General features: G+C 44.0%; 70 protein-coding genes. 11 read left to right on the top strand and 59 right to left on the bottom strand.

The window, feature by feature from the left end; genetic code table 11:
* From FWF39_RS04450 to FWF39_RS04360, 19 genes are all read right to left on the bottom strand, one after another.
* Window positions 1-642, bottom strand: a 642-nt coding sequence (locus FWF39_RS04450; RefSeq protein WP_343382238.1) for a hypothetical protein, incomplete at its 3' end; no start/stop codon positions are given.
* A 230-nt stretch (window positions 643-872) separates the two neighbouring features.
* Window positions 873-2,768 carry a hypothetical protein gene (locus tag FWF39_RS04445; protein WP_343382237.1) on the bottom strand — a complete coding sequence of 632 codons (1,896 nt, stop codon included), beginning with the start codon at window positions 2,766-2,768 and terminating at the stop codon, window positions 873-875.
* 108 nt (window positions 2,769-2,876) lie between these two features.
* Window positions 2,877-3,329, bottom strand: a complete 453-nt coding sequence (locus tag FWF39_RS04440; protein ID WP_343382236.1) for a hypothetical protein — start codon at window positions 3,327-3,329, stop codon at window positions 2,877-2,879.
* A 10-nt stretch (window positions 3,330-3,339) separates the two neighbouring features.
* On the bottom strand, window positions 3,340-3,669 hold the full coding sequence (locus FWF39_RS04435) for a hypothetical protein (protein ID WP_343382235.1): 330 nt from the start codon (window positions 3,667-3,669) through the stop codon (window positions 3,340-3,342).
* Window positions 3,669-4,004, bottom strand: coding sequence for a hypothetical protein (locus FWF39_RS04430; protein WP_343382234.1), 336 nt, complete (start codon window positions 4,002-4,004; stop codon window positions 3,669-3,671). Before FWF39_RS04430 ends, FWF39_RS04435 begins: the two co-directional genes overlap by 1 nt.
* A gap of 328 nt (window positions 4,005-4,332) precedes the next feature.
* Window positions 4,333-5,133, bottom strand: coding sequence for a hypothetical protein (locus FWF39_RS04425; RefSeq protein ID WP_343382233.1), 801 nt, complete (start codon window positions 5,131-5,133; stop codon window positions 4,333-4,335).
* Window positions 5,130-5,639, bottom strand: coding sequence for a hypothetical protein (locus FWF39_RS04420; protein WP_343382232.1), 510 nt, complete (start codon window positions 5,637-5,639; stop codon window positions 5,130-5,132). The genes FWF39_RS04425 and FWF39_RS04420 overlap by 4 nt, the downstream gene beginning before the upstream one ends.
* 138 nt (window positions 5,640-5,777) lie before the next feature.
* Window positions 5,778-6,029 carry a hypothetical protein gene (locus tag FWF39_RS04415; protein WP_343382231.1) on the bottom strand — a complete coding sequence of 84 codons (252 nt, stop codon included), beginning with the start codon at window positions 6,027-6,029 and terminating at the stop codon, window positions 5,778-5,780.
* Between the two features lie 128 nt (window positions 6,030-6,157).
* Window positions 6,158-8,305 (bottom strand): hypothetical protein, encoded by a 2,148-nt coding sequence (locus FWF39_RS04410; protein ID WP_343382230.1) that lies wholly within the window; start codon window positions 8,303-8,305, stop codon window positions 6,158-6,160.
* Window positions 8,295-8,732 (bottom strand): hypothetical protein, encoded by a 438-nt coding sequence (locus FWF39_RS04405; RefSeq protein ID WP_343382229.1) that lies wholly within the window; start codon window positions 8,730-8,732, stop codon window positions 8,295-8,297. The genes FWF39_RS04410 and FWF39_RS04405 overlap by 11 nt, the downstream gene beginning before the upstream one ends.
* 2 nt (window positions 8,733-8,734) lie before the next feature.
* Entirely contained in the window at window positions 8,735-9,931 is a 1,197-nt protein-coding gene (locus FWF39_RS04400) for a hypothetical protein (protein WP_343382228.1), read from the bottom strand.
* Window positions 9,915-10,157 carry a hypothetical protein gene (locus FWF39_RS04395; RefSeq protein WP_343382227.1) on the bottom strand — a complete coding sequence of 81 codons (243 nt, stop codon included), beginning with the start codon at window positions 10,155-10,157 and terminating at the stop codon, window positions 9,915-9,917. Before FWF39_RS04395 ends, FWF39_RS04400 begins: the two co-directional genes overlap by 17 nt.
* Entirely contained in the window at window positions 10,150-10,350 is a 201-nt protein-coding gene (locus FWF39_RS04390; protein WP_343382226.1) for a hypothetical protein, read from the bottom strand. Before FWF39_RS04390 ends, FWF39_RS04395 begins: the two co-directional genes overlap by 8 nt.
* A gap of 62 nt (window positions 10,351-10,412) precedes the next feature.
* The gene (locus FWF39_RS04385) at window positions 10,413-10,652 is read right to left on the bottom strand and encodes a hypothetical protein (protein ID WP_343382225.1); all 240 of its coding nucleotides are present in this window, start codon (window positions 10,650-10,652) and stop codon (window positions 10,413-10,415) included.
* The gene (locus tag FWF39_RS04380) at window positions 10,639-10,818 is read right to left on the bottom strand and encodes a hypothetical protein (protein WP_343382224.1); all 180 of its coding nucleotides are present in this window, start codon (window positions 10,816-10,818) and stop codon (window positions 10,639-10,641) included. Before FWF39_RS04380 ends, FWF39_RS04385 begins: the two co-directional genes overlap by 14 nt.
* A 110-nt stretch (window positions 10,819-10,928) precedes the next feature.
* Window positions 10,929-11,456, bottom strand: coding sequence for a hypothetical protein (locus FWF39_RS04375; RefSeq protein WP_343382223.1), 528 nt, complete (start codon window positions 11,454-11,456; stop codon window positions 10,929-10,931).
* Window positions 11,456-11,617, bottom strand: coding sequence for a hypothetical protein (locus FWF39_RS04370; protein ID WP_343382222.1), 162 nt, complete (start codon window positions 11,615-11,617; stop codon window positions 11,456-11,458). The genes FWF39_RS04375 and FWF39_RS04370 overlap by 1 nt, the downstream gene beginning before the upstream one ends.
* A complete protein-coding gene (locus tag FWF39_RS04365; protein ID WP_343382221.1) occupies window positions 11,617-15,378 on the bottom strand; it encodes a hypothetical protein in 3,762 nt (1,253 codons plus the stop codon). The genes FWF39_RS04370 and FWF39_RS04365 overlap by 1 nt, the downstream gene beginning before the upstream one ends.
* Entirely contained in the window at window positions 15,379-15,534 is a 156-nt protein-coding gene (locus tag FWF39_RS04360) for a hypothetical protein (RefSeq protein ID WP_343382220.1), read from the bottom strand.
* A gap of 563 nt (window positions 15,535-16,097) precedes the next feature.
* Between FWF39_RS04360 and FWF39_RS04355 the strand changes: the two genes are divergently transcribed.
* Window positions 16,098-16,361, top strand: a complete 264-nt coding sequence (locus tag FWF39_RS04355) for a hypothetical protein (RefSeq protein WP_343382219.1) — start codon at window positions 16,098-16,100, stop codon at window positions 16,359-16,361.
* 128 nt (window positions 16,362-16,489) lie between these two features.
* Here the strand turns inward: FWF39_RS04355 and FWF39_RS04350 are convergent, their stop codons facing one another.
* Together FWF39_RS04350 and FWF39_RS04345 are read right to left on the bottom strand one after the other, a co-directional pair.
* Window positions 16,490-17,230 carry a hypothetical protein gene (locus FWF39_RS04350; protein ID WP_343382218.1) on the bottom strand — a complete coding sequence of 247 codons (741 nt, stop codon included), beginning with the start codon at window positions 17,228-17,230 and terminating at the stop codon, window positions 16,490-16,492.
* 181 nt (window positions 17,231-17,411) lie between these two features.
* Window positions 17,412-18,137, bottom strand: coding sequence for a hypothetical protein (locus FWF39_RS04345; RefSeq protein WP_343382217.1), 726 nt, complete (start codon window positions 18,135-18,137; stop codon window positions 17,412-17,414).
* Window positions 18,138-18,330: 193 nt separating this feature from the next.
* On the opposite strand from FWF39_RS04345, the gene FWF39_RS04340 reads away from it, so the two are divergent.
* Window positions 18,331-19,737 carry a hypothetical protein gene (locus FWF39_RS04340; protein ID WP_343382216.1) on the top strand — a complete coding sequence of 469 codons (1,407 nt, stop codon included), beginning with the start codon at window positions 18,331-18,333 and terminating at the stop codon, window positions 19,735-19,737.
* 49 nt (window positions 19,738-19,786) lie between these two features.
* Here FWF39_RS04340 and FWF39_RS04335 read toward each other — a convergent pair whose 3' ends face one another.
* Window positions 19,787-20,014: a hypothetical protein gene (locus FWF39_RS04335; protein ID WP_343382215.1), complete on the bottom strand. Its 228-nt coding sequence runs from the start codon at window positions 20,012-20,014 to the stop codon at window positions 19,787-19,789.
* Between the two features lie 223 nt (window positions 20,015-20,237).
* Here FWF39_RS04335 and FWF39_RS04330 point away from each other — a divergent pair, with 223 nt between their 5' ends.
* Complete coding sequence (locus tag FWF39_RS04330; protein WP_343382214.1) at window positions 20,238-20,417, top strand: hypothetical protein; 180 nt, start codon at window positions 20,238-20,240, stop codon at window positions 20,415-20,417.
* Window positions 20,418-20,429: 12 nt separating this feature from the next.
* Here FWF39_RS04330 and FWF39_RS04325 read toward each other — a convergent pair whose 3' ends face one another.
* The 6 genes from FWF39_RS04325 to FWF39_RS04300 are packed head-to-tail and all read right to left on the bottom strand — an operon-like array spanning window position 20,430 to window position 22,593.
* On the bottom strand, window positions 20,430-20,657 hold the full coding sequence (locus FWF39_RS04325; RefSeq protein ID WP_343382213.1) for a hypothetical protein: 228 nt from the start codon (window positions 20,655-20,657) through the stop codon (window positions 20,430-20,432).
* Window positions 20,654-21,034, bottom strand: a complete 381-nt coding sequence (locus FWF39_RS04320) for a hypothetical protein (protein WP_343382212.1) — start codon at window positions 21,032-21,034, stop codon at window positions 20,654-20,656. Before FWF39_RS04320 ends, FWF39_RS04325 begins: the two co-directional genes overlap by 4 nt.
* A 1-nt stretch (window position 21,035) precedes the next feature.
* Complete coding sequence (locus FWF39_RS04315; protein ID WP_343382211.1) at window positions 21,036-21,515, bottom strand: hypothetical protein; 480 nt, start codon at window positions 21,513-21,515, stop codon at window positions 21,036-21,038.
* Window positions 21,515-21,835 (bottom strand): hypothetical protein, encoded by a 321-nt coding sequence (locus tag FWF39_RS04310; RefSeq protein ID WP_343382210.1) that lies wholly within the window; start codon window positions 21,833-21,835, stop codon window positions 21,515-21,517. Before FWF39_RS04310 ends, FWF39_RS04315 begins: the two co-directional genes overlap by 1 nt.
* A gap of 5 nt (window positions 21,836-21,840) precedes the next feature.
* Window positions 21,841-22,266 (bottom strand): hypothetical protein, encoded by a 426-nt coding sequence (locus FWF39_RS04305; protein WP_343382209.1) that lies wholly within the window; start codon window positions 22,264-22,266, stop codon window positions 21,841-21,843.
* 3 nt (window positions 22,267-22,269) lie between these two features.
* Complete coding sequence (locus FWF39_RS04300; RefSeq protein WP_343382208.1) at window positions 22,270-22,593, bottom strand: hypothetical protein; 324 nt, start codon at window positions 22,591-22,593, stop codon at window positions 22,270-22,272.
* A gap of 248 nt (window positions 22,594-22,841) precedes the next feature.
* Here FWF39_RS04300 and FWF39_RS04295 point away from each other — a divergent pair, with 248 nt between their 5' ends.
* The 3 genes from FWF39_RS04295 to FWF39_RS04285 all read left to right on the top strand — a co-directional run bounded on the left by FWF39_RS04295 (window position 22,842) and on the right by FWF39_RS04285 (window position 25,188).
* Window positions 22,842-23,243 (top strand): hypothetical protein, encoded by a 402-nt coding sequence (locus FWF39_RS04295; protein ID WP_343382207.1) that lies wholly within the window; start codon window positions 22,842-22,844, stop codon window positions 23,241-23,243.
* A 1-nt stretch (window position 23,244) separates the two neighbouring features.
* Entirely contained in the window at window positions 23,245-24,240 is a 996-nt protein-coding gene (locus FWF39_RS04290; protein ID WP_343382206.1) for a hypothetical protein, read from the top strand.
* Window positions 24,241-24,381: 141 nt separating this feature from the next.
* On the top strand, window positions 24,382-25,188 hold the full coding sequence (locus tag FWF39_RS04285) for a hypothetical protein (RefSeq protein WP_343382205.1): 807 nt from the start codon (window positions 24,382-24,384) through the stop codon (window positions 25,186-25,188).
* A 6-nt stretch (window positions 25,189-25,194) separates the two neighbouring features.
* Here the strand turns inward: FWF39_RS04285 and FWF39_RS04280 are convergent, their stop codons facing one another.
* The 6 genes from FWF39_RS04280 to FWF39_RS04255 form a co-directional block, all read right to left on the bottom strand.
* The gene (locus FWF39_RS04280; RefSeq protein ID WP_343382204.1) at window positions 25,195-25,458 is read right to left on the bottom strand and encodes a hypothetical protein; all 264 of its coding nucleotides are present in this window, start codon (window positions 25,456-25,458) and stop codon (window positions 25,195-25,197) included.
* Window positions 25,458-25,970 (bottom strand): SAM-dependent methyltransferase, encoded by a 513-nt coding sequence (locus tag FWF39_RS04275; RefSeq protein WP_343382203.1) that lies wholly within the window; start codon window positions 25,968-25,970, stop codon window positions 25,458-25,460. Before FWF39_RS04275 ends, FWF39_RS04280 begins: the two co-directional genes overlap by 1 nt.
* Window positions 25,971-26,076: 106 nt before the next feature.
* Entirely contained in the window at window positions 26,077-26,988 is a 912-nt protein-coding gene (locus tag FWF39_RS04270) for a hypothetical protein (protein ID WP_343382202.1), read from the bottom strand.
* A complete protein-coding gene (locus tag FWF39_RS04265) occupies window positions 26,985-27,542 on the bottom strand; it encodes an HNH endonuclease signature motif containing protein (RefSeq protein ID WP_343382201.1) in 558 nt (185 codons plus the stop codon). The genes FWF39_RS04270 and FWF39_RS04265 overlap by 4 nt, the downstream gene beginning before the upstream one ends.
* Window positions 27,539-28,276 carry a phage Gp37/Gp68 family protein gene (locus tag FWF39_RS04260; RefSeq protein WP_343382200.1) on the bottom strand — a complete coding sequence of 246 codons (738 nt, stop codon included), beginning with the start codon at window positions 28,274-28,276 and terminating at the stop codon, window positions 27,539-27,541. The genes FWF39_RS04265 and FWF39_RS04260 overlap by 4 nt, the downstream gene beginning before the upstream one ends.
* Window positions 28,273-28,464 carry a hypothetical protein gene (locus tag FWF39_RS04255; protein ID WP_343382199.1) on the bottom strand — a complete coding sequence of 64 codons (192 nt, stop codon included), beginning with the start codon at window positions 28,462-28,464 and terminating at the stop codon, window positions 28,273-28,275. The genes FWF39_RS04260 and FWF39_RS04255 overlap by 4 nt, the downstream gene beginning before the upstream one ends.
* Before the next feature lie 40 nt (window positions 28,465-28,504).
* On the opposite strand from FWF39_RS04255, the gene FWF39_RS04250 reads away from it, so the two are divergent.
* The gene (locus FWF39_RS04250; RefSeq protein WP_343382198.1) at window positions 28,505-28,720 is read left to right on the top strand and encodes a hypothetical protein; all 216 of its coding nucleotides are present in this window, start codon (window positions 28,505-28,507) and stop codon (window positions 28,718-28,720) included.
* A 117-nt stretch (window positions 28,721-28,837) separates the two neighbouring features.
* On the opposite strand, the gene FWF39_RS04245 is transcribed toward FWF39_RS04250, so the two are convergent.
* The 19 genes from FWF39_RS04245 to FWF39_RS04155 form a co-directional block, all read right to left on the bottom strand.
* Complete coding sequence (locus FWF39_RS04245) at window positions 28,838-29,023, bottom strand: hypothetical protein (protein ID WP_343382197.1); 186 nt, start codon at window positions 29,021-29,023, stop codon at window positions 28,838-28,840.
* Window positions 29,023-29,544: a hypothetical protein gene (locus tag FWF39_RS04240; protein ID WP_343382196.1), complete on the bottom strand. Its 522-nt coding sequence runs from the start codon at window positions 29,542-29,544 to the stop codon at window positions 29,023-29,025. Before FWF39_RS04240 ends, FWF39_RS04245 begins: the two co-directional genes overlap by 1 nt.
* Window positions 29,534-30,775 carry an MT-A70 family methyltransferase gene (locus tag FWF39_RS04235; RefSeq protein WP_343382195.1) on the bottom strand — a complete coding sequence of 414 codons (1,242 nt, stop codon included), beginning with the start codon at window positions 30,773-30,775 and terminating at the stop codon, window positions 29,534-29,536. Before FWF39_RS04235 ends, FWF39_RS04240 begins: the two co-directional genes overlap by 11 nt.
* Complete coding sequence (locus FWF39_RS04230; protein ID WP_343382194.1) at window positions 30,772-31,230, bottom strand: hypothetical protein; 459 nt, start codon at window positions 31,228-31,230, stop codon at window positions 30,772-30,774. Before FWF39_RS04230 ends, FWF39_RS04235 begins: the two co-directional genes overlap by 4 nt.
* A gap of 136 nt (window positions 31,231-31,366) precedes the next feature.
* Window positions 31,367-31,669: a hypothetical protein gene (locus FWF39_RS04225; protein ID WP_343382193.1), complete on the bottom strand. Its 303-nt coding sequence runs from the start codon at window positions 31,667-31,669 to the stop codon at window positions 31,367-31,369.
* A 1-nt stretch (window position 31,670) separates the two neighbouring features.
* On the bottom strand, window positions 31,671-31,874 hold the full coding sequence (locus FWF39_RS04220) for a hypothetical protein (RefSeq protein WP_343382192.1): 204 nt from the start codon (window positions 31,872-31,874) through the stop codon (window positions 31,671-31,673).
* Entirely contained in the window at window positions 31,874-32,953 is a 1,080-nt protein-coding gene (locus tag FWF39_RS04215; protein ID WP_343382191.1) for a hypothetical protein, read from the bottom strand. Before FWF39_RS04215 ends, FWF39_RS04220 begins: the two co-directional genes overlap by 1 nt.
* The gene (locus FWF39_RS04210; RefSeq protein WP_343382190.1) at window positions 32,950-33,309 is read right to left on the bottom strand and encodes a hypothetical protein; all 360 of its coding nucleotides are present in this window, start codon (window positions 33,307-33,309) and stop codon (window positions 32,950-32,952) included. Before FWF39_RS04210 ends, FWF39_RS04215 begins: the two co-directional genes overlap by 4 nt.
* Window positions 33,309-33,527 carry a hypothetical protein gene (locus FWF39_RS04205; protein WP_343382189.1) on the bottom strand — a complete coding sequence of 73 codons (219 nt, stop codon included), beginning with the start codon at window positions 33,525-33,527 and terminating at the stop codon, window positions 33,309-33,311. Before FWF39_RS04205 ends, FWF39_RS04210 begins: the two co-directional genes overlap by 1 nt.
* 153 nt (window positions 33,528-33,680) lie before the next feature.
* On the bottom strand, window positions 33,681-33,827 hold the full coding sequence (locus tag FWF39_RS04200; protein WP_343382188.1) for a hypothetical protein: 147 nt from the start codon (window positions 33,825-33,827) through the stop codon (window positions 33,681-33,683).
* Window positions 33,824-34,045 carry a hypothetical protein gene (locus tag FWF39_RS04195; RefSeq protein WP_343382187.1) on the bottom strand — a complete coding sequence of 74 codons (222 nt, stop codon included), beginning with the start codon at window positions 34,043-34,045 and terminating at the stop codon, window positions 33,824-33,826. Before FWF39_RS04195 ends, FWF39_RS04200 begins: the two co-directional genes overlap by 4 nt.
* The gene (locus tag FWF39_RS04190; protein ID WP_343382186.1) at window positions 34,042-34,350 is read right to left on the bottom strand and encodes a hypothetical protein; all 309 of its coding nucleotides are present in this window, start codon (window positions 34,348-34,350) and stop codon (window positions 34,042-34,044) included. Before FWF39_RS04190 ends, FWF39_RS04195 begins: the two co-directional genes overlap by 4 nt.
* 8 nt (window positions 34,351-34,358) lie before the next feature.
* Entirely contained in the window at window positions 34,359-34,724 is a 366-nt protein-coding gene (locus FWF39_RS04185) for a hypothetical protein (protein WP_343382185.1), read from the bottom strand.
* Window positions 34,721-34,924, bottom strand: a complete 204-nt coding sequence (locus FWF39_RS04180; RefSeq protein WP_343382184.1) for a hypothetical protein — start codon at window positions 34,922-34,924, stop codon at window positions 34,721-34,723. Before FWF39_RS04180 ends, FWF39_RS04185 begins: the two co-directional genes overlap by 4 nt.
* Entirely contained in the window at window positions 34,917-35,120 is a 204-nt protein-coding gene (locus FWF39_RS04175) for a hypothetical protein (protein WP_343382183.1), read from the bottom strand. Before FWF39_RS04175 ends, FWF39_RS04180 begins: the two co-directional genes overlap by 8 nt.
* Window positions 35,117-35,287 carry a hypothetical protein gene (locus FWF39_RS04170; RefSeq protein WP_343382182.1) on the bottom strand — a complete coding sequence of 57 codons (171 nt, stop codon included), beginning with the start codon at window positions 35,285-35,287 and terminating at the stop codon, window positions 35,117-35,119. The genes FWF39_RS04175 and FWF39_RS04170 overlap by 4 nt, the downstream gene beginning before the upstream one ends.
* Window positions 35,284-35,487 (bottom strand): hypothetical protein, encoded by a 204-nt coding sequence (locus FWF39_RS04165; RefSeq protein ID WP_343382181.1) that lies wholly within the window; start codon window positions 35,485-35,487, stop codon window positions 35,284-35,286. The genes FWF39_RS04170 and FWF39_RS04165 overlap by 4 nt, the downstream gene beginning before the upstream one ends.
* A 203-nt stretch (window positions 35,488-35,690) precedes the next feature.
* On the bottom strand, window positions 35,691-35,837 hold the full coding sequence (locus FWF39_RS04160; RefSeq protein WP_343382180.1) for a hypothetical protein: 147 nt from the start codon (window positions 35,835-35,837) through the stop codon (window positions 35,691-35,693).
* Window positions 35,838-35,839: 2 nt separating this feature from the next.
* Entirely contained in the window at window positions 35,840-35,998 is a 159-nt protein-coding gene (locus FWF39_RS04155; protein ID WP_343382179.1) for a ribbon-helix-helix domain-containing protein, read from the bottom strand.
* Window positions 35,999-36,104: 106 nt separating this feature from the next.
* On the opposite strand from FWF39_RS04155, the gene FWF39_RS04150 reads away from it, so the two are divergent.
* Window positions 36,105-36,272: a ribbon-helix-helix domain-containing protein gene (locus FWF39_RS04150; protein ID WP_343382178.1), complete on the top strand. Its 168-nt coding sequence runs from the start codon at window positions 36,105-36,107 to the stop codon at window positions 36,270-36,272.
* Here FWF39_RS04150 and FWF39_RS04145 read toward each other — a convergent pair.
* Window positions 36,264-36,443 (bottom strand): hypothetical protein, encoded by a 180-nt coding sequence (locus FWF39_RS04145; RefSeq protein WP_343382177.1) that lies wholly within the window; start codon window positions 36,441-36,443, stop codon window positions 36,264-36,266. The two genes, FWF39_RS04150 and FWF39_RS04145, sit on opposite strands and share 9 nt — an antisense overlap.
* Window positions 36,444-36,846: 403 nt before the next feature.
* On the opposite strand from FWF39_RS04145, the gene FWF39_RS04140 reads away from it, so the two are divergent.
* Together FWF39_RS04140 and FWF39_RS04135 are read left to right on the top strand one after the other, a co-directional pair.
* The gene (locus FWF39_RS04140) at window positions 36,847-37,122 is read left to right on the top strand and encodes a 60S ribosomal protein L22 (protein ID WP_343382176.1); all 276 of its coding nucleotides are present in this window, start codon (window positions 36,847-36,849) and stop codon (window positions 37,120-37,122) included.
* A 364-nt stretch (window positions 37,123-37,486) separates the two neighbouring features.
* Complete coding sequence (locus tag FWF39_RS04135; RefSeq protein WP_343382175.1) at window positions 37,487-37,735, top strand: hypothetical protein; 249 nt, start codon at window positions 37,487-37,489, stop codon at window positions 37,733-37,735.
* 35 nt (window positions 37,736-37,770) lie between these two features.
* Here the strand turns inward: FWF39_RS04135 and ccmA are convergent, their stop codons facing one another.
* From ccmA to FWF39_RS04110, 5 genes are all read right to left on the bottom strand, one after another.
* Complete coding sequence (gene ccmA, locus FWF39_RS04130) at window positions 37,771-38,649, bottom strand: heme ABC exporter ATP-binding protein CcmA (protein WP_343382174.1); 879 nt, start codon at window positions 38,647-38,649, stop codon at window positions 37,771-37,773.
* Between the two features lie 25 nt (window positions 38,650-38,674).
* Window positions 38,675-39,376, bottom strand: a complete 702-nt coding sequence (locus FWF39_RS04125; RefSeq protein ID WP_343382173.1) for a hypothetical protein — start codon at window positions 39,374-39,376, stop codon at window positions 38,675-38,677.
* A gap of 74 nt (window positions 39,377-39,450) precedes the next feature.
* Window positions 39,451-40,554 carry a CAP domain-containing protein gene (locus FWF39_RS04120; protein WP_343382172.1) on the bottom strand — a complete coding sequence of 368 codons (1,104 nt, stop codon included), beginning with the start codon at window positions 40,552-40,554 and terminating at the stop codon, window positions 39,451-39,453.
* A gap of 129 nt (window positions 40,555-40,683) precedes the next feature.
* Complete coding sequence (locus FWF39_RS04115) at window positions 40,684-41,904, bottom strand: fasciclin domain-containing protein (RefSeq protein ID WP_343382171.1); 1,221 nt, start codon at window positions 41,902-41,904, stop codon at window positions 40,684-40,686.
* 89 nt (window positions 41,905-41,993) lie between these two features.
* The gene (locus tag FWF39_RS04110; RefSeq protein ID WP_343382170.1) at window positions 41,994-42,128 is read right to left on the bottom strand and encodes a hypothetical protein; all 135 of its coding nucleotides are present in this window, start codon (window positions 42,126-42,128) and stop codon (window positions 41,994-41,996) included.
* Between the two features lie 186 nt (window positions 42,129-42,314).
* On the opposite strand from FWF39_RS04110, the gene FWF39_RS04105 reads away from it, so the two are divergent.
* Entirely contained in the window at window positions 42,315-43,442 is a 1,128-nt protein-coding gene (locus FWF39_RS04105; RefSeq protein WP_343382169.1) for a DUF763 domain-containing protein, read from the top strand.
* The last annotated feature ends 129 nt before the right edge of the window (window positions 43,443-43,571 follow it).

Genomic DNA, 43,571 nt, shown 5'->3' with positions numbered 1-43,571 from the left:
GAAACTGGTTTGGTTGTATGAACCTGTTTGTCCAAAGGTGATGCCGCTCAAACCTAGCCAAGGTCCGGCGATCTTGTACCATTCTTCTACGTTTTGAGCTGATATGGGGGTTTCCCACCAGTTTATTGGCAGAGCAGTGGTGGAATATGGACTCTTGGAGACTTGTTCTTCTTGGACGATTAATGTTACAGGTGCGCTCATGCTTGGTTCCATGATTAGTCCGCCCCATCCGGGTCGGGGGGTGGCGTTTGCATCGTTTCCTGTTAGGGTTTGTCCGGCATAGAATAATTGGAAGGTCCAGTTACCTACGCGATCAGGGACAAATGTTGTGTATGAGCCGCCTGTTGAGTCGCCGTTGAAGGGACCTAGGGTTGTGTTTGTGCCGTCAGGATTCATTTGGATAACGGTCATGCCCGTTGGGCCTTCGCCTGTTGCCAGAGGGGTTGCTAATAAAAAGTTGATTGTAACGGTTTGGCCTACTCCAATGGGGTTGGGAGCAACATTAAGATAAGCATATGTTGGGATGCTTGTGCCGGGTGGAGGATAGATTTGTCCTGTGTTTGGTGCAATGAATATTGATGACGCTATAGCAAGTATCAGTATTGTTGAAAATAAAATTGCTATGTTCCTATTTTTCTGCATTTTGTTTTTCTTCCTTTGTGTTGAACGATACGAGAATAACTCGCTCGTTTTCCAAAAAGTTGTCATTGCAACTACTATTTATAATATTCCAATAGCCACCCTAAGATACGCTTAAATTTATGGGCGAAAGTGTTCCATTTTATAGAATTAACGTTTTTTGGTACAGGCTTAATTACCATGGAGGTATCAGGGGGTTGTTCCACTTTTGATTTCTCAGTAAAAATGGAACACTATTCCTCGTTGTAGTTTTGTTGTCGACCACGCACCCACAAAATCGCAAACAACACAAACGCAATCAAAATGGCGCATAATGCTATGGCCAGCACCGCCATCAAATCAAGATCTTCCAAAGACCCCTTGCTGAGCGGATCATAAAAGATTGCTGTAACCATATACGTATCCTCAGAGGCTATGTAGAAATTGTAGCTTTGTGCTTCAGATATCATTGTGCCGTTTTGGAGCCAGCCCATAAACTTGTAATTCACAGCTGGAGCTCCCGTTAAAAATTCAAAAGACCCCGCCTCAAACAAATAAGGCGTGTCTAGGTCATGGTTGATGGTGCCGCCTTGGAGTTCATATTGCCGAAAGATTACGGTGGCGAAATTTTGCTCAACAAAAGACCACACACCATACAACACTATGTTGTTAGTTCCTGCTATGATACTGTCAGGCACCACAGCACTTAGATCAGAGACCACAAAATCAGGATCCACCGCATTATAGGCATAAGCCCAGCCCATAAAATAATAATTATCTGCAGTAAGATTGAAAGGATTAGCAGCAACACTAACCATATCCCCAACATTGTAGAAGAAATGATCATTAGGAGCTGAGCCTGCTGCATTTATGGCTGTACTTGGAAAATTGGCATTATAACTCAGAGTAATCAAACTTCGCGTACCATACACAGTGAAAGGTATTATATATGCAGGCGTAGCCGTCCATGTACCTGCAGTACCAGCCGCACTATTTGAAAAAACATTACTATAACCCATATTGCCTTGCACAAGTAAATAGGCATCCATATTGGAGTTATACACACTTGTGGCTAGGTGCACTATCACTAAACAATATTTTGTATTGTTAATAGTCTGATAATTGCCGTCAAAAGTGAAAACTAAATCCGCCCAGCTTCCAGCATAATAATCCACTGCGTATAGTTGATCTGACTGAGCCAATACCGAACCAACAGGAGTTAATGCTGTGGCATCTGCTGAAAATATCAAACACTGAAAATATTGATCATCCGCGGGCACATAAGGCATGCCTAAAGTTAGTTCTACTTGGGTGATGTAATCGCCGCTACCCGTAAATGAAATTGACTGATAACTATTAGCACCGGATCCAGTATAGACTGAGGGGTGAAACACATTTTGGTAAATCATATCGGGTGTTTCTTGAATTTGGTCTATTATATCGGGCTGTGTTATGATGCCGTAGGCTGTGAAGCATATGCCTTGGTTGGGTGACATGGTGTTCCAGGTGGCTGAACCGCCTTGAGTCATAACTATCCCGCCATTAACAGGGGGTGATGTGCTTGGCGCATATACTGTCACATACATGTCAGTGTGCCAGACAGCATTCCCGCCTGTGTTGAATATCATCCAGTAGGTTTCATTTTCTATTAGTCTTGGCAGGTCTGAGAAGGTAAAGTTCATTTCGCCTATTCTTGGGGTGAATTGTATGTTTGTCCAGCTCAGCTGGTCGCTGTCACTTATCCATTGATCAGGCGCGCCGTTATTGTCGGTGTAAATTGAGATGTATAGGTAGGGGTGATTTAGGATGTTCCATACTACTCCGGTGCCGCCTACTTTCTGAAGCACTAAGCCAATGTATGCAAGATATTCGCCGTCGGCATTGAAGCTAAACGCTATGCTGGTGGCGTTGTGGCCGTTGTTTGCACCTGTCATGAAGGGTGAGAGGTAGTAGGGTGTGCCTGCGGTGTCGGTTTTGCTGGTTTGATCGATGATGTGGTCGGCAACGGTTGAGCCGCCGCCGATTACAATTTGGCCATCTGCGGGAGTAGTGTATGTTAGGCCTGCAAATATGGCGCAGAATATAATCAGAATTAAGGCAGTGGTGATAATGTGGTTTTGGGTTTTTAGGTTAATTTTAGATGTATACATTTTTGGGCAAATACCCCTACCTTTTTGGTGTAAACTTTGCATGTGTTGATTTCCCTAAAAATGGGGGGTGGATTGAGCCTTTTTCGTGGGGTCACGAAAATGGTCAGGTTATGCTTTTGGGGCGACTATGTTGCATGTGGCGTAGTAGGTGTAGGTGCCGGCAGCTGAGGGGGTTATAGAGATGCAGGCTCTGCCGTCGATGTTGGTGGTGGTTTGGCCGACTTTGTTATCATTTTGGTCATAGAATACGACGGTGTGTCCTTCTTTGGTGGTTAGATGCAGGCCATCAGATAGGGTGGTGGTTAATGTTACGCTGTCGCCCTCAGTTATGGTGTTGACGCCCAGTTTGACTTTGCTCAATGTGGCTTGGTCGGGGTCGGGGTCGGGGTCGGGGTCGGGATCGGGGTCGGGATCGGTGGGTTTGGGATTGACGGTCAGTGTGTCAGAGGCGGGGGATACTATGAGGTATCCTGCGGCTAAGACGGTGCTCATGGTTGCGATTAGGGCGATTAGGCAGAGGGCTAGGATAGTTTTTTTGGGTACGGTTTTGGGTAGATTCATCTTATTTTGTTCACCTCACAAACGAGAGTATGATTATTGCAATTGAGAGGCCGATCATTACCGAGGTAAAGACGGCGCCAATTACTTTGCTAAGCGGCCAAGCATCTGCGGGTAGGGGTTGGTTATTGGCATCTAACTTGGCTGCTGGGATGGGTTTGGTTTTTGGTTTCTGTGGTGGTTTTTCTTTGGTTTTCTTTTTTTCTGGCGGGGTTTCTGGGGGTGTTAGGTGGGGGTGGGCACGGTAGTAGGCCGCTATAACTTCCTCCTCTGTCATTCTGATTGGTTCGGGTTTCTTTGTTGTCCTTGCGCGTACTTTTCGGACAGGTTTCTTTTGGGGCATTATTCGCCATACCTCCGCATCCTAGGATTACGACGAGACGACTTGAATGCTAAGAACCAGGCCAACCCATTGAGTATGATTAGTACGAAGTCCATGAGAGCCATGAAGTAGAAGCCCCATTGAAACGCGATGCTCCAGGGCGATCCATCGTAGCTAAGCACCATAGCAATGGTAAGTATGCAAAACGGCAGGCTGATGATGTTGCACATAATTGCCCGGGCAATGTTGGGCTCATTCGGATTAAATATACCCTCATATAGGCTGATGAAGAAGAAGAGAAAGCTAAACAGCACCGAGACTAACAGCTGAATTAAAAAGACTGCATCAACAGCCACTCACAGCAACCTCCTTAGCTGTTTTTAGCCGATACCATTTCTGTGCACTAACCAACTCAACATATGTGCAAACAAATAGTACGACGGAACATATCGCCAAACTAACTACTTGAAATATAGAGAGAGGAGCAATAGACATAACGACTAGTAATAGTGCAGCACATATTGTCACGATTACACTGAGTATGCATAAAATTGCATATGTCATAGTGTAAAGTATTTTCTTTATGTCCGTGCCCTCCGCTTATACCACATGACCAAAGTCACAGCAAACAAAGATACCGCGGCGACCGTGCAAACCAAAAGGACCACATCACCCAGCAACAACCTATAGACCTCCTGAGAGGACCCAGACAGCAATGAGAGCCACTGCCGCAAGTCCAATTATACCCAAGACTATCCACAGCAGTTTGTTGCTTCCTTTGGCTTTGCCTCCTAAATCACTTCTTAATTGCGCGCCCTTTGTGATGCCTGCCTGCTCAGCCTGATCCAGCATTATATTCACTTCGTCTTGGCTGTCCCAGGATTCAAAGTATGTTTTGAGCATCGTAGTATCCATATTAAACAGGGTATAGGTAGTTTGCTTTTTCACAGTCTGCTCAGCAGTTGTATTGCCTTGCGAGAGATCTGAGGGATCAACTGGTGCAGTGGTGGAGACTTTAGTCTTTTCTTCAATGCTTATGCGGACAGTTTCAGCCCACTCCCGTATCTCCGGGGGTAGAATCTCTTTATCTTCAACCGTCTGTATAGCCAGCTGAGTGGTGGCCGGAACCATAATGGTGTGGCCCTCAAAGGCGAAAAATACTGGTTTGCGAATACCTTTCCAGGTAAACTTTTTGCTCAAAGCCTTGTTGGTAGTGTAGGGGATGACATAGATTTCACTATCCAACCCCTTACTGCCAACTTCGATGTATTGACCCTCTTTACCACAGGGTTTCACACGAATAACACTGATGTTACCGGCCAAATCCATCTTGATAACCGTTAAGCATTTGCTGAATTTAGCCAAAAGAAACGTCATAGCCTCAGGCGTAAATAATAAGGGACCACCCAAGATGAGCATACCACCCACAACACAACAGATAATGGTGATTATCATACCAATAGGATCAACTGCGGCGACGCTCATCCGAAAAGTGACCCCCAGAAACCTTTCTTACGCTTATTTTGCGCGCCTTCAACTTCAGCGATGTTTATGTTACGCGTCTTGGCGCTTATCTGCATCAACAAAAACCCATTAACCGGACTGTTGGAACGCATACCAATAGCCGCAACCACATTATCAATCAGCTCTTTTTTCCTTGGGTCTTTGGTACGCTTCTTCATACGCCGTGCAGTACGGGTTGCCTTCATCACAAAGTATTGTGCGTCTAACCCCGTGCAGTTAGTGAGGTAACTAGTACGCATTGTGTAGGGATAGAGGGGTGCTAAGAGCGGCTCATAGGTAGGGCTCTCAGGATCAAAGAGTGCAATCCACTTATCATCATCAGTCACCATCTCAATATAGCTCACATCATTAGCCGACTGAATCTCACTATTGACGCCCAATTCGTCACGTAAGATGTCGCGGCGGCTCTGCTCACGCAAATACTCAGATGCCGAGGGTTCATCGGGTTCAGTTCTACGCCCAACCATTGTTATTTTTCCTTCTTTTGTTTTCAACCATAACTTCGTGTGTCAACCATGGCTGCCCAGGCATATGACGGCAGAGAACCGAAATAGGAAGGGAACAGTTCTCTGCCGCCTGTATGTCAGGTGACATTATACCGATCCTTAGCGGAAGAGCATAATGGCAGCAAGAACCGCGGCACCAATCAGAGCCAGCACAACTAGACCCAAAAGCGGCCATGAAGAGTAGATGATGTTGGTTGTGTTACCAAACGCATCTACGGCTTCGGGTGCAGCGTTTAGGCCGGTGAAGACATTTGCGGTCTGAGAAACCATCGCTAAGCCGACTGCGGAGCCTACCGCTACGGTTATGATTGCAATGATAATCATCAAGATTCCAAATCCTTGTTCTGCCATGTTAACATCACGCTCCCCGCCATGGTTAGGCGAATGAAGGCTAACACCACGTTAGCATTGACAACTGTCTAATTATTTGAATGTATATAAGAAATATGTCAGAAATTCTGACACAAACTAAACAAATGTCAAGTCTTCGGCTCTGCCAAAGCTTTGTAGAGCAGACCGGCAAAACCAAAGATAATAAAGCTAATTCCCACAGGACCCGCCAAGGGAATCAGTGCCGCATACAGTGACCCCACAATAAACCACAGCACAATAAGCACCGTTAGGTTTTGGTAGCGTATATAGAGTGCAATACTTATGATCAGGACCAGTATGTAGAAGAATGATCCGCCTAAACTGTAGGTCCAGCAGCCCAAAATGAAACCTGCAAAATCCCAAGCCAGCAAAGGCTGCCAAAGCGGCGACGTATCAATACTCCAAGTCCACACCGGATTAGGTACGGGATCCTGAGGATTAGAAGAAGGAGAAATAGGCGGAATAGGCGAGGGCGTAGGCTGTGCCGTATCAGTACCCCGGATTATATACCACATCTTAAGCGCCGGATCAGTCGCATTAACCTGACCACCCCTAAACCGATACATAACCGCCGCTGTATCCGAACTATTCTGCACAACTACCTGCAAACAAGGCGGCACATCATCAAAATTACTCAAAAAATTATTATTAGCCGCAATAACAAGCAAATAATCACCATTCAACTGCAAGGTACCATCAAAATAAAAGGTCAACTCATTAACATTAGTCGAAATAGTATTAAACAACACAGGCAGACTGAGAGCTATTAAATTAAACCCCGATGAATCATAAGACGTAGCTATACCCGCAACCATCTCCCCATTAGTTGGAATAGAACCCAACCGATTAACCTTAACAGTAACACTGGTTAAAAATTTTCCCGAGGCAGTAGAAAAACTTTGCAGCAAAGCAGAGTTAGCCGTAGTCACATCTGAACGTCCAGTAGCAATAGAAATTTTCTGAGAGGTGTCATTAAATACATTTTGATCCACTACGCCATCTGGCGGCGGCGGGGTTGGCGGGGGTGGAGTTGGGGTTGGTGGATTTTCAGGAGTAGCAAACAAAGCAAAGGTCATGTTTCTAGTTGATATTATTTGCCAGCCAGTAGAAACTAAACCATACGTTACCCCCGAACTGCGTAAAGTATTGGCTGGAGCTTGAGAAAAATAATTATGCTGCACATAACCTAAACTACCCGCTGCAGCAGTAACAAATTCTACTGCAACAAAGTATTGTTGATTAGCGGGTAATCTTACATTATTAAAATTAAATGTAGTAGTGTAAGTAGTAGTAGTAGATGATAAAATAGTATTAAGGTTAACACTACTGGATTCTGCTATAAGCGAACCAATAGTAGTGCCATCAAAATTATAAATTTTAGCAACTGCTGTTCCTGCAGTAGCTGTGCTATAGCGAGCTAAATTAAAAGTAACTCTATCTATAAATACATAATCCTCAGTATAAAAAACGTTACCAATAGATTTTTGATTAGAAGTAATCATTGACCCCACTTCATTGGAAGCGATGTTAACGGGATTACAGTAAGCGTAAGCTTCTGTTGGCGGCGGGGGTGGAGTTGGGGTTGGTGTGGGGGGTCTGGGCGTTGGAGTTATTGTAGGTGTAGCAGTGGGAGTTGGGGTTGGTGTGGGTGCTGTTCCGCGGGTACCCATAAGAACAAAGGGTATATTGGTGCTCTGCAATATCCACGATCCGCTGCCTAATCGATATAGGGTTATTACACGTCCCAAGTCACCGCTAAAAGATGTGGAAGAATAACTCAAAATATTAACCCCATCATCTACTGAGGAGGTTCCCGTAAGCGTAAAAACAAGGTAGTATGCATTGGCAGGTAAAATTTGACTATTAATATTTAATACTACACTATTTAGTGTTCTTGGTAAATCGGCATAGTTATATAGAAAACTTTGCAGCTCAGTGTCGGGCCGGTCATAGTTGGGATCTTGGCTATATATTGAAAGTTTCAATTGCCCCGCGGTATTGTCACTGATACGCTGCAAGGTGACTTGTATACTGTCATATGAGCGGTCATAGATAGTGCGTGTATAAATTGCTAACCCCGACAGCCCATATGCACCGCTTATACGTACTGTGTTACCGGTAACTTGTCCTGTTCCCATAACAGTATTGAAGACTAAACTTTGCGCTGCTATAGGTTCAGCAGAAAACAAACTCAAACCAACAAAAGACAAAATGACAAGAACAGCAATTATCTGATTAAACATTTTAGTATTCATTTAGGGGTCTCCCGCTGATTAATTCAATTACAAATGATACCATAAGAAAGCCCCAAATTGCTACCAAGGCCATATCAAATGCTAACACCACATTGGATGCTAACGGATCAAGGGGAAAGGCACTGCTTAATTGCAATACAAGCATAGGAAAGCCCGCTACCAAGGAGAGCATCATGCTAAAGTACCACGGAATAGAACCCATAATGTCACCTATGACTCCCAGAAGAGTGGGCGGATCACGGGTACTCCAAGCTGTAGCAATTTCTCCAGGATCACCATATTGGACTGCTGCAGAATCCAACGTCTGCTCAGGAGTGGAAATGGCGCTAAATAAGTCAATGACACCTAAACCCTGCAGAGCAGTAACCAATCCCATGGCGGCATTGATGCAGACAAAGATAAGCAATAGTTGGGCTTGAATTCTCATGTTTAGCCGCCCCTCCGCTTCCAATACGTGATAGCTAACAAAATCATCAGACAAAAGGCCGCAACAAAGACACCTGAATTAAGGGTCAGCCAGCCAATCCACCACAACATAATCGATACGACAATGCCTGCAAAGGTACCCAGATAAGAGTTTATGGCGCTAAACACGCCAAAGACTACCAGTATGATTATGGCCGCTACGATCTGCTCTGATGGTATGCCCATAAAGTTACCAAACACTGCTAAGTCAATGCGCGGGGAATTCGCGGATGCGTCCCCGCCAATAGTCTGCTTAAAGGTGAGCTGGCCAAAAACTGTATGGTTAACTTGCGCAGTTAGAAAATATACTGCAGAGGGTGAAACGTCAATCCATAGGTCACTAAAACTGGTGGTGTCTTCATGTAGTATGGTGAAGACTATGTTGTCTTGTTGGTCAGTAATGTCGTATGTTACGCTTATGGTTCCGCCTAAGAGGTCTTCGTAGTTTACGCGGATGGTGTCGGGGGTGGGTTTGCTGGCGGTTAGGTGTACGTATTGGTATTGCCAGATGGTTTCTTGGGGGAAACTCATGGGGCTGATGGTTAGGGTGATGACGCTTGAGGTTATGGCTACGTTGCCAAAGGTGAAGGTGGTTCCGTCTTGGAAGATAAGGGTTATGCGATAGATGCTCTCGGGTCGCAGTGTGAGTTGTGCGGTGTTGGTGGCGTCTATGGGGCTTTTGGCTGCAATTGCTGGGGTTCCCTGGACGCTTAATAGTTCGGCTTGGACAAATATTCCGGGGTTGACGCCGCCTAAGGTGCGCATTACAAAGGATATGGGCTGCAGGTTGGGCAGTGAGGAGTATATGGTGTAGTTGCCGCTGTATTCGTTTTGGTCTAGCCAGTATTGGCGTGTGATGTTGTAGCCATAGTAGTTGCTGAGGTCGTATTGGAAGTAGAGTGGTTGGCTGGTTGTTGTGTAGGTGTAGGGGCTGCCATTAGCGGGGGTGATGAAGTTGTCGGGGGCGTGGTTGGCTGTGGGTGGGTAGATGACTGTTACGTTGGCGCCTGTGTTGACGGGGGTTAATCTTGTTTCGTCGATGAGGCCATTAAATGTGTAGGTGTAGGTGGTTTGTGCCTCAGCGGGTACCAGTGATAACGCTGGAAGTATACATGCCAAGAGCAGTATTGCAGCTATGAGCAGGTTACTTTTTTTGTACAAGTACAAACCATCCCTTTATTTTCTCTGTAAACACGGGTTGAACAATTAACACTTCAAGCTGTGCTTTGGGTCCCATGCCGAGTTTTTGCTCCGCTTGGATCTTTGCGATTTCGCATGCAGCGTCGCTGGATAATTCTGCATCATGCACCCATAGAGCCTTCATCATCTTTTCTTTACGTAAAGATATGTCTGGCAGGGTATGACGGAAAGCGTAATCGTTAGCCACTGTACCAGCTCTCCGTGTCGTTGCGTGTGCCAAATATGAGGAACCAGAGGACGTAGAAGGCTATGAGGACCGGTCCCCAGAGTGCGCTTAAGAATTTAGTCATTGAGAGGGCGGTGTCTGCCTGCAGCAGACCCATACCGTGTAAGAAGTTGGTGGCTATGGCTATTATGCTGTAGGCTAAGGGCTGTGTCACATACCAAGCGATCGCCGTGATAGTGCATAATGCCAGGCAGACTAAGGCGGCAAAAACAGGATTCAACGCTTAGCCTCCTTTTTTACTGCGTCGACATTAATCTTATCCTCACATAACCTGTATAGATTCAAAATACCTAAACAGCTCATTATTGGCGAAGCAACTATCAGAAAATACTCGGTCTCTACTAGACCGGCAACAAACCCAGCTCCACCCATTACAGATAGAAATATAGCTATCAGGAAAACTCCGAGGTTTATTTTGGCGGCCTTTACTTTGTCGGTCAGTTTAGGCCCCTCCAAAGTAGACTTGTCTTTGTGTGTATTGCCATACCCAGATGGCAAGTGCGAATATGCCGATGACTAAAAAGCCCATAAAAACTACTGTGATAAATTGGTCAGCGGTGATGATGGCATTATCCACCAGACCCATCTGAGTCATTATAGTCCGTGACACAGCCTGTGTCACACCAACTACCTGGGTGACAGTAAACCAGGCAACCGCAACCACCACTAAGTACACTATGATAGTTGCGAGCTGGTACGCGAAATTTCCCAGTTTGAAATACGGATTGTAAACTAACGGCGTCTGCGCCGTCTACGATTACCTCCACGCTTTTGGTTTCCTTGACTGGGACCTGCAAAACTGATGTGGCTGCCTCGGCTCTGGCCGCCGCCAAAACTTATGCTTTCTCGGCGCTGATGATTACCCGCAAAAGAAACATGCTCGCGTCTGCTGTTAGTGCCATAGCTGATGTATTCCCCACCACGCCGGTCATAACTAATATGTTCCCCACGCGAACGGTCTCCATTGTTTTGGGGACGATTGCCGCTATTTTGCGAACGATTAGAGCGATTCCGAGTACGCTGTATTGGCTCGCGTCGATTATCTACGGTCCAGTTGCCGGTGCTGGTATGTATAGTCCGTCCGCTAATCAGCGGGCTGGTCGCAGTGTTTCTCTGGACCCGGGCACCATATCGCATACCTGCATCTGCGGCTTGACCGGCAGCTCGTTTAGCACCCTGATAAACTTTCCCCGCATTCTCCCTTGTGACCACTCTTTTGGCTTCATCTTTAATTTTACGTGCGGCCTCTTTGATCACCATCAGCGGCGCCTCCTGTGACCACGATCCGGCGTACCCGGTTGATTGTAGTGGACTAAGCGTTTGATGCCGCCGCCTTGGCGATCATCCGCATCATTATCCCCATCAGTATTATACACACCGTGGAGGACGCGTTTAACAACTGGATTCTTTTTATTGCCCATTATTGTTTGCTCCTTTTGCGTCGCCCGCTTTTCTTAGAAGAGGATTTACGTTTACGAGTGACTGGCTTGGTTTGTTTAGAAGTAAGGGGACCGAACAAACTCACACGCTTAGTTTTACCGCCAAATTGATTCAGCAAATCCTTGGGCAATGGAATAGCGTGTGTCTTTTTAGTTACATGACCGCTTCTGAAATTGAATGGTTTCTGGCTTGATCCACCTGGAATACCTGGCAACCAAGGTACTGGAAAAGGTAGACGCGACTGCGGATTAGATTGCGGAGAAGAACCACTGCCGCCAGTTGTGGTCTCGCTCCAAGGATCCTGCCGTTGCGGCGTAGGAATATAGAGCGCTGGTTGCTGTATCTGAGGCACATCAAATTTTGGCGACTGCTCTTGAATCTGAGGTACGTCAAATACTGGAACTGACCCGCGCTCTTGTGTCTCAGCAGGTATAAAACTAGGCACTGATGACTTTTTCTCTTGGGGCATTTGTTGCTCAATAGACGCTGTTTCAGGTCTTTGTGAAGATGTCTCTATGGGCTGATCATATACGCCCGTGGGAAGATATTGACTTCCAAGTAATTCACGATGTCTGCTGCGAGGAGTAACACGAGCAGTCACATCCACATTTGATCGCATATTAATCACACTGGCGGTACGTTCTTCGGGACGTGCACCAAGTACCCGTCGACGCCATGCCTCGGATGCATATAATCGGGTAATCTCAGCTGTAGTCATACCACGCAACATAAGGGTACGGTTTATGCCGCTTTCTCCACGTGCGCGTTCTGCATCTAAGGGATTAGGTCTCATGTTCACGCGGCCCATAACGCTGGTTGTAGTTCGACCATAAATTGCATTAAACAGAGGGTTGTTGCGTTGGTATAGGAAGGGGTTGCCTGTTTGGTCTAGTTCCCATGGACTGCGAACTTGTTCTTGGGTTTGTTGCGGCTGGGCTTCGGTAGTTGTGGGTGATTGTCTGCGTCGTGATTGCGCGGTCCATCGGCTACGTGGAATGTTTACTGGTGGTTTATACTCTACAGCTGTGGCGTCGGTTATGGTTTCAGTTACGATTGGTTTTGGTAGGGATTCAGTTGTTTGAACTGTTCCGCCTGAGCCGTTGATTACCCCGTCTGCGACGTTGTCGGGTGAGATGGTTTGTCTGCCTTTTGGTGTAGTGGTGGGTTGTTTTCTGTAGAAGTCGTTGAGGTTTGTGCGGGGTCGAGATGGTGCGGGTTTGACTATGCTGTCTGAGAGATCCTTTAAGGTGGATTCGCTTTCGCGTAGATGAGATGGTTTTTTGTTGTCACCTCCGCCTTGCATGTCAAAAGGTTTGCCGGGGGATTCGCTGCCGTAGGTTGTGCCGCCCATGGCGCCCAGCAGTTCACCGACATTCACCCTGCCTGAGCCTACTCGTCTGACGCGGGATCGGGTGGTGGGGGTTCGGCGGGCTTCGGGTCTGCTTAGGCCGTAGTCTTTGGGCATTACTGTGAAACGTTTGCGGCTACTGCCATATATGCGGCGTTCGCCTGGTTTGCCTAAGTATTCGGGGTAATGATAGTTGGCTCTGCCTGGCGAGGGCGCTTCGACTAGGTTGATTTTGCGGGCGCCGTATGATCTGCTGTCAGGAGATATGGGGCTATGCGGCAGGTTGATGTCCAGCGGTGTAGATGGACCCGGTACAAGCGGGTTAGATTTGGGTGATGTAGTTGGTGGTGGCGGAGTGATTACTGTTATGGGAAAGTCTGGGCCCGTGACGGGTACATCTATTGTTGTGGGTGGACCTGTCTCATGCGGTCCTGCATCGGGAAGATCTATCAGGGGCTTTGTTTTGCCTGATCCAGAGGCAGGTGTATCTATAATTGGATTAACTGAAGATTCTGAGCGAGGAGATACGCCTAAAATGTTGTTAGGTGTTCCAGCATCTAACGGTGACAAACTTACTGCTAATGAATCTACAATATCCAAGTTTAATCCTGGTGATTTTGTTATAGACCCAGCTGCTACGGGAGCTATACCTACAGGTCCCACAATACTTGAAGATAGATCACTTGTTAAGAGATTGTTTATATCGCCATTGTATGCGGCAAGTCTGCCTGATCCAGAGAGAACTACATCACCGCCAGTCTGACCTTTACCGCCTGCACTTCCAGGCAACAGCCATTCACCCTCACCCGATCCGCCGCGGCCTCCACCACCAGAGCCGGCACCACCACCGCCCCTATTAGCAACATAACGGCCATACAAACCCAGTGCACCTTCAAAGGCTAAACTGCCGCCAAACGCAGTCAACACACTAAAACCAGTCTTCTGCAGGTTTCCGCCGCTGGCAACATAACCCACACCACCAGCCAAACCAGACCAAGCAGAAGCACGAACCAAACCACCACCAATAGCACCTTTAAGACCTGGAAATCCAGATGCAGCTAAAGTTTCTGCTCCAAATACATTGCCTAAACCTAAACCACTTATATCTTTGAGTACCTCAGAATTTAGTATACTACCTATTTTGCCAACAGTGCCAAAACCGGCTTTTATTACTGGTCCTCCAACTGTTGCAAATAGTGCGCTACCTGCGCCAGCCACAACAGTATCCCGTACACTTAGAAATTCGCCATGTTCAAAGTAATTAAAAACATTTGATACACCTGCACCTACACCAAAAGCTATTCCATAATTAGTTGCTATAGAGGTTAAAGATGCACCTGCCGCTAATGATGCTCCACCAGTAACTGTTGCGGCTATAACAGACGCACCGACAATACCCGTATCGATCCAAGTTTTAACCATCTCACCATGTTTAGTTGTAAAATAATTGTCAATCACCCAGGCATTGTATAGGTCCTTATTGTACTTCGAAGTATTGATCAGATAGGTGGTTATGTCTGCGTGTTGTTCGGCTGAGATATTTCCCTGTTTTAACATGCGGTCAGCTTTAGCTTGCTCTAACCATATCATGGCTTCAGCATTGAGATAATCTGCGTTGGGCGGCGCATCAGATACTATCTTTATACGTTCAGCTGGAAGCAATGTCTGGGGCAGCAGATTAACAGGTCCAACTTGAGGATTCTGCATAGGTCCCACAAACAAATCAGGCGAATTCTTAGCAACATATTCATCCGTAAACTCAGGAGGCTTAAACGCAGTCCCAGAACTAGAAGCTTTACCGGGAATAATGGGCGGATTATACTTGTAGTCGGTGGGCGGCTTATACATATCACCCGCTATATCTTTAATGATCTCACCTTGCTTGCCTATTGCTGTGGCGTGTTCTTCGGGTGTAATTACATTGTCTTTTAGGGCTTGGTCAAAATTTTTCTGCTGATCCAAAGCCTCTGCCAAAGGATTAGATGCGGGTGCACTGTAGCCTAGTTGTTCCATGTAGCCTGTGTATTCATCGTAGCGCTGATCGTATTCTTCTCGGGAGATCTGGCCATGCTGCAGCTGATAGGATAGATTGTCACGTTCATTCTGCCAATAATCAACCGTATAACCCCCGCCGCCTGGTACCTTAACGTAATTTCCTGTAGACTGACCACCGGTTGATGTACCAATACCAGGCGTTACACCTGTACGTGCGCCGCCAGTAGTGGGGTCATAGGGCAGAGGTGAAACTGCGCTGCCTTCTGTTGCTTTAGCCTGCGCAATCAACACCGTTTGCGTTCTATAAAATTCGTTATACTGTGTTTGGTTTATGGTTCCTGCTTTGAGAGCATTTTGCGCATTTGCTAATTCAGCTTGCAACTGAGCAACACTGGCCATTTAGGGTTTTCTCCTTTGGGTTTTGAGTGCCTTTTCATTTGCGCGCAGCATGCGCCGGTAGAGTTTGTTATGTTCGCGTTTACCTTCTGCTGTGGTGGTTCGCAAGAATGGGAATAGGCTGGCGCTTCTTTTTCTATACGTACGACGCTCAGACAATTGTCCAGCACACATACACACACTTAAACAAATGTCCAATTTAAACCTTTAACTATACTAACACACGTGTTTAACACAACATAAAAATAACAAATGTACAACAATACAAAAATAAACTAAGTATCGGACTACGCAATATAACTTTAAATACAAACAACCGCTAAAATTAACCAGAGGGGAAACACATACCAAGCATATGGAACGACATACCTTGGGAAGAAAAAACAATCAAACAAGCAACCCAAGATGACGAAACAGAAGCCACCTTAATTTTTAAACGTATAATAAAATTCAAATGGGGAGACAATGAAGTTGAATGTCTTAATGGCAGATTTGACATAGACCTAACTGATCCAGACGTAAAAACAATACTAGACTGTGATGATGAGACACTTGTTGCAGAAGCCTGTCAAGCAGCACTAGACTACATACCACAACACATGTTAAATATAGACACACCAACTTTCGATAAAATATTTTCTAACTTTTCACTTAAAGACCTTATGACACTTAATGGCCCACCGACTTTTGAACGGAAGAAAAAGTAAGATCTGGGATAAGTTATGGTAAATTTGCATAAACGTAAAAATCGAATAATCATCTATCTGCTCTGTGGATCCTTAACTGGATTTCTTATCGCTTTGATGGTGTGGAATTGGGCAATATTTTCTCAGTTCTCAGGGGAAGTTGCAGTTATGCATACAATGATTGCTGGTGTATTTGGTACTGTGGTTGCGGCTGTGCCTTATGCTATTTTGGGTGAGTTTGGTTATTGGTTGTATATGCGAAGAAGACCGCGACGAATAGTAAGAGAATATTATTACTAAGCAGAGGTCAAACGTACCATGGGAAGGTTAGCTGCAGGATTTCCAGCCACATTTGTCTTACAGTGGACCTGCAAAAAGGGTCAATATGTTTTTTAAAGAGTAAAAAATGGGGAAACAAAAAACAAAAATCAGACAATTGTGACGCTAAAACAATAAACGACCGGCAAACACCCAGGTCCACAACTGCAAAACGAAATATCTGGTGAATAGTCAAGCTTATCAATCCTTGACAGCCCATGTGTCTTCAAAGTATCCACAAACTCCTCTGCACTCACACAATGTACAACACCTCCATTTAGCACGTATGAATATTTAGATGCAGGGGATCCAACTGTTAACCCCTGGGACTCAAAGTAGCTAATAGTTGTTTGGAGTTCTTGATGAGTTAGATATCCTTTGGGGATTTCAGCAGAAATAGTAAAGATGATGCTTTGGCAATCCACAACGTTATCATTAACATCAAAAGCGTAAACATACAAAACATGAGCGCCGTTATATAAGCGGAAAAATTCAGTGGGTTCGGTGTAAGTAATATTTGAATCCCCACTTAGAGTGCTGATCTCGTACAAAGTCATCTTTGGAACCTCTAAAGAGTTATCGACCTTGTACGTATATTCACCATCTAATTCTAGAAAATAGGTGACTCTTGCTACTGCATCACTTGCTGTAATATTGAGCATAACCTTGTTTATTTGGTATGTGGTATCGTTTTGGGGTGAGAGAATTTGAACCTGAGGGCCCGCAGAGGTTTGCTCTATCGGGACATCTCCGATATTGAGACTGGTAACGGCACTGTAAGTTCCAGCCAAAATCAGACAGACTATCACACCAGCTACAATCAACACAATTAAGCTCTTTAAATATTTCATTCTATCACACCAACCATGTTGATATTTCCAATTTATCCTTTAAAACCGCACCATATGAAGTTTACTCAATTAAACATAAACCACAAGATGGATCACAGTATCTCCAGTCACATAATCATAACAATGAACCTTCACAAAAAAACTAACCAGTTTTTAAAAGAATAAGAATAGAGAATAAAAATTAGCTAATTATGACCTTAAGATAAAAAATTGTTGGTAAACACCCTTCATATACAAAACCCTGAAATGTGATCTCTGGGGAATTGTCCCATTTACTAATTGTGCTGATGTTCTTTGCCTTCACAGCAGATGCAAACTCTTCTGCACTCTGAAAATAGAAAAGATCACCAAACAAAAAAATCTTATCTTTAGGTCCAGGCGGCATAATTGTCAACCCCTCAGACTCAAAATAACAAAGGATTTCCTGATATTCTTGGTAAGTCAAATGGCCCTTTGGGATTTCAGTAGAAATAGTAAAGGTGATGCTTTGGTAATCCACAACGTTCCCGTTAGCATCAAAAGCATAAACATACAAAACATGAACGCCGCTATATAAGCGGAAAAATTTAGTAGGTTCGGTGTAAGTAATATTTGAATCCCCACTTAGAGTGCTGATCTCGTACAAAGTCATCTTTGGACCACCCTGTACATAAGTCTCGAACTTGTACGTGTATTCACCATCTAATTCTAGAAAGTAGGTGATTTTTGCTACTGCATCACTTGCAGTAATATTGAGCACAATATCATCGTTTACTAGGTATGTGGTGTCATTTTGGGGTGAGAGAATTTGAACTTGCGGCCCATCAGGTGTCTGCTCCATTGCGGTATCTTGGATACTGAGGCTGGTAACAGCACTGTAAGTTCCAGCCAAAATCAGACAGACTATCACACCAGCTACAATCAACACAATTATGCTCTTTAAATATTTTATTTCATCACACCAACCATGCTGAAGTTATTTACTTTATAATTTACGTCCGCGTTATATGAAGTTTACGCATAATCATCCAATCTAATATTGGAAGAATTAATATACTAGAACAGCCGAAAGAAACTAACGCTCAAAAGACAAAAAACTAAATGAAAACAGAGGTAAAAAAATGAAAAAACAAACCATATTTGCTCTATTTATTATAACCATACTCACATTTACTTCAATTGTGGGAATTACCCAAGCAGATCCCACTAACACAGAACATGAAAATCCCCAAATATCCCCCAACCAAAACGATAGTTCAAGTAACGATGCAGTATTTTCCGATGATGCTGAATTGGGAAGACAATTACAAGAGTTAATAAATTCGGACAAATTTAAGCAACTCACAGCCCAGTGGCGCGCAGAAGAAGACACCAAAGACCCCGGAGACAAATTAGAAGACCTAGAAAACACAAGAGGCACAATAACTATCTACCCATACCAGTTAACAACCTCTTCAGATGGACCCAACCCGCCTGGAACAGGCCATATTACCCTCCCCTCCAACATCCTAAATTCACCTGATTCACAATACACACGCTTCCAAACCCAAACCTATAGAAATGATCCGAATGATCCGAGTGTACATACTGATGAGGCTATTTGCGTTGTTAAAGTGGATGCACCTGCATCTGGAAAGATATACCTCAGAGGACATCATAATGGGGGCTCAGGAACTTCGTATGTATATGTTTTCGGTGCCAACAGCCCTAACACACCCATGTGGGATTGGATGGGTATTGGGTATGCCCACTTCACTAGTAGCTCAGACCAAGATGCCTACGTTGCCACCCTCACAACCGCATATAAGTACCTATCAATATTTGCTTGTTCAGAATCATCTCATGCAGTAAATGATGCCTATGTAGACTGTGTCTCAATTACATATAACACACCTACTCCCCCAGGCGGCGACGATCCCGGAGGCGGTGGTGATCCAGGCGGAGGAGGTAATCCTGGTACACCCCCGCTTACTTCATCTGGCGATGTCTTAGTCACATCCAGCCTCGCACCTAATGGAGACACAGTAATATCTTGGGTTTGCGGAGACGACAACGGCACAAACTACTGCTACCTAACTAACATATACATCGATAACGTCCAGCATGACCCAACTGATTACGGGACCATCTATGCAGGCTCCATAAGCTTCCCCGACTCCAACCACACAGTCATCGCACAATCAAAGCCCTATCTCTATGAAGTGACGTTCAATACATATGTCGACTTTTATTACGGTGCCGGTCCTGAGTTAGTTGATACCTGTTCGGCTTATATGGTTGCTTGGATGGAGCGTGATGGGCCGGTGTATTGTACAGGCACAAATCTGTTTGGCGGCGGCCCAGAACACTACGGGATCGTGACCCTGATTGATCTTAACCGGTACTTTATCTGTACAAGTATGGTATCTTACAAGTGGGATGGCACCAACCAAACTGAACACATACACAGCCTAGTTAGCTATCTGGATGTAGACATATACACGTATGTGGGCGGCACTACAGTCGATATCTACTTTGAACCCTTGTGATAACATCCAACCCCTTCCCTTTTTCTATAAAAATAGAGTATTTTAAAAATTACACATAAAACGGAAAGGTCCATCGCAATATTTCTAACCACAATATCATAACTAATACGCCGGTTGCTCCCAGAGCCGCATAGGCCCACTGCTTCTCTATATGTCTGGGTGCTGTGAGAAACAACACGAACCCAGCAAACCCTACCCAATACAACGAACCCACAAGGACCGCAAAGAAGGGATTCTGCCACACACCCCCGCAGAGCACACAAATAGGGTAGGCCAATAACACTTTACGCCAGATTGATAACGCTAATATTTTTGTGTGTAACGTTTTTGGCGCCAGCGATAACACCGAGAGCCTTCTAAACACCGAAGCAAAAAAACATGAGAGCTTATTGGACATCATTGGACACCCACAGATAACCAAGGACATTTCCCAATAATTTCTATAATTTTATTGGCCACTCTTGGACACCTTCAACAGTTTATGCAACTTCAAGGCGATCTTGACAAAGTATGCCAGCATCAACCCAGCCACAACAATAGCACCCGCACAACACGCCACACCTAACCAGGCATTTCCAAGCACCTGCAAATTCACCAAATTAATTATCCCCCAGTTTAACGCAAACATAGCAGGCACAACCAACAACAACAAAGCTAAGAAGAAGTACAAACGGATCTGATTCTTAGTATATTTACTCAACCTTTTCACCCCGCTCCTGATTCTTTAGACGTATGTACTTACGCCAGCTCGCTATCGCCCGTCCCAATGTTATCAGCTGAATAGGCAAAAAAAGCAGCAACACCAACCCAGCCTGCGGTACTCCCAGCAGCATAAACGCCACAGGCAACCCAGCATAAACTAACACCATAAACACCACTGTCATAACTAAGGTACAAGTAGTAGCGTCATCCAGCTTCATGCCGCCGCCTCCGCTGTCTTTCGTTTTTTCAATTCATGCTTAGGAGTTTCAACTAACTTGACATCAACTACCCAATGATATAGCGCAGGACCACCTACAAACAAAATCACCCCAAGAGAGGCAATAGTCATGCCACCCACTATCGCCCAAATTGCATCCACAAAATGATAATGTGCATTCAATACACACAAACACACCACCAAAACAGGCGATAACACCAACAACAATCGACCATTATGAACAACGGTTTGTTCTTTGAGTTCGCCCCGCTCTAATCTGCAATCATCACAATTACAGGGATCCGAGTTTATGCCTCGCTTGTGTGCATCATCCATGAGCTGATCAAGAGATCGATCAGACGGATCCATAGCTGACATTTTATACCGCTCCCCCTGCGATTATCAGATATTCCACAAATGCCGATATCACCAGGATCAGTGTAGACCAGCAGACTCCCCGTTTAAACTCAGCCCTCATACACGTCCAATCCTTCTTACAGATTGATAGCAGCGCGAAATAGGCGCATGTGCAGGCAAACGCATACACCGCCACCTCTATCCAGGCAAACGGATTCCCCACTATGTTTAATACTCCCAAGGGATAGCTGGCCGCGATCACGCCTGTGTTGAACAGCGCAAAACTCATGAACCCCACCCCAGCCAACGGGATCAATGCCAGCAAAGCAATGTACAGGTTATTCCCAAAAATTGATGTAAAGGTAGCCTGGGCGGCGCGGTCCGAATTAACCTCCACATTATCCGCCTTCTGTTCATCCGATAATGGTACAATAAAGGCTGGCAGACAAAGACACACCATAAACATTGCAAAGAAGATTCCAAATACAAACTTACGCTTCATTAGGTACACTCCTGTCTTAACCGGTCCTCAATAATCTTAGCAAGCTTTCTCATATCGCGGGTCTTCCACAACATATGCCGCTCACACTCCTCCCACACAATCCGCTCCGCCAACAGTTTACCCGCAGGAGACAACGCCAGATACCGCTTATTCTTAAGTAAACCGTCATTTAGCGGCGGTACACCATTCAAAATCTTATTCCCAAGATCCAAACAAGACGTCTCATACTTCATCACCAGCTTAAACGATTCAGCCTTAACCTTAGCCTTCTGCTTTGTTATCTTAAGTTTAGTTTTAACACGACCACGCATACTACCCATAATAATCACCTAAAAGCAAACACTGACATCAATATCGAAGCGGCCAAGAATCCTAAGACAACCACACCTATGACAGGCCAAGCTGCATAGATGTTGTTTACAGTTTGGTTAAGAGCCGCTTCTTGAGTTGAATTACCCGAAACACCAAACACTTTAGAAGTTGTACTGATCACCATCAGACCAATAACAGAAACAAGCGCAATCATTATAATCGCTACAATTACGCCAAAAACGCCAAAGCTCGAACTACTGCCTGAAACCTCAACCTCACCAGACGAAACAACGCCCAGGTCAGGTAATGAAGGCGGTTCTATACTTGATTGGATTTTGCTGTTAATGTGGCCGCAATAGGTACAACGTATAATCAACACATTGGACTCAAAGGTTAAGGGCGCTTTGCAGTGAGCACAATAATGAGCCTCAACCGCCAACAATCAGGAACTCCTAAATGAATACATCACCCAGACAAGCCCGCAAACAACTACAATACACCCAACAATGAGAATCACTGCCATGGGCATAAACCTGTTTTCGGCGCATACATCACAATAAGAATTCCTCTCAGGATGATTAAGCGGCAACGGTTCACCACAATCCGCACAAAACCGCTGAATCACCACAACATCATACCCCTCCTCAGTCTTAGACCCATTATAAGACACATAATGGCCCTTCGGATGAGCTAACACAGGTAACACACAAGCGGCGACACAACACACCAACAAAGCAACCAAAAATACAGCCATTAGTTTTTTCAAGTTTAACCGCCCTTTCTTTTTCCAAACGCAATCTCCAGAGCCCCCAAGATTAACTCACGACGCCCCATATTCTTCCGGTAACACAGGGTACGGATCCACTCATAATCCTCAGGTTCCACCTCAATGATAATCTTTTTTATTGCAACAGCCATTCTCTAGATCTCGCCAATAAATCTAAACAAACCACACCATATATAAATATATATTGTTTATTATAACATGTATAAACAAACAGGAAAAATCTAAACATGTCAACTACACCTGAGAACAAAATCGTCACCGTCACCTACCAATCCATCATACTCACCCAACTCAAAATGCTCATGGCCGCCCACTCATATAACGACGTAGAAACCACCTGGCAAGTAGCAAAAGCAACCTACCCCGCCCTACCCCCCGAAGTAAAAACAGACCCAGAAGTAAAACAACAATACCAAAACATCATAAACGGACTCTACAACCTCAAACAAAACTGCAAAACCATAGACAAAAACCTAACCCGACGCATACTCATCAGAAAACGCAGAGAATTCCTCCTAAACAACCTCGACATCTTCATAGACAAAATACATGACAGCATGGCCGAAAACAACTGGTACGTCCAAGACCACACCATCAAAGCCAAAAACGAAGGCATAAAGGAATTCTAAAATGCCCCAACCCAACCCCCCACCCAGCTTAAAGGCAACCTACGATCAAAAACCCCAAGTCATCAAAGACATCCACTACGCCATAGAAGAAGACGAATGGGTGTTTGGCGTCATTTGGGGCAAACCCCGCACAGGAAAATCCAATCTCAGCCTAAAATTCGGATACGAAGTATACCAAGACTGGGACAAAGTCCTAGGTTGCGTGGTATTCAACCTCGCGGGATTACTGCACAACATGCACGAGGGACTGCCGCAAAGAATACTAACAAAAAATGGCAAACACGACCGAGTCCCCTACATTATAGGGGATGACTGGGGAGCGAATTTTAACAAAGCCCGCACCCAGCATGAGCAGGCCTATGATCTGCTCAAAGGCGCATGGGACACCTACGGCACCAAACTAGCGGTGATAATGGTTAACATGAATCGCCCCGATGAATTAACACGCCAACTCACAGAAAAATACACACATGAGATCTATGTACCTATTCGTGGAGTTGCTAAATACGATCAAATCCATTGGCAACCCAACTATTACGGCTGGGACACCCGGCAATCAAAAACTTGGATTGAAGAATTCAAATTTGGCAAAGTCCCCGAAGATGTCTATAAAGAATATGATGAGTCACGCATGGCACTATGCGATGAGACCTATCAACTTATCCAAGATGCCATAGCAAACACAGAAACAGAGAAGGTCATCAGGCGTTCAGATGAGTCAGATATTGAGCTGTTAGAGACTATAAGTCTTAAGGGGGCTGTGCCAAGGGGCTGGTTTTTGTTAGCAGAGAACCAGCGTCTGCATGAGCGGATTAATCGCAACAAGGCACGGGGGTTAATTGTGACAGTTCGTAAAACAGGCAAAACCAGCTATTACTATGAGTTAACTGAGCTAGGGCAAACGGTGCTTGATACGATTAACATGGCGAGCACTTCAACGCGCGATTTAAAGCAACAGTTGCGGGGAGCTAAGCATCGTGTTGATGATGAAAGCTAAAATTTCCATTTTTTTGCTTTTTGTGCATATATATTTATTAATTATAGTGAAAAGAAGCCAGAATCACGCCGCTTTCACTCAAAATACCCCCTTATTTAACTGTAAATTAAGGTATAGTTAAACAAGAAGAAAGTGTAGACAATGAAGCCAAATCCCCAACAAACCAAACAATTGAGTCGGCGAACCGTCAAAACCGTAGCGGAAACTTTGAAACCCAACGAAATCTTTGAACTAATCCACCAAAAAGAGGGGGACTATACGCTTGAAAACAGGCGAGCCAATACTGTTCGGGATCGGGCCTTAATGGCTCTATGCTTTCTAACCGGTGGACGCATAACTGAGATTGTTGGAGGTAAACAATACCACCGCTTTCATCAAGACGGCAAAGTCGAAACCAAACCCATAGGCCGCCACCCTGGCTTAACCATAGCAAACTTGGAAATAAGCGAGGACTTCCTAACCATCAACAGCATGGCCATCGTTAAACGAAGTCCACAAATAATCCAGCGCTACGGGGCACATATAGCACAGCGAAGTCAACTAAGATTTCCCCTAAAACGTAAACTCTACAAAAACAAATTCCGCGATCAGCTTGTGCCCTTTAGCTGGTTAGTAATGGAATACTTGTACCAGCTTGAGGACCAGAAAAAAACCTCCGCTGATGTAAAACTTTTTCCGTTCCAAGATACTCGTGCCTGGAAGATCATCAACGACTACACCGACAAATTTCCCAACTGGTTCCGCGTTCAAGCCGAACGCTTCTATGGCTTCTACATATTCAAAGATTTTATGATCCACAGCAAATTCATGGGTAAAGTAAACCCCATGTCAAGCGCACCCTACATCCGCTTCACAGATGACAGCGACATAAAAGACCTAAACAAAATCATGGATTTCAAGTGGATTGATTCTGCGGTTGCAGAAATCAAAACCCGCATAAAATTATAAACTATACTATATAGAACCTCTCCAACCATGATAATAACCAGCTATAATAGATAATACAAGTATAACTGGAATACCAATTACCATGAATATAGCTATTTGAGCCATTTCACCAGCGATTTTGTCTCTTATTTCTTTCTGTTCAGGTGTCCAATATGGTGTTGGTGTAGGTTCAGTTGTGTTATTATTCTTATTCACTACTACCACCATATTAATACAAGAAACAAAAATAGACACAAGTAGTAAACAAATAAAGAAATCTTGTTTATCCATTAGTTTTTCTCTCCAGTTGTTTTTACAAATACGTACCATTTTGTTAATCGTTTGGTGCGGGTGCCAGCTGATACTTGGCCATACAAAGGTTTCACGGGTAATACAGCTAAAACTTGTTTATGTGGCAGATTATAATCACTCCACTTAAAAGTTAAAGTGCCATTAACGGCTAGAACACGCCAGAGTTCTTGTACTGCCGACTTTAGTATATACTGCCATGTTTCAGGGCGCAGTACACCATATTTTTTATAAAAAATGCTGGTGGGCAGAAGGTGCAATAGGTGTGGGGGGTCAAAACATATGTGGTGGAAGGTTTCATTTTTGAAGGGTAGTTTTGTGAAGTCGCAGGTTAAGGTAAGTTTTGGCAGGGGTCTAGTTAGATTGGTGGCTTTTGCATCTTTGTTTATTTGGGTCTGGGTTCGTATGTCCATGTATATTGTGTTGGGATTTGTTTTGGTGAACCATTGACTGCGAAAGCTTGCGGTGGCATCTAGAATTTGTGTACAATTCATGGTTTACACCCGCAAGATATTAAATCATCATAACACGTGGTGCATAAGTCACAATGCCCAAAAGCAGCCATAGTATACCCAACCTCTTTTTTGCATCGCTCACACTTCATTTTAAACCCTCACAATACTGACTGAATGACAAGAACTGATCGTAACGACGAATAGTCCACCGCGCTAAATCATGACATAACCGGTATCGCCGGTCACCTCGACGATAATTCATTGGGTAAGGTTTAGCACCTAATCGTTTAATTACATTGTAACGCAGCCAAAGCGAATTAAACGAATCTAAGGGGTTTTCTTCTACCCCATAAATCATGTAAAACATAAGATGCCGGCTGGGGATCCCTGCCTTATTTAGGATCTGGATTTTTTGCTTCACCAGCATAGTCATCTGGGGGCTATATTGGTCAAAGGCAAAATAGAGCCGAGGTACCTTAAAGTTTAAGGATCGATAATCCAAATCTGCCAATAACTTGGCATTGCTCTCAGTAATCAACCGGATATCTAATCCTTGATTGAAACATACCTTCAAATTCTCCTGAGCTAAATACCGTAAAACCTGCTTATGGTTCTTGTAAGCTAAAAGATTATTATCATACAAAACAACTTTTGGTTTATTGATCCAATCATACCCCATGAAGCGTATTATGCCTTCTTTTTGCGGAACAATACAGAAACTACATCTGCGAACACATCCCCGCGTTATGAAGCCAAAACAATAATCCAAGTGGCCATATAATTCGGGGTCTGGATGTTGATAAGCAAATTTTACAAGTAAATCCGACTTAACATCATAACCCGAGCCGCCAATAACCACTGGGACCCCCTGAGCTTCCAATAGTTTCTTTTTGCCCATCATCATCGGTTTATTCCAGGTAAACATCACCGACATATACACCAAATCGGGATTAGGCAAATCTAATCCTACAGTGTCACCCATGTGTTTGTGGTAGCTGCTGATTTTCTGAAAGGGAATATATGGGTAAGAGGTGTCACCGATTAAACTAACTCTCACGGTGTCTCCTCCAGTTCTAGAAATTTTGTTATTTTACTGTTGTAATGGATCCATTTTGGACCCGACATATCCTCTTTAGTTTTAATTTTATTACAGACTACACACAAGGTCTGAAAATTGGTGCCCTCAGGGTCTTCATACCAATCCCGTCCCCCATAGCAAAGGGGAATAATGTGGTCACAAACAAAATCACGGGTCTCTAAAAATAGTCCTGGACGCCATTTATATGGCACTTCGCGCAAAATAGCTTCGCCGCATAGTTTGCAACGGCCATCATCGCGTGCGTAAATAATTTCTCGGAATCCAACCCAGCTCTTAGTCCCCAAACGAGTTTCAAAGTCTCGCCTGCATCTATGAGAACAAAACAGTCTGCTTGACTTATCTAAAATTTCTAAGCCGCACCACTTGCATACATATCTTCCCTTGCTAATGCGCAGAGGCGTCCGGTCACAATCCCCCTTAACAAGCATCACCCGACTACTACCCATCGTATACTTCATAATTGGGATACGGCCAAGGTTGTAAAATAAACGCAAACAAACATCAGCACTCATGGTGCATCATCCCAATTTGGCATCTGCTGTACGATTCTGCCGTCTAGCTCTTTGCCATTAGCCTGCTTGCTACGTTTTACGCCGTCTGGACCGTAGGTTCCCCACTGCTTAAAAAAGAATGGAATCCGCTGCGCATATGCTTGCTCCCATATGGACTTTACCCACTCAGGCTTCATAGGACGCGCATGCGGTCCACTTTCGCCGCCAACAATCACCCAATCAATATTTTCCAAATCCAAATCCAATCTGCCAAGCAAAGGCTCACAACTCAAAAAACGAATGGGAGCTTTCAACTCCGAAAGAAACTCAACCCGAAACAGCTCACTACGCTTTTCAACTGTAACCCCCAACCAAACATTTTTCGGAATCGAATTATACTCAAAATACTTATGCATCCGTCTTGCCCGCTTGGTTAAGATCTGAAAAGTATGTTTAGGTGAATTTTCAATAGTTCTCATAACCTCGTCAATAAAATAGTCGGGAACTAATTCATGGAATAAATCAGCCATACTACACACAAAATACAGACTGGGTTTAGGATTATACAACGGCTCTGCTAACGCATACACATGACAAGTTACATTGAATCCGTTAGCATACTTCTTTTTACCCATCGCCTCAAGTCGGTGAGCCATAACTTCCGCATAACAATTTCTGCATCCCTCTGACAGCTTTGTGCAGCCTGTTACGGGGTTCCAGGTGCGCTCAGTCCACTCAATCTTTGATGTTCTCAATAGCCGTATCTCTCCTGGCGTTTCCGTTGACGACGCTGTCTTTGTGCTACAACATAACGTGCTTTGTTGAGCTCCATACGGGTCTGCAGACAAAAACGACACATCTTCTTAGGCCGCGAACCATAATCATCCACAAACTCATTGCCGCACTCACAGCAGACCCGAAAAACCTTACGCGGATTATACATCGCTGTCATCTCCAATCAAAGTATCCTCATAACAAATTTTGTGATAAATCTTAGAATGCAACAACCCACCCTTACAGGACCCAGCTTTGCTGACGCATTCATCACCCACAACAATCTCTCTGCCGCACCGCTCACAAACCATAAGCGCACCCCGCCCCAACCGCACACCATAAACCCGCCTAGTACACACAAAAAAATTCAAACCCCACCCAACTCCTTAGCAACCACCGCAAAATACGGACACTCAACCACATAGCTGAATCCTGTGAAGATACAACGGCAAAACATCGGATCAATAAATATCCACACTTGCAAAGCACACGTACCCTCACTACTGCAGTATGGGCATTGGCAAACCTCTGTTATCGCCATATCACACCTCTCCTTTAGCTGGAAAATACAACACTATGCCCCCTGCCGCCACCATCTGCTTCGCATGCAGTCGACAATAATATTTGACGGCCCGCTCAGCAACAATAACCGAATATTCACCATCTTTGGAACATCGTGGATATTGGCAGGGGGAAACATTGTCTGCTTTAACACCTTTCTGAGGCATTAATCAGACACCTCGACAATTTCATCACTATATTCACTACATGCCCGTAAAAAACCCGGAATCTTCACCCATGGAAATGCTTTAAACCATGATTTCCTATCATATTTATTTAGTATATCACGAAAATACAGGTTTATTAATTCTGCAGGAAATTGACTATACCAGTTTCGGAATGCATCAATATCCCCTATAATCCAATGCGCAATAGACACATCAGCTGAGTCAGCTATACCGTAAAAATATAAGTCACCATAACCCCGCATTATTTTAGATAACTCAGTTTCAGCACCAGACACACGCCTAGAAATAAGCGTAAACTGATGCCTATACTGCCAAGCATCACTTCGCCGAACACGACAACAAATACTACCCCGTTTTAACTGCTCAAGATGCAAATCCATACAATACATTTGATCCTCAATAACCGAAGGAGAACGAAGCAAATAATTGCCCAAAATATACTTAATTTCAGGCATAAACCGCTCCGAACGATCATAATCAGTTTGCCAATCAACAACCATCTACTTCATTCCCCCAAGCATCAAAACCTTCAATCGACCTGCGAGAAAACATATCTAATCGTCGGCCAGCCGTAACACCCCGAATCATATCATAGAATTCTGCAGGTTTTTCACTATGCACCCCATTTTTAGCATCAAAACAGGTTTGAAAATTCTTGTTGTTAGTAAATTGAGGGGTTCCCCTTCGAGCATATAGTGCGAATTCACAGTTATACCAAGGCAGATTAAAAGGCCGCATACCTGCCGATTTATGCCACACATGAGCATAAACATACTTCAACCCCCACTTCTCCAACAACTCAAACGCATAGGGCAGATACTTCTGTGTGGTCCACAAAAAAACATGACAATCCTCAGCCAAAGGCAACTTAAGCGCGGCTATCTCCTCAAGAGACATAGTTGGATAATCAAGCTCCACAGTCTGACAGGGCCGCTCATCTAACTCTATCTTTTTCATAGGCCAAGGCGGATCCAAAACCACAACATCATACAAGCCGGCTACAGCCTGCACCTCCTTACGCTTAATATCCTCAAGGTCAGCCACAATGCGCTCACGATTAACCTCACGAAAAGCATCAACAACCTTAGCTGTGACAGGTAAAGACACAAGTTTCTCAACAATAACTGCCTGCTCATCAGCAGATTTACGCGCCAACAACAACGCATCAGACTTAGATAGATCACGCTCAATAACAACAGTTTTAGCCTCAGGAATTAGATCACGAGCCAACTGCTTATTCTCTCTTAGAACTGTTGCCGATATCCCCATTTCTTTTGCTAAATCTGCTGTGGTCTTAAAGCCAACGGAATCCGTTGCCTTATTTGGCCTATGACTAGGTGCTCTTAACCCTAATTCTATTAGGATTTCATCACGGCGAAGTGTTAATTCACCTTGCTGAATAGGATGTAAATCGTTTCGTACAAGATTCTCATCGATCTCAGCCAACTCAGCAGACAAACCATCAAGAGGCACTATATTACATGGCACATATTCCCAGCTTAACTGTTTAACAGCCTCTAACCTATGGCGACCCGCAACTAACTTATGATCAACAGTTACCGTAAGAGGATTAAGCAAACCTAATTGCTCAATACTCTCAGCCAACTCAGAAACCTTAGCAAAATCAAGTTGGCGTCGATTTGTGCCAACAACAATGCTGTCAACTTTAACCTCGTCTATAATTGAGTTAGTGGAGGTAGCTTTATCTACCGTAAATTCTGTTTTGCTCATGAGCTTTCCTCCACCGTGGGGACTGCTTGGGTTGAGGCGGCCATTTGCTTGCAGGCGGGGGCCGCCTCAACTGTTAAGGGTCTGCTATAGACCCACAAATTGGTATAGTTTCCCCTTTGCAGACCAGACGCAACGCTATTTCCATGACAAAAACACAGACGCTTAACAGTATTATCCAGTTTGTATAAGGCTTCAAATTTTACAGGTTCTCTACAATTATGCATAGCACACTTTTGTTTTTTGATACCGCTAAGCGTTGAGGGCTTAAAGATGTCTTTCTCAGAAGCCAGATGCAATAGTGCTTCTAATAAAATATCATGGATTTGGATGCCTTCTATACTGGCATATTGTTTGATGGTTTGAGTTAAGTGATTTTCTTCCTCAGTCTGAGGGGTGAAGGTTAATTTTTTGATGGGGGATGTTGGATTTGATTGGGATTGATTTTGGGTTGACATACATTTATTTCTCCACTTCATTCGATTCGAATGGCGAGTTTTTTCGAATATTATACTTTAATTTATCATACTTTACAGTAATAAAATAAGAAATTAATAACATATAGCGAAAAATCGCTATATTCGAACGGCGGCCTTATTCGAATTTTTTAACCATTCGATTCGAATTAACCTCCTCTGCTTTTATTTCGCCCTGATCACCGGTATGTAAAAGATAAGCATCATGTTGACGTTTGGCTATGCACTGGTTGAACATGATTGGGTTGGTAAATTCTGCTGGAGTACAAGCCGTAGTGGTACAGACTCTACATCGGCGAATAGCAGCCCCATTAAATTGGGGCGCACCCACATAGGGACAGCACCCCGACGGTAATTGCTGAGCCGCATCAGCTCGAGCCATATCCTCAGCCGTCGTAACCTTCCATTCAAACTGAGGCATACTACACAAAGACCTCCACCATGGCAATCGACCATAACTGGCGAACCCGCTTAGATTGGCACCAAGGACAAACAGCCTTAGTAGGTATCTGTCCACCTGTAACTTCTTCCAAACGATTATTGACAATTGTTTTCTGCTCATACCACGCTGTAGTGCTGTCAAATTCTTTGTGGCATCGGAGGCAACGATAATAAATTGGCGGCATTATTGGATGCCCTTCTTGGGTATACTGCGCAAAATACCATCACCTGTAAATGTGTCAATAAAATATGTTAACCCGTCAACTGTGAGGCTTTTTTGTCCCCTCTCTTTAGCCTCCATCAATGAGTCTTTGAGATATTCGTATTCGTGGTTGCCTTTGTTTTGTTTCTCATAGGCTTTCTCATAGTTACCGCCGCTGGTAGCAGTCCAGATTATGCTGTCAGAGATAGGACCGGTTTGATTCATCTGACAATAAGCGAGATATTCTTCCTCTGTGACGGGTACGAGTTTGCCGGTGCTGTCGGGAATGGTGTGTGTGAAGCTGGTGTTAGACACTTTGTTGTCTTTTCTGAGTTCGTCGGCTTTTTTGGCTTGCTGCGCTTTTTCTTTGTTAATCATGACTTGGAGCGGCGGCACTATTTTTTGTGGGCTGGTTGTGGTTGGTTGTTGTTCAGGGGGTATTTCGCAGTCAACACGTGTGATTGTGGATCCGTCGTGGTAAGTGGTTGATTCGATGTTGGTGACGGTGCCTTGGCTTGTGACATCCCCAACTTTAGGTATAGGTGTGGCTTCGACTTTTTTGGGCGGTAGCTTGTAGTCAGCTACAGTTTTGGTTTTGGGCGGGGTGGGTAGGGGGTCGGGTTCTATGGTTTCAATCCCGTCCCCTGCATCCAGGCGCATTTTTACTAATGTGGTTATTAGTTCGGTGGGTACAGCTTTTGCGTATGCGTTGCGTTCGGCTTTGTTTAGCGCTAGAACATATGCGAAGGGTTTTTTCTTGTCGACCTCGTTGCAACCCATGAATTGGGTGTTGGTTTGCAGGTCTTCGATTACGATTATGGCGCGATAGGTGAGGGGTGTTTCTTCGATTTGGCGCTCTATGATTTTGAAGTTTCCGCGGCGTCGTATGGCTTCTTTTATGCCTGCATATGATAGGGCAGTGACTGTGCGTCCGCCCTGCTCGAATTGGTAGACCCAGGTTTCTAGCATGTGGCGCATTCCTTGCATGTCGGCTATGATCTGCTGCTCGTCTTTTTTGTCGCTAAGTTCACACTGCCGGATTTTAGCTAACTCTGTGCTCATGGTTGATAGCACACACATAGTTTATTTGGCTGGGTTTTTGAGCGGTAGTCGGGTGTTGATTTGTCATGTTTTGTGCATACAAAACTTTCCCCATGACAGACGCATTCATATTTTATGCATTTGCCTGTTTTGCTTACTGTAAAGTATTTTTCTACTATTTTTTGCGTCCAGTTGTACTCTTCTGTTTGGCTTATCCAGCCCCGTAATCTAAAATCTTGGATTTGATGTATGTCTGGGTCGGCTAGTAATGCTACTAATGAGTGTATCATTTGTTGGTCATGGGCTATTGTATGGTTGAGTTTAGTTAGTGCATATAGCGGTGATGCTTGATTGGTTGGGTCTTGCGGGGTTGGCATTATTCTTGGTCTCCGTCTCGAATCGGCTCATCAGTATCGATTAACTCGACTGAGTAGCATGAGGGGCAGGCCGCAAACGCTTCCTTATAGACCATCTTTCCCTCTTTTTCGGTGCGTATTGTTTGTTCTGCGTAATAGGCTTCTGTTTCGGGGAAGATTTTGCCGCAATCCACACATTCATAATTGTTTGTTTCTTCGGTTAGTTTGGGTTCTTGCATTAGACTTCTTGCTCCTCATAGCTTTCACAAAAATTTTCTGTTTTTATATCACTAAACGAGTAGCATTGCTCATTTTGGAACAATAATATGTATACATGTCATTGTCTATGTGACAAAAATCGCAGGTATAACACGTTTTCTTCGAACTAGGGGTCATAAATTCAGCCCCTCCGATTTAGCAAACGCTAAGAGGATTTCTTTGATCTCTTGAAGCTCTTTAACAATCCTAACACTGGGGCAGGTTTCGATTTTTGTACAGCTTAGGCAGTCGCGAAGCGGACATATTATCGATTGGCTCATGGCGGGATCACCTGGGGGATTTTGTGGGTTGGTTTCCAGCATCGGCGGCGGCATACACTGCGGTATTTGCAGGGCGTCTTGACCGATTGGGTTTGCAACTGCTGACAGTAGTTTAACACTTCATTTTGGAAGAACCCGCAGTCAGCATAGTTTCGGTCTGTGCAGTCGATGTTGCTGATGATTTGGCATTTGCTGCTTAAGGGGCACTGTTCTGTCATGGGGTGCCCTCCGGGGAGCAAATGGGATAATGGCGATACTGGTGGATAGGGTATATTTGGCCAAAATCATTAACTAAATAACCCCCATATTTGGTGTATTGGGTGCCTTTTTCTATGATACCTTTGCAGTCTGCACAGATATGAGGTACTCGGGCTGTGTGAAGCTGTTTTCTGCTCTCAAGCCACCGAGCTATTTTGTTCTGAAAGGACGTGTATTGTTTTTGAATTTCTTCATCTTCCAAAATCTGGCTGCGCTGTTTAGCTTCATAATCGGTGTAGGCGTCTTCTATGCGGCGCGGATCCATAACACAACTCATTGTTTGCCCTCTCCAACCACTTTGAGGTCTTCTACAAAGCAGGAATCCATGTTTTCACAGTCCCGATAGCCCCGCTCTGTACCAGCCCTGCAGGTCTCACAGGCTTGGACAACCATTTGCATGATTGCTTCTGCTTTATCAGGTACAGTTGTTTTGCCGTTTAACACATTTTTAACTTCGTGGACCATACAGGGACCGATTTCAACTTCATCCTCAGCTATACATTCTCCCTCATCAGTTGTGTAGTGCGGGGCTTCACAGTCATCACAGTAGTCGGTGCAGATTTTTTGCCAGGCGTCCAGCTTGGAATTTTCACAGATTGAACCGCCATTGTTACCGCTATAAAAAGTTGCATCAGTCATGGGGGGTTGATCTCCCGAATGTTTAGGGCGGTTTGACCGTAACTGTTAGTTTCTACAATGTATGCTAGGCGCTGGAGGCTTTTGGCTATGACTTCAAAACTTTTAGCTATGCTGGCTAGGGCTTCGGTCTGCTGAATCTGCTGAGAGATATAGAGATCGATATCGACGCGATTTAAGAGCACGGGGGGTGTTTCAAGCATTGTGTGGTGCTCCCTCAGATTTCACTATGTTAAAGTCAAGATAGGGCACATGACATTTGGGACAAACAGTCACAGGAAATTTTTCACCAATCTTTTGGCCGTCAGAGTCATAAAGACTAACTATGCTGAGGTATGCTTCTTTTACCTTGAAAACATGCTCGCACTCCCTGCAGGTATACTCAAATGAATCAGTCATGGCTGAGCCCCCAACAGACTTTTCACGTCTTCTTTTTTGAACCGCAGAAGGGTGCCGATTTTATCTTTGCAGACCTGCCGCCACACACAAAACTGAATACACTCAGCAAACGGACCATTTTGGCCATAGCAACTAGGCACCTCAAGATAGGTAGCTGTGTCACTCATGGCACCGCCGACTCCAAGAGTTTGGTTTCTGTTAGGTAAATTTTGCCGGGCTGCTGGAGGCAGTGGGGACAGACAAGTACACGGTCATCTGAGGCCAATTTGGTACCTTCTGCATCATAATATATGATGGTCTTGTAGCTTGCTTTATCGGCAGTAAAAGACTCATCACAATCAAGACACACAAAAAGAATCGAAGTCATTGTATGAGCCGCCTTGTTCTGATATGTTGAGGTCTAGTCCACCAAACAGAGCCATCAAGCATATTAGCATCTATTTTTTTAGCACACGCATAACAAAATAAGCTTGGACTCAATGTTTTGCCATCAGTCCAAATTGCCTGGTATTCTACAGGTTCCGCACACTTGGAGGTTCGACATTTTTTACTCATTGAGCTAAAGCCTTCTTATGCTTGTATTTCCATAATTTGGTTTTCTTCTGTGTTAGGATCATATCCGGCTTCACGAAGCGCCACAGCCAACTCATGCAAAAATGTTGGAGGCAATGTGAACTCTACCTCTTTTTTCCGTACCTGTTTCTTAGTGGACTGCAAAACTAAACACCCTCAAACTTTTTCAGATGTTCACGAACTGCATCACGGATAAAATCAGCACGATTTAGATAACAGCTGTTTATTATTATTTTATCGATTTTTGAAGCTATTTTTATGGATATACTTACTGTTGTGTAATCTCTTTCTGTATCTTCTGACACTACGTCTTCCCTTCATGCATTCTCATTTAATTACATGAATAAACATTATCAAACAATAATATTTATATCTTGTGTATAAATAAATCTGCATTACCGGTAATGTAATATGCCGAATGATAAACCAAGAAACTATACAACTACAACAATACCAAATCACTTAATGGCTAGAGTTGATGCTGTAGTAGCTAGCGAAAAATACGGATACCAAAACCGATCTGACTTTATACTAGAAGCCATTAGAGAAAAATTAAGAAAAATAGGCTATCTAGAATAATCCAAACACACCCAGATCACAACGAATTTTCTCAAACTTATCCTGCTGTATCAATTTTCTCAACTTGTTAATTCTTTCCTTGGCCTCTTCAACTGTTTTGGCTTTTTCAAGTATAGCTGAGACGGCCTCTAAACAGTCATCCCAACCCCTAACATATGTTTGGTCAGTCATATGACAATCTCCTCACACCACTATTATACCCGACGATATTTAATACCAAAGACCAACCTACCTATAGCAAGAGTGGAGAGGTCACTGAAAGTGAACAATAAGACATAAAAATCAGGCCACAGTTCATCAACAAAACTATAAGTCTTAAAGTTTTTATGTTGGTGTTTTGTTTATTGGGGTGTGAAAAAACCTTGCTTAGTATTACTCGACAGGTATTTTTATCGATAAGTTCGGGCGAACTGACAAGAAGCTTTAGGGGCTGTCAAATAACAAAGGGTATTAACGAAAAAAGACTCAGTAATACTCAGTTTGGCAAACTATTGAAGCGGAAAACTTATCAAGGTAACAGACGTCAAGAAAGCAACACAAACCACTTAGACGGTTAATCGAGGTGAAACATGAAATGGTTGAAATGAAAGTCAACGCTTCCGAACTCAAAGGCGAAGGTAAAATTATCGATAAACTATCCGATTTCCTCAAAGAAAAAACTGGCGGTGATGTCAGAACTGAGGGCAAAAATGTAATCGTTACAGGCGAAGGCGAAGCACTAAGCAAAAAATACGTACGCATAACCGTTAAAAAATTCCTACATAAACATGAACTAACTGAAACCTTCAAAGTCATCGGAGACGAAGAAACACTCAAAATCAAAGAACGCAAAATCTCAGAAGAAGACTAAACTCTCCTTCTCTAAATTTTAGCACTATTTTTTGTCCAGCCAACAATAACAAACGGGTTGGCAACTCAATTTTGTGTGTCTAATTATTGAACACATTGTTCGTATGCTTAGCATTAAATCAAGTGAGCCTATAGTAGTGTATGCGCGTGTAAAGATGGAAAAATAAGCCAAAACACCTACAAAGACAATATGCCGTGAGCCATCAGGTGCAGTTGGGTTATGGCAGTTTTTTCCTCTCGCAACCCCTCAGCCCGTACACCCAAAATCCAACTGCACCTCACCGCCACACCTCAACCATAACAAGCAACTAACCCAAAAAAGAAATAAAATCGGATTAAACAATACTTATCAGGAAGGGACAAAAATGAATCCTGTATTAATTATCGTTACCGTAATAATAGTTGTACTTGTGCTAATTATTGTTCTAGCTGCAGTATTGAATCGCGGCAAACAACTCAAATGCCCAGATTGTGAGCACGTGTTTAATGCGCCTATAATGGAAGAAAAGATAAGTGGACTAGGTTGGACTTTTCCATACGCAGGAAGAATAAAATGTCCTAAATGTGGCAAAAACCGTTCACGGCGGGACTACAATAAACCTGAACAGCAATAAAAAGAATAATAAAAATTGAAACACCCTGAGTAGAGTTATTTGAATAACTCTTCTAGGGGGTTTTGCATTTCTTTAACTTCTCGAATTTTTATGCCTTTTTCAGAGAGTTTAGAAATAATATCAGGGACTTCTTCAGGGCCTTGGAGCTCAAAGAGGTAATAATCACCCTCTTTTCCACTTGAATAGGGCACATCATCGGTACCTAAGGTGCGTATACCAATGGTGTATTTCTCAGTTTTAATCTCAGATATGTTACCAAACAGAGCTAGTTTGCCTTGTTTAATTACAATTACCTTAGAGCCGATTTCGCGAGCTTCAAAGAGGTTATGCGACGAATACAAAATGACCTTGTTTTTACTTAATCCAAGCACCAGTTCTCGGATTTCACTGGCCATTTTTGGATCCATATTACTGGTGGGTTCATCGAGCAAGTACACTTGTTTTTCCTTAAGAAAAATCCTAGCGACCGATACTCGCTTTTTTTGTCCTTGGCTGAGTTGCCCAAAGCGTTTGTTACGCAGGTCTTTGAGGTTAAGTAAATCAATCACTCGTGTTACATCAGCTTCTGTTGCGCCGGCTATGTTTGCGTAAAACTGCAAAGCATTAGTTACGTTCATACCCTCAGGTATGCCCTCTATATGTGTGAGGTAATCAAGCTGGGATCTAGCTTCTTGGGATTCACTTGGGTATCCGCCTATTTCCACTCTGCCGGAGTAGGGTTTTAATATACCTGCAAGTGTTCGAAATAGGGTTGTTTTTCCAGCACCGTTGGGTCCCAAAACAACATATATGGCTGGTTCATCGATTCGAAAAGAAATACCCTCCAAGATCTTGCGCCCAAAGTAACCTGAGCTAACAGAATCAAGCAACACTAACGGTGATGATCCAGAGGGATATGAATATTTTTCGACCATTTGCGTTTCGCTCCTACTACTAGGTTTATGCATCTGATAATAACCTCTCTCTATTCATCATTTTATTTGCCGCGACCAGCATAGCAACAACTAGAACTATCAAGATTAAAGTCACACCGCCCACAAGCATCAGGAAATAGCTTGAACCAATAAAGAAACCACCAAGAAGCATAACCACCAAACTGGGACCAATTCCTAGAATCATGGATATACCAACGGGGCTGTTGACTCCGGGGATTCCAACAGTAAGGGAAGACCAAATCATCCCGGCCATGCACATAAAGGCCGAAGAAGCATAACTAAGCGGTATTGTATAGATCAGCAGTGTTTCTATCATACTAAAGGGTATTGAGCCGCTAAATAGCAAGGATAAGACCACATTACCTGTTATGGAAATTCCTAAAACTATCGTAATCAACCCAAAACTAACCAGTAATGTTGACCAGAAAATTTCATAGACATTGACACCATAGGCAATCAAGTATTCGTAGACACCTTTGGTTCGGTCGCTGACAAAAACCATTAAACCGCCTACACTACCCATGACAGCAAACAAGGGAAGCATAAGGGTACCTAGCTGAGAGATAAACAGTATCTCCTCATCAGCTATAGACGCTGTCCAGCTAAAAATTGTACTAATTACAAGAGACATTACGATGCCAATAATCAGGTAGAGACTGCCAAATTTAATGGCCCGCTTGAAATTTGTTTGGACAAAAGATTTCAATCGCTTGCGCCCTCACACTGATAGAGAAGCTAGCGCAGCATTTTTGCCTTCCGCTTGTATGAAACCAAATCTGATCAGGTTATCCAGATTGAGTACGTGAAAAGTGTGTCAGTTGTATTTGAGTCGGTTAGCAGATAGAGGGTATAGATGCCTTTTTGGTGGTTGTTTATGGTTTTGGTTAAGCTGAAGCTGATTTGGAAATTGGTGTTATTTTGGTTCCAGATGTTTGCTTCTATACCGTCAAGGGGGTAGTTGTTCCAATTATAATAATAGCCTGTGCGTGCGGGGGGTACCACTGAGGCAATGAGGACTCCGGGGTTATAGGATCCGTTGTAGGGCGAGTTTTCTAGTTGCTCAACTGTTAGCGGGCCAGGGTTGGAATAAAAAACAAAAAGACTTGTGAGGATAAGGTCTAATTTGGATGTGGTGCCGCTTAGAGTTATCTGATTTGGGTCACTAACATCTAATGTGTCCCATGTGATGTAGGTGTCCTCGAAATCTTGGACTATATAGATGCATTGGTCTTTGTATGCGATGCCAATGCTTACTTTGTTATGTATGGGGTTTAGTATGTTGTCTCTGTGGCCCCAGTCCCACTCGGCATCGTCATACATCATGAGATATTGTAATCTTTCAAGGGCTGTTTTGGCTTTGTTGTAAAAGTCTCTATTGGTTATTCCGGTGCTGTATGCAATGTTTTCTGTGACTGCGCCTTGGCCGCCTGAGAGGGTGTATCTCATATCAGGCGTGTGGCCGTCTTTATTCCAGTGACTAAAATAGTTGTTGTTTAGCATATCTTCGGCATGTAGTTGACCCGAGTTGATGGTGCTCAGAGTTATATTTGATAGTCCGTGTTCGGTGCGGTCTTGGTTGATGAGTTCAAGAGCATATAGTACTAAGTCATCATGATACGCCTCGGGCGGCATATTGGGCGTGGAACTAACGACATAGGCTATGGTAAGGAGGGTGATTGTGAGCAAAAATATGGTGGTTAAAAGTACAAGTAAGCGTTTGTGTTTGTTGGGATTTGAGGTTTTTCTGATAATGGGGATTTCGGGTTGTGTGTTGTTTTTTTGGTTCTCTTCAGCAGAATATTGGTTAGAGAAATGTAATCCAGCGTAAGTGTATCTATATGGTGAAGTTGTGGATGTTTTTTTGCAGTGGATAAAAGGTGTCATCTAGCTCACAAAGTCAATTTAATGGGTTGTTATGATGCGATTTATGTTTTATGTGAATTCAGGTGGGTGTTTGAAAAGTTGATGAGTTTAAAAAAATGTGGTTGATGGTTAGCTGAATATGTTTTGTGGTTAGTGGGTTAGTATTTCTTCTTTTTGGGTTGTTGTTTTTGTGGTGTATTTTTGTGTTTTTGTTTCTGGGGGGTAGATGATTTTGGCGTTTGGTGCGATTTTGCGTATTTTGTCTATGGCGTTGTTTGCGGCATATAGGGATTCGTAGCTTTTGCGGCTTGTTAGAATAGTGGGGCTTTCGGGTGTGTCTTTTAGGTTAAATCGCCAGTTGCTTTCGTCGTCTTTGAATTGTTCAAATACTGGTCCGTGTATGGGGTCGGTTTCTTCTTTTAGATGAGTGGTTGTGGTTGGTTCGGCGCTTATGGTTTTAGCTATTGGAGCATCAGCTTTAACTTGTTTTATGTCGGTGTTGAGTGCCTCGAGGGTTTTTGAGTCGGAGCTTTCGGCGATTATTTCACCGCTTGAGTCTTTGAGGTGGTAGAGATAAGTTTGGTTATCCTCATCATAGAGAACCGCATAAATCAGAGTATCTTTAGATCCCTCAGTTGATGATGCTGATGAGGTAGTTTTTGTTGTGGTGGTCGTTGTTGTTGGTTTTGGGGTTGTTGTTTTGGTTTGGGTCTTTTTTATAAGCGGCGCGGCAACTGCAGGGGCAGTAGCAACTGCGGCTACAGCGGCGGGTGCAACTTTGTGTTCTACTGTGGTTGTTGTGGTGGTTGTGGTTGTTGGTTTGGGGGCAACAGGTATGGAATGGAGTGGTGGTTGTTGGGGTTGTTTGTGTGCTGTGTTTGTGTGGGTTTCTAGGTCGTTTTTGTTTAGGAAGCCTTGTCCGCAGGCGGGGCAGGTGAGGTCTAGGTTTGGCATCATGACGGCGTCTATTTCGTGGAGTACTCCGTTGTCGGCGGTGACGTCTTTTCGGTCGGTGATATGTATTCCGTTGATTTTGGGGTTTAGGTGCAGGTGCCATCGGTGCGGGTCAACTTTGGCTATCTGGCCTTGCTGGGTGGTTAGGGTGTCGTTTTTTAGATGTCTTATGTCCTCTATTGTGAGGCTCTCAGAGATGATGTGGTAATTTACAACTGCTTTTAGGCGTGCTTTATTGGCAAATAACTCGTCAAGGTTGCTTTTGGATAGTTTTGCGAAGGCGTCATCGGTGGGTGCAAAAACAGTAAACTGACCTGTTCCTTTGAGAAAATCAACTAATCCAGCTTCGCGTAGGGCTCTTGAGAACGTGTTTAAGTTATAAACATCGCCCATGATTAAATCTGCTAAATCTGCCATATATTTCACCTCCTAAATCAGCTATGGTATGTTTTTAGCAGGGATTTCCCTGGTAGTTTGCCTGATTTTAATAACAAATAATAAGCGAATTATTTGCCTGAGACTTTGCGGGCGCCTCTTTTGGCTTCATCCTCGGCTCTTTGACCTATATTTTTGGCTGTGTTGCCGGCTTTTCTTGTTTCTTCCTCTGTTTTTCGTTTTGCTTTATCTAAAATCGACGACAAACTTTCACCTCCTAAAAGGGGCTCTGCTCTAGTTCAGTTAAATAGAAATTTTGCAGAACAAAAAGCTATGTGACTGTATTGTTTTCACCACAACACACCCCTAACCAATTAAAATTATGCATAGGGTTGTTTTGACAAATTGGTTGCAATAATTCATATATCATCGCTACAACTAAACTGGCAGTTATGAATCGATCTGGAATGGCCAATTTGCCTCTCCATGGCGGCAAAGCACCACTTTGGCTCACAGGCCGCATGCAAAACCTCGCCCGCGAAATCACCAACATCATCATCGAAGAATACGGCCCCGCCAACTTTTTAGCACGCCTAAGCGACCCCTACTGGTTCCAAGCCCTAGGATGCGTTTTAGCCTATGACTGGCACAGCAGCGGCGTAACCACCGTAGTAACAGGCGTACTCAAAACCGCCCTAAACCCAGAACAACACGAAGTAGCCCTATGCGGCGGGAAAGGCAAAACCAGCCGCAAAACCCCAACTGATATCCAAACCATCACAACCAAATGGAACTTCCCCCAACAAACCATCAACGAGTTGCTCTACACAAGCCGCCTCATAGCCAAAGTCGACAACAACGCGATTCAAGCCGGTTACCAACTCTACCACCACGCATTTCTAATAACCAAACAAGGCGACTGGGCCGTTATCCAACAAGGCATGAACACCCAAACCAGCACCGCACGCCGCTACCACTGGCACAGCCAAACCACCCAAACCTTCACAGACGAACCACAAAACAACATAACCTGCAACATAAAACACAACCAAACCCTAAACATGACCGCCAAAGAAAGCCACGCCACCCGCAAAGCCTCCACAGACCTAGCCAAAGAACCACCCAAAAAACTCATAAAACTCCTTCAAGCAACAAACAAAACCCCAAACCAATCATCCCTACATATGTGGCTACCCAAAACCAATGATCCATGGCTACAGACGCAACCGAGTCTTAACATGCCCCGAAACATTAACTGGGACACCCTAAGCCGTCTCTATGAGTTCCAACCCCAAAACTACGAAGAATTGTTAAGCGTCAAAGGCGTCGGCCCTGCCACCGTGCGCGGACTAGCCCTGGTAGCTGAATTAATATATGGTGAAAAACCCAGCTGGGAAGACCCCGTGAAATTTAGTTTCGCCTATGGCGGCAAAGACGGCGTACCCTTCCCAGTGGAACGCAAAGCCATGGACGAATCCATAGAAATCCTCAAAAAAGCCATCCAAGAAGCCAAAATCGGCGAAAAAGAAAAACTACAATCACTCCAAAACCTACGCCAACTAATCCCAAACCAAAAATAAACCCACAAAGTGAACTACTCGCCCCTTCCGGGGCGAGCATCACTGGTTTCGATTTACGCATGTTTAGGTTCGTGCATGTTTAGGTTCGTGCATGTTTAGGTTCGTGCATGTTTAGGTTCGTGCATGTTT

The organism is Candidatus Bathycorpusculum sp. (assembly GCF_009778815.1).
Classification (GTDB): domain Archaea; phylum Thermoproteota; class Bathyarchaeia; order Bathyarchaeales; family Bathycorpusculaceae; genus Bathycorpusculum; species Bathycorpusculum hydrogenotrophicum.
This window is presented reverse-complemented; position numbering and strand designations above follow the sequence as displayed.

Bases quoted from the DNA above. Each gene is read 5' to 3' on its own strand.
- FWF39_RS04105 (WP_343382169.1), top strand. From the start codon at position 42,315: ATGAATCGATCTGGAATGGCCAATTTGCCTCTCCATGGCGGCAAAGCA.
- FWF39_RS04435 (WP_343382235.1), bottom strand. From the start codon at position 3,669: ATGCCCCAAAAGAAACCTGTCCGAAAAGTACGCGCAAGGACAACAAAG.
- FWF39_RS04410 (WP_343382230.1), bottom strand. From the start codon at position 8,305: ATGAATACTAAAATGTTTAATCAGATAATTGCTGTTCTTGTCATTTTG.
- FWF39_RS04230 (WP_343382194.1), bottom strand. From the start codon at position 31,230: ATGTCAACCCAAAATCAATCCCAATCAAATCCAACATCCCCCATCAAA.
- FWF39_RS04225 (WP_343382193.1), bottom strand. From the start codon at position 31,669: ATGCCTCAGTTTGAATGGAAGGTTACGACGGCTGAGGATATGGCTCGA.
- FWF39_RS04210 (WP_343382190.1), bottom strand. From the start codon at position 33,309: ATGCCAACCCCGCAAGACCCAACCAATCAAGCATCACCGCTATATGCA.
- FWF39_RS04180 (WP_343382184.1), bottom strand. From the start codon at position 34,924: ATGCTTGAAACACCCCCCGTGCTCTTAAATCGCGTCGATATCGATCTC.
- FWF39_RS04190 (WP_343382186.1), bottom strand. From the start codon at position 34,350: ATGGATCCGCGCCGCATAGAAGACGCCTACACCGATTATGAAGCTAAA.
- FWF39_RS04120 (WP_343382172.1), bottom strand. From the start codon at position 40,554: ATGACACCTTTTATCCACTGCAAAAAAACATCCACAACTTCACCATAT.
- FWF39_RS04220 (WP_343382192.1), bottom strand. From the start codon at position 31,874: ATGCCGCCAATTTATTATCGTTGCCTCCGATGCCACAAAGAATTTGAC.
- ccmA (WP_343382174.1), bottom strand. From the start codon at position 38,649: ATGGTCGAAAAATATTCATATCCCTCTGGATCATCACCGTTAGTGTTG.
- FWF39_RS04235 (WP_343382195.1), bottom strand. From the start codon at position 30,775: ATGAGCAAAACAGAATTTACGGTAGATAAAGCTACCTCCACTAACTCA.
- FWF39_RS04370 (WP_343382222.1), bottom strand. From the start codon at position 11,617: ATGGGCAATAAAAAGAATCCAGTTGTTAAACGCGTCCTCCACGGTGTG.
- FWF39_RS04175 (WP_343382183.1), bottom strand. From the start codon at position 35,120: ATGACTGATTCATTTGAGTATACCTGCAGGGAGTGCGAGCATGTTTTC.
- FWF39_RS04215 (WP_343382191.1), bottom strand. From the start codon at position 32,953: ATGAGCACAGAGTTAGCTAAAATCCGGCAGTGTGAACTTAGCGACAAA.
- FWF39_RS04350 (WP_343382218.1), bottom strand. From the start codon at position 17,230: ATGAAATATTTAAAGAGCTTAATTGTGTTGATTGTAGCTGGTGTGATA.
- FWF39_RS04415 (WP_343382231.1), bottom strand. From the start codon at position 6,029: ATGGCAGAACAAGGATTTGGAATCTTGATGATTATCATTGCAATCATA.
- FWF39_RS04420 (WP_343382232.1), bottom strand. From the start codon at position 5,639: ATGGTTGGGCGTAGAACTGAACCCGATGAACCCTCGGCATCTGAGTAT.
- FWF39_RS04290 (WP_343382206.1), top strand. From the start codon at position 23,245: ATGCCCCAACCCAACCCCCCACCCAGCTTAAAGGCAACCTACGATCAA.
- FWF39_RS04205 (WP_343382189.1), bottom strand. From the start codon at position 33,527: ATGCAAGAACCCAAACTAACCGAAGAAACAAACAATTATGAATGTGTG.
- FWF39_RS04320 (WP_343382212.1), bottom strand. From the start codon at position 21,034: ATGTCAGCTATGGATCCGTCTGATCGATCTCTTGATCAGCTCATGGAT.
- FWF39_RS04315 (WP_343382211.1), bottom strand. From the start codon at position 21,515: ATGAAGCGTAAGTTTGTATTTGGAATCTTCTTTGCAATGTTTATGGTG.
- FWF39_RS04140 (WP_343382176.1), top strand. From the start codon at position 36,847: ATGGTTGAAATGAAAGTCAACGCTTCCGAACTCAAAGGCGAAGGTAAA.
- FWF39_RS04355 (WP_343382219.1), top strand. From the start codon at position 16,098: ATGGTAAATTTGCATAAACGTAAAAATCGAATAATCATCTATCTGCTC.
- FWF39_RS04195 (WP_343382187.1), bottom strand. From the start codon at position 34,045: ATGACAGAACAGTGCCCCTTAAGCAGCAAATGCCAAATCATCAGCAAC.
- FWF39_RS04245 (WP_343382197.1), bottom strand. From the start codon at position 29,023: ATGCCTCAGAAAGGTGTTAAAGCAGACAATGTTTCCCCCTGCCAATAT.
- FWF39_RS04280 (WP_343382204.1), bottom strand. From the start codon at position 25,458: ATGGATAAACAAGATTTCTTTATTTGTTTACTACTTGTGTCTATTTTT.
- FWF39_RS04285 (WP_343382205.1), top strand. From the start codon at position 24,382: ATGAAGCCAAATCCCCAACAAACCAAACAATTGAGTCGGCGAACCGTC.
- FWF39_RS04405 (WP_343382229.1), bottom strand. From the start codon at position 8,732: ATGAGAATTCAAGCCCAACTATTGCTTATCTTTGTCTGCATCAATGCC.
- FWF39_RS04185 (WP_343382185.1), bottom strand. From the start codon at position 34,724: ATGACTGATGCAACTTTTTATAGCGGTAACAATGGCGGTTCAATCTGT.
- FWF39_RS04240 (WP_343382196.1), bottom strand. From the start codon at position 29,544: ATGGTTGTTGATTGGCAAACTGATTATGATCGTTCGGAGCGGTTTATG.
- FWF39_RS04265 (WP_343382201.1), bottom strand. From the start codon at position 27,542: ATGAGTGCTGATGTTTGTTTGCGTTTATTTTACAACCTTGGCCGTATC.
- FWF39_RS04425 (WP_343382233.1), bottom strand. From the start codon at position 5,133: ATGAGCGTCGCCGCAGTTGATCCTATTGGTATGATAATCACCATTATC.
- FWF39_RS04150 (WP_343382178.1), top strand. From the start codon at position 36,105: ATGCCGAATGATAAACCAAGAAACTATACAACTACAACAATACCAAAT.
- FWF39_RS04165 (WP_343382181.1), bottom strand. From the start codon at position 35,487: ATGACTTCGATTCTTTTTGTGTGTCTTGATTGTGATGAGTCTTTTACT.
- FWF39_RS04255 (WP_343382199.1), bottom strand. From the start codon at position 28,464: ATGTATAATCCGCGTAAGGTTTTTCGGGTCTGCTGTGAGTGCGGCAAT.
- FWF39_RS04325 (WP_343382213.1), bottom strand. From the start codon at position 20,657: ATGAAGCTGGATGACGCTACTACTTGTACCTTAGTTATGACAGTGGTG.
- FWF39_RS04275 (WP_343382203.1), bottom strand. From the start codon at position 25,970: ATGAATTGTACACAAATTCTAGATGCCACCGCAAGCTTTCGCAGTCAA.
- FWF39_RS04115 (WP_343382171.1), bottom strand. From the start codon at position 41,904: ATGGCAGATTTAGCAGATTTAATCATGGGCGATGTTTATAACTTAAAC.
- FWF39_RS04375 (WP_343382223.1), bottom strand. From the start codon at position 11,456: ATGGTGATCAAAGAGGCCGCACGTAAAATTAAAGATGAAGCCAAAAGA.
- FWF39_RS04145 (WP_343382177.1), bottom strand. From the start codon at position 36,443: ATGACTGACCAAACATATGTTAGGGGTTGGGATGACTGTTTAGAGGCC.
- FWF39_RS04340 (WP_343382216.1), top strand. From the start codon at position 18,331: ATGAAAAAACAAACCATATTTGCTCTATTTATTATAACCATACTCACA.
- FWF39_RS04295 (WP_343382207.1), top strand. From the start codon at position 22,842: ATGTCAACTACACCTGAGAACAAAATCGTCACCGTCACCTACCAATCC.
- FWF39_RS04445 (WP_343382237.1), bottom strand. From the start codon at position 2,768: ATGTATACATCTAAAATTAACCTAAAAACCCAAAACCACATTATCACC.
- FWF39_RS04200 (WP_343382188.1), bottom strand. From the start codon at position 33,827: ATGAGCCAATCGATAATATGTCCGCTTCGCGACTGCCTAAGCTGTACA.
- FWF39_RS04310 (WP_343382210.1), bottom strand. From the start codon at position 21,835: ATGGGTAGTATGCGTGGTCGTGTTAAAACTAAACTTAAGATAACAAAG.
- FWF39_RS04440 (WP_343382236.1), bottom strand. From the start codon at position 3,329: ATGAATCTACCCAAAACCGTACCCAAAAAAACTATCCTAGCCCTCTGC.
- FWF39_RS04170 (WP_343382182.1), bottom strand. From the start codon at position 35,287: ATGAGTGACACAGCTACCTATCTTGAGGTGCCTAGTTGCTATGGCCAA.
- FWF39_RS04135 (WP_343382175.1), top strand. From the start codon at position 37,487: ATGAATCCTGTATTAATTATCGTTACCGTAATAATAGTTGTACTTGTG.
- FWF39_RS04365 (WP_343382221.1), bottom strand. From the start codon at position 15,378: ATGGCCAGTGTTGCTCAGTTGCAAGCTGAATTAGCAAATGCGCAAAAT.